This window comes from Xenorhabdus sp. KJ12.1 (genome assembly GCF_963876495.1).
GTDB lineage: Bacteria > Pseudomonadota > Gammaproteobacteria > Enterobacterales > Enterobacteriaceae > Xenorhabdus > Xenorhabdus stockiae.
The window spans coordinates 1-57,671 of the sequence record NZ_CAWNQH010000061.1 but is presented as its reverse complement, the minus strand read 5'-3'; the positions used below and the strand labels follow the sequence as shown (position 1 = coordinate 57,671).

Annotated in this window: 51 protein-coding genes, 3 tRNA genes and 1 pseudogene (1 of these 55 running past the window's edge); 34 read left to right on the top strand and 21 right to left on the bottom strand. The window is 40.9% G+C overall.

From position 1 onward, the window contains the following. From menD to AACS92_RS07550, 6 genes are all read left to right on the top strand, one after another. On the top strand, positions 1 to 729 hold the 3' end of the coding sequence (menD, locus tag AACS92_RS07575) for a 2-succinyl-5-enolpyruvyl-6-hydroxy-3-cyclohexene-1-carboxylic-acid synthase (protein ID WP_099108360.1). It extends 981 nt beyond the left edge of the window; 729 of the gene's 1,710 nt are visible here — the last part of the coding sequence; its start codon lies beyond the left edge, outside the window; it ends in the stop codon at positions 727 to 729. Further along, the gene (gene menH, locus AACS92_RS07570) at positions 726 to 1,514 is read left to right on the top strand and encodes a 2-succinyl-6-hydroxy-2,4-cyclohexadiene-1-carboxylate synthase (protein WP_193756842.1); all 789 of its coding nucleotides are present in this window, start codon (positions 726 to 728) and stop codon (positions 1,512 to 1,514) included. Before menD ends, menH begins: the two co-directional genes overlap by 4 nt. Positions 1,515 to 1,526: 12 nt before the next feature. Then, positions 1,527 to 2,384: a 1,4-dihydroxy-2-naphthoyl-CoA synthase gene (gene menB / locus AACS92_RS07565; RefSeq protein ID WP_099108358.1), complete on the top strand. Its 858-nt coding sequence runs from the start codon at positions 1,527 to 1,529 to the stop codon at positions 2,382 to 2,384. Beyond that, positions 2,384 to 3,379 (top strand): o-succinylbenzoate synthase, encoded by a 996-nt coding sequence (gene menC / locus AACS92_RS07560; RefSeq protein ID WP_099108468.1) that lies wholly within the window; start codon positions 2,384 to 2,386, stop codon positions 3,377 to 3,379. Before menB ends, menC begins: the two co-directional genes overlap by 1 nt. Beyond that, positions 3,370 to 4,788: an o-succinylbenzoate--CoA ligase gene (gene menE / locus AACS92_RS07555; RefSeq protein ID WP_099108357.1), complete on the top strand. Its 1,419-nt coding sequence runs from the start codon at positions 3,370 to 3,372 to the stop codon at positions 4,786 to 4,788. Before menC ends, menE begins: the two co-directional genes overlap by 10 nt. A 108-nt stretch (positions 4,789 to 4,896) precedes the next feature. Further along, a complete protein-coding gene (locus AACS92_RS07550) occupies positions 4,897 to 5,439 on the top strand; it encodes a YfaZ family outer membrane protein (protein WP_099108356.1) in 543 nt (180 codons plus the stop codon). A gap of 66 nt (positions 5,440 to 5,505) precedes the next feature. On the opposite strand, the gene tyrP is transcribed toward AACS92_RS07550, so the two are convergent. From tyrP to AACS92_RS07530, 4 genes are all read right to left on the bottom strand, one after another. Beyond that, complete coding sequence (tyrP, locus tag AACS92_RS07545) at positions 5,506 to 6,711, bottom strand: tyrosine transporter TyrP (RefSeq protein ID WP_099108355.1); 1,206 nt, start codon at positions 6,709 to 6,711, stop codon at positions 5,506 to 5,508. Between the two features lie 430 nt (positions 6,712 to 7,141). Next, positions 7,142 to 8,380, bottom strand: a complete 1,239-nt coding sequence (locus AACS92_RS07540; RefSeq protein ID WP_099108354.1) for an MFS transporter — start codon at positions 8,378 to 8,380, stop codon at positions 7,142 to 7,144. A gap of 1,062 nt (positions 8,381 to 9,442) precedes the next feature. Then, positions 9,443 to 9,518, bottom strand: a tRNA-Thr gene (locus tag AACS92_RS07535). A gap of 6 nt (positions 9,519 to 9,524) precedes the next feature. After that, positions 9,525 to 9,612 (bottom strand) — tRNA-Ser (locus tag AACS92_RS07530). Positions 9,613 to 9,824: 212 nt separating this feature from the next. Between AACS92_RS07530 and rcsD the strand changes: the two genes are divergently transcribed. Continuing rightward, positions 9,825 to 12,524, top strand: coding sequence for a phosphotransferase RcsD (gene rcsD, locus AACS92_RS07525; RefSeq protein ID WP_099108353.1), 2,700 nt, complete (start codon positions 9,825 to 9,827; stop codon positions 12,522 to 12,524). Between the two features lie 8 nt (positions 12,525 to 12,532). After that, the gene (gene rcsB / locus AACS92_RS07520) at positions 12,533 to 13,183 is read left to right on the top strand and encodes a response regulator transcription factor RcsB (RefSeq protein ID WP_099108352.1); all 651 of its coding nucleotides are present in this window, start codon (positions 12,533 to 12,535) and stop codon (positions 13,181 to 13,183) included. A 36-nt stretch (positions 13,184 to 13,219) separates the two neighbouring features. Here rcsB and rcsC read toward each other — a convergent pair whose 3' ends face one another. Next, positions 13,220 to 16,072 (bottom strand): two-component system sensor histidine kinase RcsC, encoded by a 2,853-nt coding sequence (rcsC, locus tag AACS92_RS07515; RefSeq protein ID WP_099108351.1) that lies wholly within the window; start codon positions 16,070 to 16,072, stop codon positions 13,220 to 13,222. A gap of 164 nt (positions 16,073 to 16,236) precedes the next feature. Continuing rightward, entirely contained in the window at positions 16,237 to 18,879 is a 2,643-nt protein-coding gene (gene gyrA, locus AACS92_RS07510) for a DNA topoisomerase (ATP-hydrolyzing) subunit A (protein ID WP_099108350.1), read from the bottom strand. Between the two features lie 209 nt (positions 18,880 to 19,088). Here gyrA and ubiG point away from each other — a divergent pair, with 209 nt between their 5' ends. The 7 genes from ubiG (at position 19,089) to AACS92_RS07475 (ending at position 27,323) form a co-directional block, all read left to right on the top strand. After that, positions 19,089 to 19,823, top strand: a complete 735-nt coding sequence (ubiG, locus tag AACS92_RS07505) for a bifunctional 2-polyprenyl-6-hydroxyphenol methylase/3-demethylubiquinol 3-O-methyltransferase UbiG (RefSeq protein WP_099108349.1) — start codon at positions 19,089 to 19,091, stop codon at positions 19,821 to 19,823. A gap of 358 nt (positions 19,824 to 20,181) precedes the next feature. Continuing rightward, entirely contained in the window at positions 20,182 to 22,473 is a 2,292-nt protein-coding gene (gene nrdA / locus AACS92_RS07500) for a class 1a ribonucleoside-diphosphate reductase subunit alpha (RefSeq protein WP_099108348.1), read from the top strand. Positions 22,474 to 22,485: 12 nt separating this feature from the next. Further along, a complete protein-coding gene (gene nrdB, locus AACS92_RS07495) occupies positions 22,486 to 23,616 on the top strand; it encodes a class Ia ribonucleoside-diphosphate reductase subunit beta (RefSeq protein WP_099108347.1) in 1,131 nt (376 codons plus the stop codon). Position 23,617: 1 nt separating this feature from the next. Then, entirely contained in the window at positions 23,618 to 23,884 is a 267-nt protein-coding gene (gene yfaE / locus AACS92_RS07490) for a class I ribonucleotide reductase maintenance protein YfaE (RefSeq protein WP_099108346.1), read from the top strand. 375 nt (positions 23,885 to 24,259) lie between these two features. Further along, positions 24,260 to 25,030, top strand: coding sequence for an N-acetylmuramoyl-L-alanine amidase (locus AACS92_RS07485; protein ID WP_099108345.1), 771 nt, complete (start codon positions 24,260 to 24,262; stop codon positions 25,028 to 25,030). Between the two features lie 710 nt (positions 25,031 to 25,740). Next, the gene (locus AACS92_RS07480) at positions 25,741 to 26,196 is read left to right on the top strand and encodes a hypothetical protein (RefSeq protein WP_153044722.1); all 456 of its coding nucleotides are present in this window, start codon (positions 25,741 to 25,743) and stop codon (positions 26,194 to 26,196) included. Between the two features lie 668 nt (positions 26,197 to 26,864). Further along, on the top strand, positions 26,865 to 27,323 hold the full coding sequence (locus AACS92_RS07475; RefSeq protein ID WP_099108343.1) for a lysozyme: 459 nt from the start codon (positions 26,865 to 26,867) through the stop codon (positions 27,321 to 27,323). A 16-nt stretch (positions 27,324 to 27,339) separates the two neighbouring features. Here AACS92_RS07475 and AACS92_RS07470 read toward each other — a convergent pair whose 3' ends face one another. After that, a complete protein-coding gene (locus tag AACS92_RS07470) occupies positions 27,340 to 27,933 on the bottom strand; it encodes a lytic polysaccharide monooxygenase (RefSeq protein ID WP_099108342.1) in 594 nt (197 codons plus the stop codon). Positions 27,934 to 29,189: 1,256 nt separating this feature from the next. Here AACS92_RS07470 and atoD point away from each other — a divergent pair. Genes atoD through AACS92_RS07455 form a run of 3 tightly spaced genes read left to right on the top strand, consistent with a single transcriptional unit; the run spans position 29,190 to position 31,842 of the window. Then, entirely contained in the window at positions 29,190 to 29,840 is a 651-nt protein-coding gene (gene atoD / locus AACS92_RS07465; protein ID WP_099108341.1) for an acetate CoA-transferase subunit alpha, read from the top strand. Between the two features lie 14 nt (positions 29,841 to 29,854). Next, positions 29,855 to 30,520 carry a 3-oxoacid CoA-transferase subunit B gene (locus AACS92_RS07460; protein WP_099108340.1) on the top strand — a complete coding sequence of 222 codons (666 nt, stop codon included), beginning with the start codon at positions 29,855 to 29,857 and terminating at the stop codon, positions 30,518 to 30,520. Continuing rightward, positions 30,517 to 31,842 (top strand): TIGR00366 family protein, encoded by a 1,326-nt coding sequence (locus AACS92_RS07455; RefSeq protein WP_099108339.1) that lies wholly within the window; start codon positions 30,517 to 30,519, stop codon positions 31,840 to 31,842. Before AACS92_RS07460 ends, AACS92_RS07455 begins: the two co-directional genes overlap by 4 nt. An 87-nt stretch (positions 31,843 to 31,929) precedes the next feature. Here the strand turns inward: AACS92_RS07455 and AACS92_RS07450 are convergent, their stop codons facing one another. After that, entirely contained in the window at positions 31,930 to 32,730 is an 801-nt protein-coding gene (locus AACS92_RS07450; protein ID WP_241537837.1) for a LexA family protein, read from the bottom strand. Positions 32,731 to 32,732: 2 nt separating this feature from the next. Between AACS92_RS07450 and AACS92_RS07445 the strand changes: the two genes are divergently transcribed. From AACS92_RS07445 to dkgB, 3 genes are all read left to right on the top strand, one after another. After that, positions 32,733 to 32,939, top strand: a complete 207-nt coding sequence (locus AACS92_RS07445) for a Cro/CI family transcriptional regulator (protein ID WP_099108338.1) — start codon at positions 32,733 to 32,735, stop codon at positions 32,937 to 32,939. 168 nt (positions 32,940 to 33,107) lie between these two features. Further along, positions 33,108 to 33,467, top strand: a complete 360-nt coding sequence (locus AACS92_RS07440; protein WP_244590433.1) for a DUF2335 domain-containing protein — start codon at positions 33,108 to 33,110, stop codon at positions 33,465 to 33,467. Positions 33,468 to 33,604: 137 nt separating this feature from the next. Continuing rightward, a complete protein-coding gene (gene dkgB / locus AACS92_RS07435) occupies positions 33,605 to 34,411 on the top strand; it encodes a 2,5-didehydrogluconate reductase DkgB (RefSeq protein WP_099108336.1) in 807 nt (268 codons plus the stop codon). A 170-nt stretch (positions 34,412 to 34,581) separates the two neighbouring features. Here dkgB and AACS92_RS07430 read toward each other — a convergent pair whose 3' ends face one another. Together AACS92_RS07430 and AACS92_RS07425 are read right to left on the bottom strand one after the other, a co-directional pair. Next, entirely contained in the window at positions 34,582 to 35,505 is a 924-nt protein-coding gene (locus AACS92_RS07430) for an AEC family transporter (RefSeq protein WP_099108335.1), read from the bottom strand. A gap of 76 nt (positions 35,506 to 35,581) precedes the next feature. Beyond that, positions 35,582 to 36,622 (bottom strand): NAD(P)-dependent oxidoreductase, encoded by a 1,041-nt coding sequence (locus AACS92_RS07425; RefSeq protein WP_099108334.1) that lies wholly within the window; start codon positions 36,620 to 36,622, stop codon positions 35,582 to 35,584. A gap of 328 nt (positions 36,623 to 36,950) precedes the next feature. Here AACS92_RS07425 and AACS92_RS07420 point away from each other — a divergent pair, with 328 nt between their 5' ends. The 3 genes from AACS92_RS07420 (at position 36,951) to lldD (ending at position 39,620) form a co-directional block, all read left to right on the top strand. Further along, the gene (locus AACS92_RS07420; protein ID WP_099108333.1) at positions 36,951 to 37,502 is read left to right on the top strand and encodes an NADAR family protein; all 552 of its coding nucleotides are present in this window, start codon (positions 36,951 to 36,953) and stop codon (positions 37,500 to 37,502) included. Between the two features lie 198 nt (positions 37,503 to 37,700). Further along, positions 37,701 to 38,273 (top strand): RBBP9/YdeN family alpha/beta hydrolase, encoded by a 573-nt coding sequence (locus tag AACS92_RS07415; RefSeq protein ID WP_099108332.1) that lies wholly within the window; start codon positions 37,701 to 37,703, stop codon positions 38,271 to 38,273. 195 nt (positions 38,274 to 38,468) lie between these two features. Further along, positions 38,469 to 39,620 carry an FMN-dependent L-lactate dehydrogenase LldD gene (gene lldD / locus AACS92_RS07410; RefSeq protein ID WP_099108331.1) on the top strand — a complete coding sequence of 384 codons (1,152 nt, stop codon included), beginning with the start codon at positions 38,469 to 38,471 and terminating at the stop codon, positions 39,618 to 39,620. A gap of 61 nt (positions 39,621 to 39,681) precedes the next feature. On the opposite strand, the gene AACS92_RS07405 is transcribed toward lldD, so the two are convergent. Beyond that, positions 39,682 to 40,188 carry a DUF1543 domain-containing protein gene (locus AACS92_RS07405; RefSeq protein ID WP_099108330.1) on the bottom strand — a complete coding sequence of 169 codons (507 nt, stop codon included), beginning with the start codon at positions 40,186 to 40,188 and terminating at the stop codon, positions 39,682 to 39,684. A 56-nt stretch (positions 40,189 to 40,244) separates the two neighbouring features. Further along, positions 40,245 to 41,024 (bottom strand): PhzF family phenazine biosynthesis protein, encoded by a 780-nt coding sequence (locus AACS92_RS07400; protein ID WP_099108329.1) that lies wholly within the window; start codon positions 41,022 to 41,024, stop codon positions 40,245 to 40,247. 167 nt (positions 41,025 to 41,191) lie between these two features. Here AACS92_RS07400 and AACS92_RS07395 point away from each other — a divergent pair, with 167 nt between their 5' ends. Then, positions 41,192 to 41,644, top strand: coding sequence for a hypothetical protein (locus AACS92_RS07395; RefSeq protein ID WP_099108328.1), 453 nt, complete (start codon positions 41,192 to 41,194; stop codon positions 41,642 to 41,644). 166 nt (positions 41,645 to 41,810) lie between these two features. Here AACS92_RS07395 and AACS92_RS07390 read toward each other — a convergent pair whose 3' ends face one another. Continuing rightward, entirely contained in the window at positions 41,811 to 42,755 is a 945-nt protein-coding gene (locus AACS92_RS07390) for a Kdo(2)-lipid IV(A) acyltransferase (RefSeq protein WP_099108327.1), read from the bottom strand. Positions 42,756 to 43,246: 491 nt separating this feature from the next. Between AACS92_RS07390 and rmf the strand changes: the two genes are divergently transcribed. Beyond that, entirely contained in the window at positions 43,247 to 43,405 is a 159-nt protein-coding gene (rmf, locus tag AACS92_RS07385) for a ribosome modulation factor (protein WP_086956221.1), read from the top strand. A 108-nt stretch (positions 43,406 to 43,513) separates the two neighbouring features. Here the strand turns inward: rmf and fabA are convergent, their stop codons facing one another. Both fabA and AACS92_RS07375 read right to left on the bottom strand, forming a co-directional pair. After that, positions 43,514 to 44,032, bottom strand: coding sequence for a bifunctional 3-hydroxydecanoyl-ACP dehydratase/trans-2-decenoyl-ACP isomerase (fabA, locus tag AACS92_RS07380; protein WP_086956222.1), 519 nt, complete (start codon positions 44,030 to 44,032; stop codon positions 43,514 to 43,516). Between the two features lie 84 nt (positions 44,033 to 44,116). After that, complete coding sequence (locus AACS92_RS07375; protein ID WP_099108326.1) at positions 44,117 to 45,847, bottom strand: AAA family ATPase; 1,731 nt, start codon at positions 45,845 to 45,847, stop codon at positions 44,117 to 44,119. Between the two features lie 204 nt (positions 45,848 to 46,051). Between AACS92_RS07375 and matP the strand changes: the two genes are divergently transcribed. After that, positions 46,052 to 46,501, top strand: coding sequence for a macrodomain Ter protein MatP (gene matP / locus AACS92_RS07370; protein ID WP_099108325.1), 450 nt, complete (start codon positions 46,052 to 46,054; stop codon positions 46,499 to 46,501). Between the two features lie 77 nt (positions 46,502 to 46,578). Here the strand turns inward: matP and ompA are convergent, their stop codons facing one another. Further along, positions 46,579 to 47,706 (bottom strand): porin OmpA, encoded by a 1,128-nt coding sequence (gene ompA, locus AACS92_RS07365; RefSeq protein WP_099108324.1) that lies wholly within the window; start codon positions 47,704 to 47,706, stop codon positions 46,579 to 46,581. Positions 47,707 to 48,063: 357 nt separating this feature from the next. Then, the gene (gene sulA, locus AACS92_RS07360) at positions 48,064 to 48,636 is read right to left on the bottom strand and encodes an SOS-induced cell division inhibitor SulA (protein WP_099108323.1); all 573 of its coding nucleotides are present in this window, start codon (positions 48,634 to 48,636) and stop codon (positions 48,064 to 48,066) included. Between the two features lie 249 nt (positions 48,637 to 48,885). Between sulA and AACS92_RS07355 the strand changes: the two genes are divergently transcribed. Continuing rightward, on the top strand, positions 48,886 to 49,494 hold the full coding sequence (locus AACS92_RS07355; RefSeq protein WP_099108322.1) for a TfoX/Sxy family DNA transformation protein: 609 nt from the start codon (positions 48,886 to 48,888) through the stop codon (positions 49,492 to 49,494). Between the two features lie 110 nt (positions 49,495 to 49,604). Here AACS92_RS07355 and yccS read toward each other — a convergent pair whose 3' ends face one another. Continuing rightward, positions 49,605 to 51,812: a YccS family putative transporter gene (yccS, locus tag AACS92_RS07350; protein ID WP_099108321.1), complete on the bottom strand. Its 2,208-nt coding sequence runs from the start codon at positions 51,810 to 51,812 to the stop codon at positions 49,605 to 49,607. A gap of 66 nt (positions 51,813 to 51,878) precedes the next feature. Between yccS and helD the strand changes: the two genes are divergently transcribed. Further along, the gene (gene helD, locus AACS92_RS07345; protein ID WP_099108320.1) at positions 51,879 to 53,948 is read left to right on the top strand and encodes a DNA helicase IV; all 2,070 of its coding nucleotides are present in this window, start codon (positions 51,879 to 51,881) and stop codon (positions 53,946 to 53,948) included. Between the two features lie 42 nt (positions 53,949 to 53,990). On the opposite strand, the gene mgsA is transcribed toward helD, so the two are convergent. Further along, positions 53,991 to 54,449 carry a methylglyoxal synthase gene (gene mgsA / locus AACS92_RS07340; RefSeq protein ID WP_099108319.1) on the bottom strand — a complete coding sequence of 153 codons (459 nt, stop codon included), beginning with the start codon at positions 54,447 to 54,449 and terminating at the stop codon, positions 53,991 to 53,993. A gap of 136 nt (positions 54,450 to 54,585) precedes the next feature. Here mgsA and AACS92_RS07335 point away from each other — a divergent pair, with 136 nt between their 5' ends. Then, complete coding sequence (locus AACS92_RS07335; protein WP_099108318.1) at positions 54,586 to 54,999, top strand: CoA-binding protein; 414 nt, start codon at positions 54,586 to 54,588, stop codon at positions 54,997 to 54,999. Between the two features lie 72 nt (positions 55,000 to 55,071). Here the strand turns inward: AACS92_RS07335 and hspQ are convergent, their stop codons facing one another. Then, positions 55,072 to 55,392, bottom strand: coding sequence for a heat shock protein HspQ (hspQ, locus tag AACS92_RS07330; protein WP_186435674.1), 321 nt, complete (start codon positions 55,390 to 55,392; stop codon positions 55,072 to 55,074). A gap of 285 nt (positions 55,393 to 55,677) precedes the next feature. Between hspQ and yccX the strand changes: the two genes are divergently transcribed. After that, complete coding sequence (gene yccX, locus AACS92_RS07325; protein ID WP_099108317.1) at positions 55,678 to 55,956, top strand: acylphosphatase; 279 nt, start codon at positions 55,678 to 55,680, stop codon at positions 55,954 to 55,956. Between the two features lie 15 nt (positions 55,957 to 55,971). On the opposite strand, the gene tusE is transcribed toward yccX, so the two are convergent. Beyond that, a complete protein-coding gene (tusE, locus tag AACS92_RS07320; protein ID WP_169926668.1) occupies positions 55,972 to 56,301 on the bottom strand; it encodes a sulfurtransferase TusE in 330 nt (109 codons plus the stop codon). Between the two features lie 183 nt (positions 56,302 to 56,484). Here tusE and AACS92_RS07315 point away from each other — a divergent pair. The 3 genes and pseudogenes from AACS92_RS07315 to AACS92_RS07305 form a co-directional block, all read left to right on the top strand. Next, positions 56,485 to 56,572, top strand: a tRNA-Ser gene (locus tag AACS92_RS07315). 194 nt (positions 56,573 to 56,766) lie between these two features. Further along, a pseudogene (locus AACS92_RS07310) lies at positions 56,767 to 56,871 on the top strand (Arm DNA-binding domain-containing protein); the annotation flags it as partial. Between the two features lie 70 nt (positions 56,872 to 56,941). Next, positions 56,942 to 57,671, top strand: a 730-nt coding sequence (locus tag AACS92_RS07305) for an IS701 family transposase (protein WP_099108316.1), incomplete at its 3' end; no start/stop codon positions are given.

Below are 57,671 nucleotides of genomic sequence, written 5' to 3'. Positions count from 1 at the left end.
GCCAATCATCAGGGACGCAAATTTACCTGTGATATCGCGGCGTGGTTACAAGAGCATCCTACACATATAGATCACCCTAATGCTTTTTGGGCGAATGAACTGAAAATATGGTCAGAAAAGGCATCGGAATGCGTGGCTGAAAAACTGTCGGGTAAATTCAGTGAGGCTGCGGTTGCCCATCAGTTGCATCAGTTATTACCGGAAGAGGGGCAACTATTTGTCGGCAATAGTCTGATTGTTCGCCTGATTGATGCGCTGGGGCAACTTCCTGTCGGTTATCCGGTTTACAGTAATCGTGGAGCCAGTGGCATTGACGGGTTAATTGCAACTTCAGCCGGAGTACAACGGGCAACCGGTAAGCCCACGCTGGCGATTATCGGTGATATTTCGGCACTTTATGATCTGAACGGTCTGGCTTTATTGCGGGAAGTTTCATCACCGATGGTACTGATTATCGTCAATAATAACGGCGGTCAGATTTTTTCATTACTACCTACACCACAGGAAGCACGCCAGCAGTTTTACTGTATGCCGCAAAATATCAGTTTTAATCCTGCTGCGGCTATGTTTGGCCTGCATTATAGCGCTCCACAAAGTTGGCCTGAGTTAAAACAGGCTGTTGAACAGTCATGGCTGCAAAATGCTACCACGGTTGTGGAATTAAATGTGACAGGTAATGAAGGTGCGGTGTGCCTGCAAACGTTACTGAAACAAGTGGCGGAACTATGAAGCTGGCCTGTCAGACATTCAATACGGACAAACAAGGCCCATGGCTGGTTTGGTTGCATGGTCTGCTGGGATGTGGCCATGAATGGCAGCCCATTATCAGTGCCTGCAACCAGTATCCTTCTTTGGTCATTGATTTGCCCGGTCATGGTCATTCTGCCGATATGCCGCTTGTGAATGTTTTTGCTAAAGATGGTCTTGCAGAGATGAATGCTCTGCTGAGCAAAACATTACTTGCGTATCAGATCCATGATTATTGGTTAATTGGTTACTCACTCGGTGGCCGGATTGCTATGTATCACGCAACTCAAGCTCAGGCTGTGCAGGGGTTAAGGGGGATTCTGGTGGAAGGTGGAAACCCGGGGCTATTATCCCAAGAGGAACGTGAAGCCAGATTATTACATGATAAAAACTGGGCACAGCGCTTCCGTTCAGAACCTATAGCGGCAGTTTTAGCGGATTGGTATCAACAGCCTGTATTTGCGGATTTACCTGAGGCGCAACGTCTCAGGCTTATTCAGATTCGTAGCCAGAACAGGGGCAGTAGTATTGCAGATATGCTGGAAAATACCTCACTTGGGCACCAGCCGTATCTGCTCCCGGAATTACAAAAACTGGCAGTACCTTTTATTTATTTATGCGGTGAACATGATCAGAAATTTAAGGGCATAGCGCAACAGTTTGCATTGCCATTAAAAATAATTTCTCAGTCTGGACATAATGTCCACAGTAGTAATCCTGCGGGTTTTTCAGCCGCAGTGAACCACTTTTTATCACTTTTTGGCTAAGGACGTTTAATAATGCTCTACCCATGCGAAGAAAAATTATATGCGCCGATTGACTGGCAAGATTGTTCTAATGGATTTGAAGATATTCTTTATCATAAATCTACTGATGGTATCGCTAAAATCACAATCAATCGCCCACAAGTGCGCAATGCCTTTCGTCCTCTGACAGTTAAAGAGATGATTCAGGCTCTGGCAGATGCACGTTATGACGATAGCATCGGCACAATTATTCTGACCGGAATGGGAGAAAAAGCCTTCTGTGCTGGCGGCGATCAGAAGATCCGGGGCGATTATGGTGGTTATCAGGATGATATGGGAACACATCATCTGAATGTACTGGATTTCCAGCGTCAGATTCGTACCTGTCCAAAACCAGTTGTTGCTATGGTTGCCGGATATTCCATTGGTGGCGGGCATGTTCTGCATCTGATGTGCGATCTGACCATTGCCGCAGATAATGCGATTTTTGGACAAACCGGCCCTAAAGTCGGCTCTTTTGATGGTGGATGGGGTGCATCTTATATGGCCCGGATAGTCGGACAGAAGAAAGCCCGCGAAATCTGGTTCCTGTGCCGCCAGTACAATGCTCAGGAAGCGCTTGATATGGGATTAGTTAATACTGTCGTTCCTTATGCTGAGCTGGAGAAAGAAACTGTACGCTGGTGCCGTGAAATGCTGGAAAACAGCCCGATGGCGCTGCGTTGCCTGAAAGCTGCCCTGAATGCAGATTGTGATGGACAGGCGGGTTTGCAGGAGTTGGCCGGGAACGCCACCATGCTGTTTTATATGACTGAAGAAGGACAGGAAGGGCGTAACGCATTCAATGAAAAACGTCACCCTGATTTCAGTAAATTCAAACGTAACCCATGATGCGTAAAGCAACTCTTTATCATTACAGCCTGCCGATGGAGGCAGGTGTTATCCTGCGTTATCAGCGCCTGAAAACCCGAGATGGTTTTCTGGTTCATATACAGGAAAATGAGGAACACGGCTGGGGAGAAATTGCCCCGTTACCGGAATTCAGCCGTGAAACACTTGAGCAGGCAGAACAAGCCGCAGTAGCGTGGTTAACGCACTGGTGTCAGGCAGAAAAAGGTGCAGATAAAGAACCGGAACAGAGTGAATTACCTTCTGTTGCGTTTGGTATCAGTTGTGCGCTTGCTGAATTGCGGGGGGAATTGCCGGAAGAAGCTGACTATCGCAAAGCACCATTATGTACCGGCGATCCTGATGATGTGATCCTGCGTCTGGGAGAAATGACCGGACAGAAAATTGCGAAGGTGAAAGTAGGTTTATACGAGGCTGTACGGGATGGCATGGTTGCTAATGTTTTGTTGGAAGCTGTGCCTGAACTCCGGCTAAGACTGGATGCTAACCGCAGTTGGACACGCACTAAAGCGGATGGATTTGCCAAGTATGTCAATCCGGATTATCGCCAGCGTATTGCTTTCATCGAAGAACCTTGCAAAACCCGTGAAGAGTCACTGGATTTTGCTCGCGAAACAGGTATTGCTATCGCATGGGATGAAAGTGTCCGGGAGGACAGTTTCACGGTAAAAGCTGAAGCCGGTGTTGCTGCTATTATCATCAAGCCAACTTTGGTTGGCAGTATTGACCGTTGCCGTCAATTAATTACTGAAGCTCATCAGGCAGGATTGGAAGCTGTTATAAGCTCAAGTATTGAAACCAGTTTTGGTCTGACGCAACTGGCCCGTTTAGCACACTGGTTAACGCCGGATACACTCCCGGGATTAGATACTCTGAATTTGATCCGGTCACAACTTATTCGTTGCTGGCCAGACAGTGATATTCCTTGCCTCGAATCAGATAAACTGGAAATCGCATGGAGCCATGAATGTCATTAGCGTCGTTTAACCAATGGCCTTGGCATCATTGGGCAGTTTGTGCTCCGGAAAAACAAGCTGCCTTGTTGTATGGAAAACCCCTGACATGGCAGCAGCTAGCGACAAAAATTAATACTATTGCAGATTGTTTCCGGCAACAGGGGGTATCAGAAGGCAGTGGAGTGATCCTGAGGGGGAAAAATAGTACCGATTTTTTGCTCTGTTACTTTGCGGCCCTACAATGTGGGGCAAGAGTACTGCCACTGAATCCTCAACTCCCCGAATCATTGCTGGTGGAATTACTTCCCCGGCTGAATATGGCATTTGTGGCTGATTTTACCGATTCCCCTTCATCGGTTATTCAGGCAACGGAACTTAACTGGCAAACTAAGTTTACAGTTACGTCAGGAAAATATGTTACAAGGGATTTAATTTCATGGGATGAACATCGCCCGGCCAGTATGATCCTGACTTCAGGATCTTCCGGGCTGCCTAAAGCCGTTGTGCATTCTATGAAGGCTCACTTTGCCAGTGCAAAGAGCGTTCTTTCCTGTATAGATTTCGGTTCACATGATCGCTGGTTATTATCACTGCCCTTATACCATGTTTCAGGTCAGGGAATACTCTGGCGCTGGTTGCTGAAAGGTGCAGTGCTGGTATTAGAAGACATGCGCTCTCTGGACAGGGCTTTATCCGGTTGTACTCATGCCTCCTTAGTGCCTACGCAATTGTGGCGCTGGCTGTCTCAGCCGCATGAATATAAACAGACTTTGAAAGATGTGTTACTGGGCGGGGCAATGATACCGCAGGAGCTTGTTCAACAGGCCGGAAAACTGGGCATTCGCTGCTGGTGTGGTTATGGCCTGACTGAAATGGCTTCAACAGTCTGCGCAAAGCGTGCAGATGGTTCACCGGGGGTGGGAACACCATTGCCGGGAAAAGAGATCCGTTTGCAGGATGATGAGATACAGATCAGGGCAGACAGCATTGCGATGGGATATTGGTCTGATGGGAAATTACAGCCTCTGCTTAACGAAAATGGCTGGTTTTCCACCCGTGATCGGGGCGTCTTTGAGCGGAATGAACTGTGTATTCTCGGGCGTCTCGACAATCAGTTTTTCAGCGGTGGAGAAGGTATCCAGCCGGAAGATATCGAGCGAATCATTAACCAGCATCCCGAAATTCAGCAAAGTTTTGTTGTTCCTGTACCCGACCCTGAATTTGGGCATCGGCCTGTCATGGTAATCGAAACAAACTCACCTAAACTTACAACAACACTTTCTAGCTGGCTTTCGGATAAACTTGCTTCATTTCAGCAGCCTGTAGCCTGTTATTTACTGCCTGAGCAGTTAAAGAATGATGGAATAAAAATTCCACGACAGCAGGTTAAACAGTGGGTACTGCAAAAATACGTTACCTGCATATCTTGATTAATCTAGATAGTTTATTAATTTTATAGTTTATGGTATTTACTAAATTCCAGTAAAATGGCTTGCAACAAGTAGTGGCAATTACCAATTAGATAAGAAGGAAATGATATGAAAGGTTTTATTGCTGTCAGTGCTGCTAGTCTGCTCTTTATGACTGGTACAGCAAATGCAATTTCTGTAAATGTTGAAGCAGGAAAGCACTATACCAGTACATCTGCGGGAATTGGTGATAAAAATGCGGGGTTCTCCCTGAACGGAAACTGGGCCCGCAGTGATCATAATGGTCAGTTGGGTAGTCTGGGACTGGCCTTTGCTCTGCCTGTTGGGCCGCTGACAGCCAGTGTTGGCGGTAAGGCTCTCTATCTGTCGCCAAAAGTCGGAAAAGATGGCGCTGCATTAGCTGCTGGTGTTGGTCTCAGTGTAGCGGTAACACCATCACTATCATTATATGGTGAAGCTTATGGTGCTCCATCAGGTTTTACTTCAGGTATTGACTCTTATACAGAAGCTAACGGCGGTGTCCGTTATCTCCTCTTCAGACCATTGAGTGTTGAAGCTGGTTATCGCGTAATTGATCTAAAAGGAAAAGGCGGGGATCGCAGTAATAAAGTGTCAGATGGCTTTTACATTGGCGCAGGCGTGAATTTCTGATATCTCCACTGACATTATCCGCATCTATAAGGATGCGGATATGCCTTTCTCACGTGGCGTAATGGATTAGCCAACCTCGGGCAGCATGCCTGTAACAATGCCAACCTGAATAGCAATAACAGCAATACCGCACAGGAAAATAAGGACGAGTGCCGGGTTACCACCTTTCACACGATATCCTCCCTGATTTTCTTTGCGACAGCGCCAAACCAGCAGGCAGGGGAGTAACAGAGCCAGAATTGACAGCGCAACGGCAGCGAAGGTCAGCGCCATCACAAAGTTAGGGTAGAACAGAGCGCAAAGCATGGGGGGCACAAAAGTTATCAAGCCGGTTTGCAGACGCTCTTTGGCATGATTGCGGCGTTTTAGCAGGTCAGCAAGATAATCAAACAGACCCAGAGAAACACCCAGAAACGATGTCGCCAGTGCGAGGTCAGCAAACAGATGAACAGCAAGTTCAACTTTGGGTGACGCAACAACTTCTCGGACAGCCTGCAATAATCCATTCAATCCTGACTGTTGTGCCAGAATCCCGACAAAGGTATTGGAAGAAATAGCACCAAGAGTCACTAACTGCCACAGGATATAAGCACTCAGCGGAATAGCACTACCGATAAGAAATATCTTCCGCAGCTTATTTGTATCCCCGCCCATATAGGCAACGATGCTTGGCACACTGCCATGAAACCCGAATGAAGTAAAAATTACCGGAATGGCTGACAGAACAAGCCCTTTTTCTATTGGCATAGATATCAGGTTGATCTTGTCAACATGAGGCATCATCACGCCAAGAACGAGCACCAGAAAAATGACTTTAGCAGTAAATAGCAGGCGATTAATTAAATCAACAGATCGGGTACTAATGCAGACGACACTTCCGGCGACCAGTGTAAATATAATGATCCCGATAGAAACAGAAATGTCTTTCTCTAACCAAGCCGATAAACTGGCAGCCAGCAACTCACCAGCACCACTGATATAGGCGGTTGTCAGAGCATACATCAGAAATAGCATGCTGAACCCTGTTAACACCTGCCCACCGACGCCCAAGTAGCGTTTTGCGATAGTTCCCAACCCGGTATTGGCTTTATTATATTGATAAACTTCTACCAGCAGGAGTGCGGTATAACTCATCAAAGCCCATAGGCCAACTAACATGACCAGTGTTGTACTAAAACCTACACCTGCCGCAGCCAGAGGCATGGCGAGCATTCCTGCCCCAATCGTCGTTCCGGCGACGATAAAAATACTGCCAGTAGTGCGATTCTTCACGCGATCCTCGTCTCTGAATATATTGATAAAATAGTAATAAGAGTGGCAGAGTAAAGGATTGGTGTATAGCTGTCAAATTGGCAATACATAGATTGTAAAGAAATAATTACACTGTGTGCTAAAACTGAGAAGTAGATTAAAAAAGAAAATTGAATAAATGAATCTAATTTTGAAGTGTTGTACCTGTGGAAACTCGTCGAAAAGAAAAAGAATTCTAGTAATAGCCTTTATATTACAGATTATGGCTGTTATTCGATTAGCCGATTTAGCTTTATTAGCGCTTTGGTATCGCCATCTGAACCGAGAATAACGTATGGTAGTATGCCTGAAAGTAGAAAAGAAAAAACCCGATATCCTGAGATAACGGTTTTTTCTTATACAGTGCCAGTTCTGTGAATTGAACGGATGACTGGCTGATTACTATTCTTACTTAGCGAATTATTTTTCGGTTAATAACGCCCAGACGCATCACAAAAAGTAACCAACTCATTAGCAATAATAACCCGCCACCTACCACTGTTACCCGAATATTAGTGGTATCGAGAAATCCCCCTGCCAACATGACTATCAGTGTTGCCAGCGCCTGGATGGAACTGATAGAACCCATGATTTCTCCCTGTTCATTCTCCGGCGCAAGATTTGAGATACTGCTTATCAAACCAGTCAATGCAAAACCCATCGAGGTGACGAAAAGAGTAATGAATATATGCAGGTAAATAACATTATTGACCATTGAAATGGCTATGACGGCAAGTGATGACACCACAAGGGAATATCGTACCATATTTTCAGGTTTAGTGACTTTGGCAACACGCCTTACCACCAGATATTGGAATAATGCATAGGTCGCTCCCATTATGGCGAGAAAAGATCCAATCTGGAACGAACTGAAACTGTAAATATCCAGAAGATAAGCGGGCAGGAAAGATTCAAACAGCCACCAGCCAGCAACAAAAACTGTCCAGATAGTAAATGCTATTCTCAGCTTAGTGTGGCTGTAGGCTTTTGCAATTTGAACCAGACCGGAAAATGCATTTATTTTTTCCTGTGTATGCTTTTCCAGAGTATCGGGATATGTAACCAAAGTGTAGATAAATAGCAGAGCAAAGATAACAGCCATAATCACAAAGGGTGTCATATACCCGTTGAACTGCCACAGAGATACATTAGTTAGCCAGCCTCCGATTGGCGGCCCTATCACCCAAGCCAGACCCAGAGCAGTCTGTATCATAGAGAGATTTTTAGTTTTATTTCCCGGTTTGCTGATATCCGCCATGCTTGCCTGTGCAATTGCCACGTTACCCGCCATCATTCCGGCGAGCAAACGGCTAATCAGTAGTAGTCCTGCTGATGTTTCAACGACTGCGTAGCCACTGGCAGCAAAAGCTATAGCAGTGCCCGCTACAGTAATTAACATCATTTTTCTGCGACCATAAATATCCGACATTTTGCCTAGTATGGAAGCACCAAAAAACTGGCCCAAAGGATAGATTGCAAGGAAAATCCCCAACATAACTACCTTTTTCTGATGATCCCATCCTTCCGGGAAGAGTGAAGCGGCATCAGAAATCATCATGTGTGGAAATATCGCCACCACCATTCCCAAACCGATAAAATCAAGTAGCGCAACCAACACCAGATACCAGATCAGATCCGGTTTTTCTTTCATTTTCGTACTCCTCAAATTTACTCATTTAATACAGATGACAGAAGGATTCAGTTGCCATCTGTTTCTCAATCAAACTGAGAGTTGCTTCTTTGTTTGTTGGCTGCACTCACTCATCCCGACCATAGAGTTATCTCTGCTCACCGGGGGTGAGCCCCCTTATCGCTGAGACGCATTTTGAAATTCATTGTGTATCTATCAGTCATTATCTTTCCTTTTATTTCATCATAATTTAATTGCTAAATAAGGCTATTTATTAATAATATTCGGTATTAATTGTTATAATTTTGATTTCGTTCAATAATATCCATTTTCGGAAGGGAAGTTAATAATTGGTAGTTTATTAATTAGTCAGGTTATTTTATTTGGATTTACTCTAAGAGTATAGTTGGCGACTTGATTATTAGTGATTTTGTTAATCCGTCATTATTTAATTTGTTGTTTTTTAACATTAATTTTATTTCTTTGACTGTGTAAAGTATCAGCTTTTTCGTATAAGAAAATATTTTTATGCATATTTTTAAAATCTATTTTTTAGATAAATTCATTGCCGGATAAATAATGAATATTATTGTAATCCTCATAGCAATAATATTTAAATTAATAAAACATCAACAAAAAGATGATTAGGTCAACCACATGAATAATCAGATATTATCTATGTTAGAAAATTCAATTTTTAATACTTACCCCTAAAATGAGGTTTTTCATTTGGTCAGATAGTGTGATGGTTATGCGGGAGTTACGTAGCTAAAATTTGGGAATACTCGGATTACTAAGGATTACCAATTAGAGGTTATTAGTGGAGTCAGAGCAATAGGAATCTAGCTTGCAAGAATATGTTAGGATGCAGAATTGTTGAGTTATGAAAGGGTTAAAAATGGGAGAGGGCTTGGAATCAGTTGAAATGGGGATGTCTCGTACCTTTTCACTTGACAGAGCATGCACAACAAATCGATGCTCTATTTCACGATGAAGTCACAAATATGTCTCACTCTGTGCTCAGTACCGTTAGTTGGGAAAAATAAAAACCCGCTATCTCGTTGAAAGATAACGGGTCTTATTTGGTGCCGGCTACCGGAATCGAACTGGTGACCTACTGATTACAAGTCAGTTGCTCTACCAACTGAGCTAAGCCGGCGAAATTTGGCGGAAGGATAGAGATTCGAACTCTAGGATGGTTTCCCATCGGCGGTTTTCAAGACCGCTGCCTTCGACCGCTCGGCCATCCTTCCATGGCGCGAGATTATGCCTATATCTCTGGAATGTGTCTAGTCCCCGAAAGGAAAAAATTGTTATTTTTTTACTGTTTGCTCAATCTTCGAACGCCGGTGGCCTTTTTATCCACTAACCTGCTAGTATTAACACAACTCAATGACTTATTTTATTGCAAATTGAATTAAAGTTAACCATAGATATCTTCACATGAAAGGTAGCCATTCAAAGAATGTATAAACAAGCACCTATTAAGCCATCTGCTATCCCCCGTTTTTATGCACTGTTTATTATTCTGCTTTTTACGTCTCTATTTTTATTTGGGTATAACTATTTTGATAGTTGGTTGATGGAGAAAAAATATGCCGTCAGCAGTGTGACAGCTAAAATGCGATTGCAGATTACAGATTATCGCTACCATGCAGGGCGTATCTTTGAACAATCTAATTCCCAGTCATTATCTTCTTTGGGGATTGTACCTACATTAGAAGTAGGTCCTAATATTTATTGGCTGGAAAACAATAGCAAAAATATCGATGCGATTATTTTTGGTAGTTACAATGATTCAAGTGTGCAATTGGCTCAGAAACTATCCCATTATCTCGAAATTCTCTGGGGCTCGCGCAACGAATATGAGTCTATGTATTATCTCAATGGTAAGGATAACAATTTACTACTGGTGACAACGCATCCTATTTTAAAGCCGGAAATCAGATTTAAGGAAAGTTATCTGACCCTGAGCTCTGATTTTAAGCGTTCTGAAATGCTGGCTCAGTCAATAGCGCTGGATGAAAGGGAAAGTATCTCATCTATTCATTCATTGCGCGGAGAGAATATTTATTTCTATACCTATAAAGCCGCATTCAACTCACCTGGGCAATTAACCACCGTTATTGCCTTTGATCTACCAATTAATAACCTCTTACCGGTTGATATGCCAGCGGCAAATTTTCGGCTGAACTCAAACAATGAATACGATATTGACAAAACAAGTAAAATTGATGTTTCTTTAAACGGTTTTTGGTTAGAGTTTTCTCAGCCACTGAATATTGTCCCGTATAAATTGATATATCAGGTTCCACTGAAAGCTCTTGTTGTGGATTTATTGCTCAGAAATATTTGGCTGTTACTTTCCATATTGCTTTTCTTATTACTCTCATTCAGTGGTTTATTTTATATCCGCCGGCGATATATCACGCCTAATGCTTCAATGGATCAGGAACTGAAAATCAAAAACTCTTTGGAAAATGATATTGTTTCCAATATACCCATTGGGTTGCTGATTTATGATTTTTCATCTAATCAACTGATTAGTAGTAATAAAATTGCCGAAAAACTGCTGCCTTATCTTGATTTGGATAAGGTTAAGATAATGGCAGAACAGCATCATGGTGTTATTCAGACCTCGATTGAGGATGCGGTTTATGAAGTAAAGATGTATAGCAGTAATTTATTGCCTGAAACATACCTTTTCTTATTTCAGGGGCGTGATCAGGAGGTAATGATCAATAAGCGGTTACAGCTTGCTCAAAGAGAATATGAGAAAAGTGTGTACGCCAGACGTTCCATGTTGCTAAATATTAATAATGAAATAAAAAAACCTATTCAGGAGTTGAACGATCTTGTTATTCAGTTGAAAGTAAAGTCGCAAGATGAAGACATCCAATATTCATTGGATAGGTTGCTGTTAAAATCAGAGTATATTACCGACTGGGTTGAAAATATATCATTACTCAATGGATTAGAGTCAGATGACTGGAAGCCTACTAATGAGATATTCTCTTTATCCTCGCAACTGGAAAATATATTAAAAATATTTCTTCCAACACTCAATGCTAAGAGTCTGAAGGCTTATTATCATTTTAACATTCCTCATGAATCCATATTCAATGGTGATGGGCAAGCAATAAGCAAAATAGTTTTATTATTATTAAATTATGCTATTACAACAACTAGTTATGGGAAAATATCACTTAATGTCAGTACTTCCGGTAAATATAACAGTCACATACAGATTGAGTTAATCGATAGTGGTTCAGGTCTTAGCGAGAAAGATCTGAATAGTTTAAATTATCCTTTCTTACATAAATTAGCAGAAGATAAATATTATACAAATTCTGGGTTAGCCTTTTATTTGTGCAATCAGTTATGTAAAAAGATGGGAGGAAATCTTCAAATTAACAGTAAACTGGGGCTGGGAACGCATTATGTTGTTAGTTTGCCGTTGTCTCAACAAGATGAAGATATAGAGATCCCGCAACTATTGGAAGGGGTTATTGCCCTAGTAGATATCAGTAATCCTGAAATTAAAAAAATAATCCATAATCACCTTGATAATTATGGAGCAACATATTTTGAAAAAAGCACAGAAAGTGTTACGGAAGAATACGATATTATTCTTACTGATAAACAGAACAAAACAAAAAAGCCAACTATATTATTAGTAGGTAATTTAGTAGGGTTTAAGCAAATGCAAGCGGGTTTGATTCAGTGTAATTACAATTTTGTTGGTGATGTTATCAATGCGATATCGCTGCTGATTGAAGAAAATTTCAGCTTAATCGAGCCTGACGAGATCGCCTCTGATCTGAAACCAGAATCAGATTTTGTTCAAAATGTAGATAGTAATATTTGTAATACCCTCAAAAGTTATCACACGCAGTTGGTAGACAGTAATTATAGGAAATTATTTATAGAGACGGTACCGATGGATGTTACTAAGCTGTATACTGATATGGAACGCTATGACTTAATATCACTTTCGCAAACGGTACACCGCCTTAAAGGTGCGTTTGCTATGTTAGACTTTAAATTGCTAAAAACATTATGTGAGGCGTTGGAACAACACATAGCAGACAATAATGAAGTAGAAATCAAAAGTAGCATCAGCCGTATTGATTCCTTTGTCACAAAGCTGTTGCAGCCAAGGTAACCAATAATATGAATAACCTTAATGTCATTATTGCAGATGACCATCCTATTGTTTTATTTGGCATCCGCAAGTCACTTGAACAAATTGAGTGGATTAATATTGTCGGTGAGTTTGAAAATTCAACTACACTGATTAATAGTTTGCCACATATAGAAGCAGATGTTCTCATAACGGATTTGTCAATGCCCGGTGACAAATATGGCGATGGCATCACCCTGATAAAATATATTAAGCGCCATTATCCGACACTGGCTATCGTCGTTCTGACGATGAACAATAATCCGGCTATTTTAAGTGCAGTACTTGAACTTGATATTGAGGGGATTGTTTTAAAGCAGGGAGCACCAACTGATTTGCCTAAAGCACTTTCTGCGCTACAAAAAGGTAAACAATTTACACCTGAAAGTGTTTCTAAATTGTTGGAAAAGGTGAATGCTAATGGTTACGGAGATAAGCGTTTATCTCCAAAAGAGAGTGAAGTGCTGCGTTTATTTGCTGAGGGGCTACTCGTGACAGATATTGCAAAGAAGCTTAATCGTAGTATAAAAACTATTAGTAGTCAGAAAAAATCTGCAATGATAAAACTGGGAGTGGATAACGATATTGCGTTACTTAATTACTTATCTTCAGTCACTATTGACAATGATATGGTTAAATAGCCTATTTGTTATTTCTTTCAGTGTAGGATCGGTGATTTATGTTGCCGATCTTATATGTGCCACTAATGTTTCTTTTAATTTTGTCAGTGATACTGGTTTTAGTAAACAATAATCCATACCGACATCAGCACAACGTTGCCTTTCCTCTGCCATTGCATTCGCTGTAATCCCAATGATGGGTTTAGTATATCCTTTATTTCTTAAATATTTTGTGAATTCATAACCATCCATATTAGGCATGTTAACATCGGTCAGAATAATATCAGTCTCGTTATTTCTCAGATATTCAATAGCATCAAGTCCGTCATGAGCCATGGCTGTTTTGAGGCCTAATGAGCTTAATTGTTCAACAAGTAAATGCCGATTGATAGGATGGTCATCAACAACTAAAATTCTAATTGTATTTAATCTGTCATCAACTTTGACTGGCGTTGTTATTGTTGAAGCAGAAGGTATGGCCATATAATTATTGTTTGATAGCAGATTATCAATAAAAGTAGCAAAATCGCTAATCTGGTAAGTGTTATGCAACCAGTAATTATTATGGGTGTTTTTGGGTGCCCCGATATGCTGCTCTGATATTTCAATACGATAATGGGCAGAATTATTGGGCTCAATAGGAAGATCACTGATTAACAATTCAGAGTCAGTGGCTTTATTCTCATCATATAAAGCAATTTGAAAATGTGCCTTTGTAAGCAAGTTGTACAGATATTTTTCTAAACAATCATTGTGAATAGCTAAGACGATTTTTTGTGGAGCATGCTTTGGAGAATAGATGTTAGTTTGGTATTTTTCCTTATCATATTTTGCTCCATATAACGGAAGCCGGATAGAGAAAATACTGCCAACATATTGTTGGGATACAAATTCAATATCACCATCCATCAGGTTGATTAATTTTTCACAAATAGCTAAACCCAATCCGGTACCTTGTGATGCATTCTCTTTATTGGTACTGGTTTGAAAAAATGGTTCAAATAACTGAGCCTGAAATTTATTTTCTATTCCTAGCCCTGTATCTTTGATACTGATATACATATAGCCGTGTCTTATCGCGATGGATATAACAATGCAGCCCGTTTCTGTAAATTTAATCGCATTATTTAACAAGTTGGAAATGATTTGCTGAAGCCTCACCGGATCGTTATTAATATAGTCAGGTACATCTGGTTCAATATAGCAATAGAATCCCAGATTTTTTTTCGCAATAAGGGGTAGATAATTTGAAATTACATGAGATATGATTTCTTTACAGCTGAATTCTTTGGCATCAATTTTCAATTGATTAGATTCTATTTTGGAGAAATCAAGAATATCACTAATAATCTTTAACAGCAGTGATGATGAATTATTCATTGTCGATAATAACCGAGCAGCTTCCGGTGACAATGGATAGGACTGTAGTAATTCAAGGTTTCCGATAATGCCATATAATGGCGTCCTTAATTCATGACTTACTGTTGCCAGAAACATTGATTTTGCCTGGTTGGCCTGCTCTGCGGCTGAGGCCATTTCCTGTAATGATTTCTCCATTTTTGCCCGGGTACTGATATCAATCAGAACACAGATTGCGACTTCTTCATTGCGATAGCGTGAATGTACAAAACTAATTTGCAGATGATTATTATTGCTGGTGACAACATCGATGTAGCTGCTGCTTTTATCGCAAATGATATCGATAATGCGTTTTTGATCCTCAAACGTCAGCATTCTAGTATAGTTGTGTGCAAGTTCATTACTTAATATATTAGCACCATCACTAATCCGTAAGATACTGATGCCGACAGGAGCTGAGGCGACAATTTTATGGTTAAACTGTTCATTTTCTTCAAGGCGAAGAGCATTATTTTCAGCAGGAGAGAACATTTTTCTCTCAAATAACCAAACAAAAAAGATAATCAGAATCGCAGAGGTGATATTAAGAATAATACTGTTAATGATTTTATGCTTGAATGCATTAAAAATATTCATTAAGGGTTCTGAATATACCACACTGAATGATGAGGGTGCTAAACGCCGTTTTAATAATAAATGAGAAAAGCTTTCACTATAGCCAAAATAAGGCACCTGCGTATTGTAGCCAATCGTGTTGGATTTATTACTATTCTTTGCAGGATAATATAACTCAGGTTTGTTATAATGATTTAGTAGTGTAAGAGTAATATTCCTGTCATGATCGGGGATAAAAGTATCCAGCCTGATAGATTGTTCGACGCCTATCATTGCAATCATTTTTCCATTGCTATAAATAGGGGAAAGGATATAAAAGCTACCACTATCGGAACTTGTATTCGGCGCTGCCCAATAGATATTTTGATTTTTTCCTTTCTCTTGGTCAAATATCAGACGTCGGTAGTTTTCATAAACCATTTTTTTTAGTATGTCAGGATCGGTTATTGTCCCGCGAATTGGAGAATTCATCATGCACATACTTTGAATATCGACTAAAAAAACCTGATTAATACCCTGTGGCATAACAATATTATCTTTCCAGAAGAAGAACAGCTCATTTAATGATTTTAAGTAGTGCTCTTGTTCATTACTCAGAAAGTCACAATTAGAATGGATACTCAGCGGTGTATACAAAAAATGGGAGTTATTATGTGGCAGGTTAATAGTCAGTTTTTTTTCATTTTTATGGGATAAATATTTTTCCGTCATATATTGGAGATCATGCAGAGTAGCAGTCGTATTCCGAATATAGGAGAACATTATATCGTAGACAGTATTATAGTCCTGACGAATATCTGATTTACCCTTATTAAAAATATTAGCCAGATAGAAAGTGGTTAATAAAGCGCCTAATGCCCATAACATAAAACCAAGTACCCGAAAAAGGTAGCGGGATATCTTTAGTGATGTATGAAATGAAGATAGATATCTCAAGAGGTCGCCTGATAAAAATGTGGTCAATAATAACTGTTAACAGCATATACTAGTGTAGCAGGGAATACAAAGTAGCATTTGGTACTAAAAAAAATCACATAAAAAAGCAGGTATTTTTTATACCTGCTTTTTTTAATGTATCAGTGGTTCAGAAAAAGAGGATGTTACTCCTGATTTTCTGCTCCATTACCTTCTTCATCAGAAGGCGTGACTATATTACCGTCTTCGTCTTCGTCATCATCAGGTTCAGCTACACGCTGCAAGCCAACCACTTTTTCATCTTCTGCCGTGCGGATCAAGGTAACCCCTTGAGTATTACGGCCGACGGTGCTGACTTCAGACACTCTGGTGCGTACCAATGTTCCGGCATCAGTAATCATCATGATTTGATCGGTTGGTTCAACCTGAATTGCCCCAATCACATTACCGTTACGTTCACTGACCTTGATCGAGATAACGCCCTGAGTTGCACGGGATTTGGTTGGGTACTCTTTCTCTGCGGTTCGTTTTCCATAACCGTTTTCTGTCACCGTCAGGATCTGTCCTTCTCCGCGAGGAATAATCAGGGAAACGACTTTATCTCCTTCAGCCAGTTTAATACCCCGGACTCCGGTTGCAGTACGTCCCATTGCACGGACGCCTTTCACGCGAACCGTACCATCTTCCAGCGTTTCTTCCTCTTCTTCAAGGAAGCGGACAACTTTACCCTGTGCAGAGAACAGCATGACTTCATTACTGCCATCAGTCAGGTCAACACCGATTAGTTCATCGCCTTCATTCAGATTAACGGCGATAATACCGGCGCTACGCGGACGGCTGAATTCGCTGAGTTTAGTCTTCTTAACAACGCCGCTTGCAGTTGCCATGAAGATATTCAGACCTTCTTCATATTCACGTACCGGCAGAATAGCGGTAATGCGTTCATCCTGACCTAATGGCAACAGGTTGACGATTGGGCGGCCACGGGCTCCGCGACTTGCTTCTGGCAACTGATAGACTTTGAGCCAGTACATTTTGCCTTTGTTAGAGAAGCAAAGAATTGTATCGTGAGTATTGGCTACCAGAAGACGCTCAATGAAATCTTCTTCTTTGATACGTGCTGCGGATTTACCCTTACCACCACGGCGCTGGGCTTCATAATCAGACAGAGGCTGGTACTTTACATATCCCTGATGGGAAAGTGTGACCACAACATCTTCCTGATTGATCAGGTCTTCAATGTTGATATCTGCTGAATTTTCAGTCAGTTCAGTACGACGTTTATCGTTATACTGCTCTTTGATGGCAAGTAACTCTTCCCGGATGACTTCCAGCAGACGCTCAGGGCTTTCCAGAATGAACATCAGTTCAGCGATAACTTTCAGCAGCTCGCGGTATTCATCAAGCAGCTTTTCGTGCTCCAGACCGGTCAGTTTCTGCAAACGCAGATCCAAAATAGCCTGAGCCTGTTGTTCGGTCAGATAGTACTTGCCGTCACGAATACCAAATTCTGGCTCCAGCCACTCAGGACGAGCGGCATCGTCACCGGCCTGAGCCAGCATTGCTGCAACATTACCTAATTCCCATGCCTGAGAAATGAGGTTGGCTTTCGCTTCAGCAGGAGTAGGAGCACGGCGGATCAATTCGATAACCGGATCGATATTTGCCAGCGCAATAGCCAGTGCTTCAAGGATATGAGCACGATCACGGGCTTTGCGTAGTTCAAAAATCGTTCTGCGGGTGACAACTTCCCGGCGGTGGCTGACAAATGCAGAAAGAATTTCTTTCAGGTTAAGCAGCTTAGGTTGACCTTGATGCAGAGCAACCATGTTGATACCGAATGAAACCTGCAACTGGGTGAGAGAGTACAGATTATTCAGAACAACTTCACCGACCGCATCACGTTTTACTTCGATAACGATGCGCATACCATCTTTATCGGATTCGTCACGTAACGCACTAATCCCTTCGATACGCTTATCTTTCACCAGTTCAGCGATTTTCTCAATCAGGCGAGCTTTGTTTACCTGATAAGGGATTTCATTGACGATAATGGTTTCGCGGCCATTTTTCTCGTCAGTTTCAACTTCTGCGCGGGCACGGATATAAACTTTACCGCGACCAGTGCGGTAGGCTTCCTGAATACCACGACGACCATTAATAATGGCTGCTGTCGGGAAATCAGGCCCCGGAATATATTCCATTAGGCCTTCAATACTGATATTTTCATCATCAATATAAGCCAGACAGCCATCGATCACCTCAGACAGGTTATGAGGCGGTATGTTAGTTGCCATGCCGACCGCAATCCCTGATGAACCATTCACCAGTAGATTGGGGATACGGGTTGGCATTACATCGGGAATTTGCTCAGTGCCATCATAGTTAGGCACAAAATCGACGGTCTCTTTTTCCAGGTCTGCCAGCAATTCATGGGCTATTTTTGACATGCGTACTTCGGTATAACGCATCGCAGCCGCAGAGTCGCCGTCAACTGACCCAAAGTTCCCCTGACCGTCAACCAGCATATAACGCATGGAGAATGGCTGTGCCAGACGAACGATCGTGTCGTAAACAGCGGTGTCGCCGTGTGGATGGTATTTACCGATCACATCCCCAACAACGCGGGCAGATTTTTTATAGGGTTTATTCCAATCATTTCCCAGTACATTCATCGCAAAAAGTACACGGCGATGTACGGGCTTCAGTCCGTCTCGAACATCTGGCAGTGCGCGTCCAACAATAACGGACATCGCATAATCCAGATATGAGCTTTTCAGCTCTTCTTCGATATTGACCGGGGTGATTTCTCTGGCAATGTCGCTCATGGAGCCACTGTCCCTCATACTCCGAATTCAAAGGCTTAGAATTATACCACAAATTGACAGTTTTATAAAAATCAGATGCGGGTATTTCAAGATTAAGGTGTGTATAATAGTTTCTTATCACACATCCCCATAATACTGTTACATTTTCTGTGAATCAGTTTTCTGTGAACCAGTTTTCTGTGAAGCAGTTCCTAGGAGCGATATTGCTGATGAACGCTAAAATCCCCGATTCACACACTCAATCACATGCCAACGTGGATCAACAGGAAATCGAAAAATTTGAAGCAGTTGCTTCCCGATGGTGGGACCTTGACGGCGAATTTAAGCCATTGCACCGTATTAATCCATTACGCTTGAATTATATCTTGCAACGAGCCGAAGGACTTTTTGGTAAAAAAGTACTGGATGTCGGATGTGGTGGCGGAATACTGTCAGAGAGTATGGCTCGTGAAGGGGCTGATGTGACCGGTCTGGACATGGGTTTTGAACCATTGCAGGTTGCCCGGCTGCACGCCTTGGAATCCGGTATGTCGGTGACTTATGTGCAGGAAACCGTGGAAAGTCATGCCGAACAGCATCCGCACGCCTATGATGTCGTTACTTGTATGGAAATGCTGGAACACGTCCCCGATCCGGGGTCGGCTATTCGCGCTTGTGCCAAACTGGTTAAACCTGGTGGCCATGTATTTTTTTCCACTATTAACCGTAATCGAAAAGCGTGGCTAATCGCTGTTATCGGCGCTGAATATATTTTGAACATGGTGCCAAAAGGAACACATGATGCGAAAAAATTTATCCGCCCTTCGGAGCTAATTGGCTGGCTGGATAAAACTTCCCTGAAAGATCAACATATTATTGGCCTTCATTACAATCCGTTAACAGATAAATTTCGTCTTGGACACAATGTGGATGTGAATTACATGCTTCATACCCAATCCGCTTAACAAGATCGATTAAAGGATTAATAAAACAACAAATAGATACTTTTTTTAAGTTTTTATTTTTGAGTTTCTGCCGATAGGTTTGCGAAAGTAACATCAAGTAACTACGCAGGTTATCGGCTTTTTGACAAAATTAATCCTCAAGTTATCCACAAAACTTCCCGATTTTGTACACTTGATAAAATGCGAAATTAACATTATCTTGTTATTACAGTTTTATTTACCCCCTATATATTGTGTTTCTGGACGTTTCATTGCTACTAGTTCCCAACTGACTTTCAGTCTTCTTGGGGGCATCGTGCTGTCAACGGACAGGAAAAACAATTCAAGGTGAGATACGAAAAAGAAGGTGTATTTCCTCATGAACCAGAGTCTGCTAGTAACCAAGCGTGATGGGCATAAAGAACAAATTGATCTTGATAAAATTCACCGGGTTGTTGCCTGGGCTGCCGAAGGGCTGAAAAATGTCTCAGTATCACAAGTAGAGTTGCGTTCCCAGATTCAATTTTATGACGGTATTAAAACATCCGATATCCATGAAACCATGATTAAGGCTGCTGCGGACCTGATCTCAGGTGATGCTCCGGATTACCAGTATCTGGCAGCGCGTTTAGCCATTTTTAACCTGCGCAAAAAGGCTTATGGTCAATTTGAGCCACCAGCGTTATATGACCACGTTGTACGTATGGTCGATTTAGGTAAGTATGACAAACATTTGCTGGAAGACTACTCCAAAGAAGAATTCGAGCAAATGGACAGTTTTATTAGCCATCTGCGTGATATGGATTTTTCCTACGCAGCTGTTAAACAGCTCGAAGGCAAATATCTGGTACAGAACCGTGTTACCGGTGAAATTTATGAAAGTGCCCAGTTCTTGTATGTACTGGTAGCTGCATGCTTGTTTTCCACCTATCCGAAGGAAACACGTCTGGATTATATCCGTCGTTTTTACGATGCGGTTTCTACTTTTAAAATTTCATTACCAACGCCGATTATGGCGGGAGTTCGTACTCCAACCCGTCAGTTCAGCTCCTGTGTTCTGATTGAATGTGGTGACAGCCTTGATTCTATCAATGCAACATCCAGTGCGATTGTGAAATATGTATCCCAGCGTGCAGGTATTGGGGTGAATGCAGGCCGTATCCGTGCATTGGGCAGCCCGATCCGCGGTGGTGAGGCTTTCCATACTGGTTGTATTCCATTTTACAAGCACTTCCAGACAGCAGTGAAATCCTGCTCTCAGGGTGGTGTTCGTGGTGGTGCGGCGACATTGTTCTACCCAATGTGGCATCTGGAAGTAGAAAGCCTGCTGGTGCTGAAAAACAACCGTGGTGTTGAAGGAAACCGTGTTCGCCATATGGACTATGGTGTGCAGATCAACAAGCTGATGTATGAACGCTTGATCAAAGGGCAAGACATTACTCTGTTCAGCCCGTCCGATGTACCGGGGTTATATGATGCTTTCTTTGCTGATCAGGATGAATTTGAACGCCTGTATACGCAATATGAAAATGACAGCAATATCCGTAAAGAGCGTATCAAAGCAGTAGAACTGTTCTCTTTGATGATGCAGGAACGTGCTTCAACCGGCCGTATTTATATTCAGAACGTTGACCACTGTAATACACACAGTCCGTTTGATCCGGCTATTGCGCCTGTTCGTCAGTCGAATCTGTGTCTGGAAATTGCTCTGCCGACCAAACCGTTGGATAACATTAACGATGAAAATGGCGAGATCGCATTATGTACGCTGTCTGCGTTCAACCTTGGAGCTATTGAGAATCTGAGTGAGCTGGAAGAGCTGGCAGATTTGGCTGTTCGCGCACTGGATTCCTTATTGGATTATCAGGATTATCCGATTGTTGCTGCTAAACAGGGTTCAATGGGGCGTCGTACACTGGGTATTGGTGTCATTAACTTTGCCTATTATCTGGCGAAAAACGGTGTTCGTTATTCTGATGGCAGTGCGAACGGTTTGACTCATAAAACATTTGAAGCCATTCAGTACTATTTGTTGAAGGCCTCCAATAAGCTGGCTAAAGAGCAGGGAGCATGTCCGTGGTTTGGTGAAACAACTTATTCACAGGGCATTCTGCCGATTGATACCTATAAAAAATCGCTGGATACATTGACCAGTGAACCATTGCATATGGATTGGGAAGCTCTGCGTAGCGATATCCTGCAATATGGTCTGCGTAACTCAACCTTATCAGCGCTGATGCCATCGGAAACTTCTTCACAGATTTCCAATGCAACGAATGGTATTGAACCACCAAGAGGTTACGTCAGCATTAAGGCATCAAAAGATGGCATTCTGCGCCAGGTTGTACCGGAATATGATCGTTTGAAAAGGTCTTATGAATTGCTGTGGCAAATGCCAAGCATTGACGGTTATCTGCAATTGGTAGGGATCATGCAGAAATTTATCGATCAGTCGATTTCTGCCAACACTAACTATGACCCAGCGCGTTTCCCTAACGGCAAAGTTCCGATGAACCAATTGCTGAAAGATTTACTGCTCGCTTACAAATATGGCGTAAAGACACTGTATTACCACAACACCCGAGACGGTGCGGAAGATGCTCAGGATGATTTGGAAGAAGTTGTCGAATCTGCTGATTCCGATTGTGAAGGCGGCGCGTGTAAGATTTAATCTGAGGAAACTATGTCCTATACTACTTTTTCGCAAGTAAAAAATGATCAGTTACAGGAGCCGATGTTTTTCGGCCAACCTGTGAATGTAGCGCGTTATGATCAACAGAAGTACCCTATTTTTGAAAAGCTGATTGAAAAACAGCTCTCGTTTTTCTGGCGTCCTGAGGAAGTTGATGTTTCCCGTGATCGCATCGATTACAACGCGCTGCCGGATCATGAAAAACATATTTTTATTAGTAATCTGAAATATCAGACGTTGCTGGATTCTATTCAGGGCCGTAGCCCGAACGTAGCGTTCCTGCCGCTGATTTCAATCCCAGAATTAGAAACGTGGGTTGAAACATGGTCGTTTTCAGAAACAATTCATTCGCGTTCTTACACACATATTATCCGTAATATCGTGAATGATCCTGCTGTTATATTTGACGATATTGTTACAAATGAGCAGATCCTGAAACGAGCGCAAGATATTTCGAAGTATTACGACGATCTGATTGAAATGACCAATTACTATCACCAGTTGGGTGAGGGTACGTATAATGTTGCGGGTCAGGAAATCACAGTGAGTTTACGCGCACTGAAAAAACAGCTTTATTTATGCTTGATGAGTGTCAATGCGCTGGAAGCGATTCGTTTCTATGTCAGCTTTGCTTGTTCATTTGCATTTGCTGAACGTGAATTGATGGAAGGCAATGCAAAAATCATCAAATTGATCGCTCGTGATGAAGCCCTGCATTTAACAGGCACTCAACACATGCTGAACCTACTGCGCTCTGGTCAGGATGATCCTGAAATGGCAGAAATTGCGCAAGAGTGTGAACAGCAGTGTTATGACCTGTTTGTACAGGCAGCTGAACAGGAAAAAGAATGGGCAGAGTATCTGTTTAAAGATGGCTCGATGATTGGCCTGAATAAAGATATTCTGAGTCAGTATGTTGAATATATTACTAATATTCGCATGCAGGCTGTAGGTCTGAAGCTGCCATTTGAAATCCGCTCAAACCCGATTCCTTGGATCAATTCGTGGTTGGTTTCTGACAATGTTCAGGTGGCTCCACAGGAAGTCGAAGTCAGCTCTTATTTGGTTGGTCAGATTGATTCGGAAGTCAATACTGAGGATCTCAGCGGTTTCGAACTCTGATATGGCTGATTACAAAGTTACCCTGCCTTTGAGGCAGGGATTATCTGTCTATTACTCTTCCCGTCTTCACAGTAATCTGTTGGAAGCTTTAGAACAAGGCAAAGTACAGATTGAATATCAATGTCGTGAAGGATATTGTGGTTCTTGTCGTGTTCGATTGCTAAAAGGGAAGGTAGGGTATCCTTGTAAGCCATTAGCATTCGTTAATGAGGGCGAGATTTTACCTTGTAGCTGTTATCCTCTTTCTGATATTGAAATTGAGCCTTGATTGATATTGACGGAAATTTTCTATCCGGTAGATAGTAAATAAGGCAGAGAAATTGTAAATTTTCACTGCTGTCCAATATTAAAGCCATTATTAATAGTAAGTATATTAGAGATATGAATTGATATGCTTACTTTTTCTCGTTGTTGACCTTTCTTCTCCATTGCTTCTTGTTATTAATTCCCTTATCTTTATAAATACTATCCAATCCTTACTGAATATTGGCAGTGCCAGAAAAATAAATTTAGTTAATTCAGTGATTATAGATATTTTATGTAATTTTAATCTATTAGGATTTAATTCTCTGCTGTTTTTGGCGGAGTGATTCATTTAAAACAATTTAATCGATAAGATAAGTAAAAGGTAAGGAGCATATCTATGTATAAAATTGATTATAACTCATACCGTTCAATCAAAAGTTTTAATCGACGTCCCCGTTTTTTAGTGATGCATTACACTGCATTAAATTTCGAAAAATCAGTCGAGGCATTGACGGGGGAAGGAGTCAGTGCGCATTATTTAGTGCCTAACCCTGATGATCCAACATATAAAGCAGCTGGATTTGACTGTCTTCGTATATTTAATCTGGTTGATGAGCCTGAAAGAGCCTGGCACGCAGGTATGAGTAGTTGGTCAGGTAGAAATAACCTGAATGATACATCTATTGGCATAGAGATTATTAATGAAGCCAGCGATAATTGTGGTGTTATAACTTTTCCACCTTATCATCCAGATCAGATTAATGCGATTAAGGAGTTAGTCGTTAATATACTACAGCGATACCCGGATATTACCCCGACTCATGTTATCGGGCATTCTGATATTGCTGTGGGTAGGAAAAGTGATCCAGGCCCTGCGTTTCCTTGGAAAGAATTATATGATGCAGGAATAGGAGCGTGGTATGACGAAGAGGTAAAACAAAAATATATTAAAGAGTTTAATCAATCTCTTCCTGATCGAGCCGATATTTTGAAAAAATTTAGTCAGTATGGTTATGATGTCCCTAACTTGAATGATAATGACGGTTTTAAAAATTTAATTAAAGCATTTCAAATGCACTTTCGCCAGTCAAATTATGATGGAATTTCTGATATAGAAACTGTCGCAATTATATATGCATTAGTTGAAAAATATTTTCACAAAGCCTAGAAAATAATAGAACAATTATTCGTAATATGATTTTATGAAATTTTCATTAATGTCTTATCTTAGAGTTTGTTTGTATTAAATACAGTCCCGGCAAATGATAAGAACGAATTACACTCTTTATCTTTTAAGCTGTTTCTTTTTGGCTGCATCCACTCATCGGTCATCTTATTTATAAAAATATGGTGACCAAAGATGTATCAAAATCTCACTGAAAATTAGCCATTGGCTGAGAAGATTTTTTCTTTACTGTTAGGATACAATTCTAAGTTTCACTGAATATAACTCCATTTATATCTTTGCTATATAAATTAACCTATTGATAATAATGGAAAATTATTAATATCGTGCCTTTTTGAAACTCTATGCCATTATTAATATAAATTATAGGTAATATCTATTTTAGGTGAAATTTATTGTTTTAATCGCATATATTGTTATGCTTTTTTGTTTCATCCTTGCTCTTTGGTAAATGCTAATCTAATCTTAATGTTTTCTTTATGGATTTTTTTAATCCATGGATTATATAAAGTGTTTTATACTGAAAATATCTTAAACTGTGTTGTGGTAGCAATAGAATAAATTTTCTGGAGCATAGACAAATAACTATGTGTTTATAATTAACGATAGTCATCAGAGGTAGGGTGCGGCCAGAAAACGAGGCAACTTAAAAGACGACGAGTATATACCGTTACGAAGATTGTCAGGAGCCTATGATGGGAGTACGGTTAGTTGTGATTGTCATGACGGTAGGGGTAGTCACAGCCATATATAATACCGCTGAGGCAAAATCACCTTATGATGGTGAATATTTGTGCAAAATAAATAAGGAATTGAATGATGCTACTCTCAGGAGTGGCGGGATGTATTTTTTTTCTGCAAATCAGGATACAGCTACAGTTTCTTATAAAAATGCGAGTTTTATTATTCATGAAATAAAACCTCAAGAATTTGTCAGCCCTAAATTAACTCTGATCACTAAATTTGGCATCTTAAATAAAAAAGATCTCTTAGAGATAGGTGAAAACACTTTAATATATGGTGGACAAGGTTATGGATTGGGGTATTTTAGACCGGGTAAAAATGAGTTTTTTATTTCTAAAATAAATATTCCTAACCTAAAGGGGGCTTATATTCTCTCTTTAGAGTACTGTGTCAAAAAACGATGAGTAATACGAAATAAAATTTCACCTAAATCAATCAGGTTATTGAGTTAAATTAGCCTATGTTGTTAATGGATTTTTATTATAAAACGTTACGAACTACTGAGTAATTCTTCATGCTGCCACTCCTCATAGCCATTCATCTGAATCATGCCTTTCAATCTAATGTGATAGATCACATTGCGATTAATACATTTTAGAGAATCAGTCAGACTATTTTGAAAATTGAATAATAAAAAGCCAGTTTTTTATTTTAACTGGCTTATTTTTTCAGCATTGGCATAGTTTTTTACATGAAACGTTTTGTTGACAGACGAATAACAACACAATGTACATTGGAGAAGAAAGATTTTACAGATTTCATGATGGTTTCCTTTCAGAGTTTATAAATTGTGATTTACTTCACGAAAATTTAAATTCTGAGTGGCATTTTATGCACAAACAGAAAAGAGTCAAGGTATTTATTAAATTATTTTTTTAAAATTTAAAATATTTTTGTAACTTCATATAACCAATTGAAATTAAAGTTTTAATTGGTTGATTGTGTAAATATAACCTGTTGATTTATCACCATTTGTACTGTGACATATGCGTATAACTTTTTAATCTGTCTATACTTTATCCAGAAGAATAAGTTTTAACCTGATAGTGAATTCAACTATTGGAGGGCGCTTATGGAAATCAGTGAAAATGGCATCAATGCAATAAAAAGTTATGAGGGTCTGAGACTAAAAGCTTATCCAGACCCTGCGACAGGCGCTGAGCCTTGGACAATAGGTTATGGACATACGAAAGGAGTTGTTCCCGGTCAGGTGATTACCAGCCAACAAGCAGAAGCATTTTTGCTTGAAGATTTAACCCCTATTTATGCCGTATTACAACGATTCGTTAAGGTTGCTTTAACACAGGGACAATTCGATGCGTTATGTTCGTTCATTTTTAATGTGGGCATTGGTAATTTTCTTCGTTCAACGTTACTGAAGAAATTGAATGAGGGTAATTATCAAGGTGCTGCGCAGGAATTTCTGAAATGGGATCAGGCCAACGGGCACGAATTACCCGCGTTACTGGCCCGTCGAAAATCCGAACAAAAAATGTTTTTATCATGTGCTGGCTCTTTCACCAGCACATAATTAATGCCCCAGATAACTATTTTATATCAGCATCAATGACCTGATAGAAAGCATTGGACGTATCAGCGATTGTCCAGACACCAAGGATCACGTGGTAGCCTGAGCGTTCAGGAACCTCACAGTCAATATTCACTTCCTGTGGTGGCCGTTTTCCATGATCTTCCTGTGAGCAGAAAGGCGTAAGATCGAATTGCGCGCGAGCAAGAGGTTTATTCGGATCCCAGTCAGGTTTAGTTATAAAAAACTGCCATGATGTCGTGCTGTGTCGGGCAGTTAAATGCCATTTAAATGTATTTTGTCCTTTATTAACCGGAACGTGATGCCAACGATCTGCGCTTTGTTCATTGAGCTGTTTGAATTGTCCAACACCCGCACTGGCTATCTGGCCATCAGGTGGCCCTGCTTCAGGAAATCCTTTCGGGCCTTCAACAGATTGGGGTTCATACATGACAGGGCCACAATTTTTATTGATTCCTTTTTTACATAGAAGTGCTCTGCTTGGAGGGTTTTCTATATAGCCATGGCGATTCTGAGACTCAGCATTAGCGAATAGAGGATTAGAGAATAAAGCTGTCAGTCCTACTAACAATAATGGCTTTTTAATATTCATGATAAAAGTCCTATTTTCCGTGCTTGACTGTAAAAATAGTAAATTTATTAATGTGTTATATTAAATCACTATTATAAAATATATGTGATTTATACAGTAATACATATGAGTGTTTATAACAAAATCATTAAGTTATAAATACTTAATTTATATTACAGGTGTAATAGAAGGAGAGAATTTCTAAAAGAATTTGGGTATATATAACAAAGAACCCTCCCAGAAAACAAGGAGGGTGAAGGAATAATAAGAAGCAAATGAGGGTGTGTGAAAACATACTTTGATAGTAATATATGTTACATGAAGCTAGCATACAATAAACAGATAATAAATAGCTCTCTTTTTTTATATATTTGAATACAATACGTGTCATATCCTATCATGATAACATTGATCTTTGGGTGGTTAATGCTTTGATTATCAATTGAATTTTCTGGGTGATTTTTTCTCATGAAACGGTTATTGCGTTTTTCAGTTCTATTTTTAGTGCTGAAATAATTCCATCAACAGACACTCCTTGCACTGGTGGTGAAATTTCTTTCTCGCAAAATTCACGCCAAATAAAAAAAGTGAGTTCAGCTCCATCAGTAAGGTGTGACTCTGATGATTTCCCAAAATTACCTAATATCCGATAACGTTCATCACTCCAGAATAAATTCAATATCCATTTTGATACAGGTATAAAATGAAAGTGAAATGGTGTATTGGGTGTATGACCATAATCTTCCTATACACTTCGTCTTTCAAGTTGCTTCTTTGTTGGCTGCGCTCGCTCACCCCGGTCACATAGTTATCTATGCTCCCGGGGGTTCACTCTCTTGCCGCCGCGATGCATCTTGAAATCCATTATGTATATATAGAAGTGTGTTAGAAAAATAAATTTTTTTAAGGTTTTTTCAATATATCCCATAAGAATTCCCATTTCCTGTATGGCTTTGTTTGATAAATCACAAAGATTCATATGGTTATGTCTGGATTGTAGTATCACATAGCCAGGAAGGGATGAATCAATCCTATTATTAACAATCCAATTATTTGTTTTTAGAATTATTTTTTCGTTTGGGATTTTCATGTCATAAATTTCTCAGTGTTTAAATTTTATTACCACATAATAAGCTAATTTCTATCAATTTATATAGATTCAATAAAATTTGTTGTCTTAATTATTCTATTATGGGTGGAAAAATTAAAATTTAATATTTTTTTATCCACTTTATTATTTCATTGTTGAAGAGGATTTTATTAATAAGGAAAGTAACATGAAAAATAAACAAATAACGATTGAGCAGGCAAAGGAATTCTTTTGTGATGGAATGACCGTTATGGTTGGCGGATTTATGGCAGTTGGCACTCCACCACATTTAGTTACAGCGTTATTTGATTCAGGGGTAAAAGATTTGACCCTTATTACCAATGATACCGCGCTCGTTAATATTGGTCTGGGGCCTTTGATTGTCAATGGGCGGGTAAAAAAAGTCATTGCTTCTCATATCGGAACTAATCCGGAAACAGGCCGCCGCATGATTTCCGGTGAAATGGAAGTGCAGCTGATACCACAAGGAACACTGGCTGAACGGATCCGTTGTGCTGGTGCGGGATTGGGTGGTTTTCTAACTCCAACAGGTGTGGGAACCATGGTGGAAGAAGGGAAAGAAAAGAAAATGATCAATGGCCGTGAATATCTTCTGGAGCTTCCATTATATGCTGATCTGGCTCTGATTCAGGCTCATAAAGCCGATACTTTCGGCAATCTGACTTATCATCTCAGCGCCCGTAATTTTAACCCGCTTATTGCACTGGCCGCAGATACCACATTTGTTGAACCGGATGAAATTGTTCCTGTCGGTTCTCTCGATCCGGATCATATTGTCACGCCGGGAGCCATTATTGATTATCTCATTGTTAAATAAAAAGGGAATTAACTATGGACGTTAAAGAATTGATCGCTCGCCGTGTAGCCCTTGAATTGAACGATGGAGATATTGTTAACCTTGGTATTGGTCTTCCGACTCAGGTGGCGAACTATTTGCCAGAGGGAGTGCATATTACCCTACAGTCTGAGAACGGTTTTCTCGGTTTGGGGCCTGTTACACAGATCGATAAAGATTTGGTGAACGCAGGAGGGCAACCTTGTGGTGTATTGCCGGGAGCTTCTATGTTTGACAGTGCTTTTTCTTTTGCACTGATCCGAGGTGGTCATATTGACGTCAGTGTACTGGGGGGCTTGCAGGTTGACCAGAATGCAAACCTAGCTAATTGGTTGATACCGGGAAAAAGGATAACGGGTATGGGTGGTGCAATGGATTTGGTCACCGGAGCTCGTAAGGTGATTATTGCAATGGAACATTGTGCAAAAGAGGGTTCAGCCAAAATTTTGCGTGAGTGTACTATGCCACTGACAGCAGTAAATGCGGTGGATACATTGATCACGGAACTTGCAGTATTCCGTTTCGAAAATAATCAGATGATATTGTCTGAGTATGCACCGGGTATAGACATTGACACTATCAAAGTGAAAACTGAGGCTGAATTTATCATCTCTCCTAATGTAAAGCCGATGTTTTCTGGTGTGATCGGAGATGGCCTATGATAGGTCGCATTTCTCGTATAATGACACGGATTGTTAGCCGTTACCTGCCTGACCCTCTCATCTTTGCCATGTTACTCACCATACTTACCTTTATTATTGCGCTATCGTTGACGCCTAGCACTTCTGTGGATCTGGCAAAAATGTGGGGGGATGGTTTCTGGAACTTACTTGCCTTCGGAATGCAGATGGCGCTGATTATAGTCACGGGACATGCACTGGCAAGTTCCGATCCGGTTAAGCGCCTTCTGAGGCTGACTGCTTCACTGGCAAAAAATCCTGCTCAGGGAGTGATGTTGGTGACTTTTTTTGGCTCCGTTGCCTGTGTGATTAATTGGGGATTTGGTCTGGTTGTTGGCGCGATGTTTGCCCGTGAAGTAGCACGTAGAATACCCGGCTCAGATTACCCGTTACTGATAGCTTGTGCTTACATCGGCTTTCTGACATGGGGAGGTGGTTTTTCCGGCTCAATGCCACTGTTGGCTGCAACTCCCGGTAATCCGGTTGAACATATTGCAGGCCTGATACCCATTAGCCAGACCCTATTTACCCGTTACAATATCTTTATCACTCTCAGCCTTATCGTTGTGATGCCGTTTGTCACCCGTATGATGATGCCAAAGAAAGAGGATATTGTGATAATCGATCCAGCATTGCTGGAAGAAGAGCCTGATTATCAGAAAAAATTGCCAGAAAATGCCCCGTTATCTGAACGTATGGAAGAAAGCCGTATTATCGCAGGGCTCATCGGAATACTGGGATTTACCTACCTCGGCATATATTTCTTCAGCAATGGTTTTAATATTACCATCAACACAGTCAACATGATTTTCCTGCTGACCGGTTTATTACTACATAAAACCCCGATGGCGTATATGCGAGCGATAAGTGCAGCGGCGAAAAGCACTGCGGGTATTCTGGTGCAGTTTCCTTTTTATGCCGGTATTCAGTTAATGATGGAAGGTTCAGGGTTGGGCAGGCTTATCACTGAGTTTTTTATCAACGTTGCCAACAAAGATACATTCCCGATGATGACGTTTTTAAGTTCTGCACTGATTAACTTTGCTGTGCCGTCTGGTGGAGGTCACTGGGTTATTCAGGGACCGTTTGTGATGTCTGCGGCAGAAGCTTTGGGGGCTGATTTAGGTAAATCGGTTATGGCTATTGCATATGGTGAACAATGGATGAACATGGCGCAACCATTCTGGGCATTACCGGCACTGGCTATTGCAGGCCTGGGTGTGCGTGACATTATGGGTTACTGCATCACCGCGCTTCTTTTCTCCGGCTTGATATTTATTATAGGACTTACCTTGTTTTATTAAATGATACACTTCGCGGCGGTCGGCTTTTGTCACTCCTTTGCCGCCGCGATACATCCTGAAACCCATGTATATAAATAAATTTTTGCTTTAGGGTAATTTCGCCACTCTGGCTTCCACTACGACACCCAGAATATGAATATTATCACTAAGAGGTATCATACTGTATTGAGGATTCAGTGGCTTAAGATATGTATCATATCCTTCCGTAATTAATTGTTTAAACGTTAATTTTTCTTCACCCTCAAGTTTTGCAATAACTAATTTATTAGCGAGGGGTTTGACTTTCGGATCTACTAAAATGAGCATCCCTTGCGGGATACTGATCCCATTTGGTGAAGTCATAGAATCATTTTTTACTTCCAGCCAAAAAGCATGGCGTGAACACTCAACAGTGCTGTCGTACCTCTGTTTAATACTGTAGGGCAATACGGGTTCTTCACACCAATTGCCGGCATCTGCCCAGTCGAGTAATGGGTATTGTTTGCAGGTATCGGGTTTCTCAACCAGAACAATATTCTTGCCATAAACGGCAGTTAAGAGTTTCTTTGCTTGTTTATCCAATGTGGGGCTGAAATCTGTGATTGTGACCTCTAATTTATTGGCAAAATAAGCGGCTATCTCCAAATTAAGCGCATTTGTACCATTAAGATAATGCGAGATTGCTCCCTGACTCTTGCCAAGTTCATCCGCGAATTTTTCCTGAGAGATACCTAGCTGTTTCTTCTTTGACACGTATATGTCTTTTAAGCGTTTGGCATCTGCAAGTTGTTCTGCTGTGAGTTTCTTTTTCATAAAACCTATTTTAATACCAATGCTATTAAAATAGTAAATACTAAAAGTATTGAAATATTTAATACTTTGGATATTATTCAGAAAAACAGGAGGCATATATGGAAAAGATTTCATTATCAGAATATGTAAAACAAAATGGTCAGGCGAAAACAGCGAATTTAATTGGAGTACATCAAACCGCTATTAGTAAGGCATTACGTGCCGGGCGAAAAATATTTTTAGTCCGTCAGGAAGATGGGAGTTATAAAGCTGAAGAATGTCGGCCATTTCCGAGCCAGAAACCATCTGAATCAGGAAAAGAATGAATTTCAGTAGTATTAATTATTGATTCTTGTTAATTAGTTAGTTGATTTTATTCTCATCTATTTTGTGTATATTCTTTCGGAGAAAATATGGCTTATCACATTCGTTGTTATCTCAGAGCGATGGGGAGTATTTTTGATATTATGCCCGCAAATGATTATCAGGAAATTTTGAATAATAAAAAGAATTTAGAAAATGAGGCATATTCGGGCTGCATTGGGCCTCTGCCTCCTCCCGATGTATTAAGGGATTATGAATCCATATTGTCTGGAAGCACTGAAAGAATATTATTATTCAGAGAGAAAGAGCAGAAATTTCAGTATGACAATAATAGGTTGGCGCTGGATGGCATGATAAAAAAAGAGAGAAGAGGGCAGTGGATGGGGTTTTCCATTGCGATGTTTATCTTAATTATTGCGACATTTTTTGCATTCAGAGGTGAAATGGTATTTGCAGGAACGCTAGTTACCATTGATCTGATTGGGCTGGCGGCGGTATTTGTGATAGGAAGAAAGTTAAGCAGTAAATAATCCTGCCAAAACTTGACGGTAATTCCAGTATTGTTGCAGTAAACGCAAAAGACTTCTGCATTTATTGCTCTTTTTCAGAGAAAACGATCTCATGATAATAAACCTCGGATTAAACATTAACGGTATGAGATTTTATTATGTCTGTTCCTGCATTCGGATTAGGTACTTTTCGCCTGAAAGATGATGTTGTCATAGCATCGGTAAAAAATGCTCTTGAGCTGGGGTATCGCGCGATTGATACTGCGCAGATTTACGAAAATGAAGCAGCGGTAGGCCAAGCGATAGAAGAAAGTGGTATTGCCCGTGAAGACATTTATATTACGACAAAGATCTGGACAGAAAATCTGAGCAAAGAAAAAGTGATATCAAGCCTCAAAGAGAGTCTTGTGAAACTGCGTACGAATTATGTGGATTTGGCACTCATTCATTGGCCGTCACCAAAGAACGTGGTGAGTGTTGCAGAAACAATGAATGCGTTGCTGGAAGCCAAAGAAATGGGATTAACACGTGAAATTGGTGTTTCAAATTTCACCATTGATTTGATGCAACAGGCAATTGAGGCGGTAGGTGCTGAACATATTGCCACGAATCAGATTGAGCTTTCCCCTTATTTGCAAAATCGTGATGTAACTGCTTGGGCACAAGAGCATGGTATTCATATCACTTCTTACATGACCTTAGCTTATGGCAAAGCGATTCATGATGAAGTTATCGGGCACATTGCTGAAAAACACCAGTCTACTCCTGCACAGGTCATTTTGTCTTGGGCAATGTCATTGGGGTATAGCGTGATCCCTTCTTCAACCAAGAAAGAGAATTTAGCGAGCAACTTAAAATCTACTGCGTTGAAACTTGATGCAGATGATATGGCCGCTATTGCTGCTCTTGAATGTAACGAACGTATCGTTAACCCGGAAGGTCTTGCTCCTCAGTGGGATAACTAATTACTCCCGTCTGTTCATTTCCTGAGTCATCCCTCAGCAATGCTGAGGGAAAACATGTTCGAATATTACACTATCAACGAATCTGCGCTTTTTAGCTGGTAGAACGATTTGAAAAACATTTCGCTAAAATATCAAATAATTTATTAATATCAGTGGCCTGTAAAGTTGAGTTACAACATTTCGACGATGGTAATACCACCGATAATAGAGATAAGGGCAGCAAGAGTACTGAGTAACACAGTTTCTGCGGAGGTATCTGTGTAAGCTTTATTAGTGATTGCCAGTGCAGGGACTGCCGTTGCGGTTGGCAAAAAACCGATAATAAATGCCGATTTCAACATATCGCTTTGAAGACCTAATGCGATACCTGTACCAAGGACTAAAGCTGCCTGTACAAAGTTTTTTACGAAGACGTTAAAAACGATTTCAACACTGATCTTTAATTTAATGCCTGAGAGTAATAAGCCAAGGAAGAACAGGGCAACACCACCCGCTGTTTTACCTAATTCATCGACGGAGTTTTGCAAAATTTCCGGTAGCTTGACGCCAAAAATTGCCAGTAGTGCTCCCAGAATGGGCAAAAACACTAATGGTTGAGCAATGGCTTTTCCAACCGATTTAAAAACACTACTATTTTGTTGCCTGTCACTTATCATCAGTAAAGTGAAAGGAATAATAATAATGGTATAGATTAAATTCCCAAGTATCATGGCAATCAGGCCGGATGAACCGACGGTTGCCAATAATACCGGTGGCCCACAGTAAGCCATGTCCGGGAAAGAAACGGATAATGCCTGCATGGCTGCATCTTTTTTATCATGACGGAAGAGAATCTTACCTGCAAAGAAACCGATAATATAAGATGCAATCAACCCGACAGCTAACGTTAATAAGTAGTTAATATTCAGTAGTACTGATGGTGGTGCTTTTGCGGCTGCGAGAAATAAAGCAAAAGGTAAGGCAATTTTAACAACAAAGTCGGCAAATGCTTGTGAATATTCACGTTTTATCAATCCATATTTACCGGACAGCCAACCTACTGCTAAACCTAAAACAATAGGCCCGAGTGCAGCCATTATGATTTGTAATAGCATAAAGCCCCTTAAAAGATGAAATAACAATACACGTTAATCAGAATAGCAGGCTTATGAGGTATCTGAGATCCTTATACTACTTCAATCCCAGATAGGACAGAATGGCCTGTTGAACCTTTAGTGCTGAGTTTAATATGGCTGAGGAAGTTGAACCTGCGATATGAGGTGTCAGCAGGGCCTCATCAAAATCTTTCATTGGCGTAGAAAAGCTCTCTCCTTCATTTTCGAAAGTATCCAGAGCAACACCGGAGATCCAACCTGGATTTTGTTGCATGAATGACGCGAGAGCCTTTTCATCGATCAAACCACCACGCGCCATATTAAGCAAGTAGGCTCCTTTTCGAAAATGAGGAAGGATGGCTCTATTAATCAGATGATGCGTTTCAGTATTTAGCGGAAGATGTAAAGAAATTATATCGTTATCAATAAGTAAAGATTTAATATTGTAGGCTCGACGAACACCCAGAGCTTCTGCTTTTTTATCAGTGAATCGATGGCTGCCTAGGATTGTCACTTGAGGAGCAAAAGGTTTTAACAGATGTAATAAGGCTTGAGAAATTGCGCCACTGCCAACCAACCCTATTTTGACATCACTCAATGAGTTTGAAGATGGTCGCATAGTTTTCGTCCAAATACCTTCGCGCATTTGTCGTTGATGCCAGTCTGTTTGATGTAATAGAGCTAACATTTGTAATAAGGTGAATTCAGCAACAGCAGTTGCATTTGAAGCAGGAGTGTTAATCACCTCTATTTTAAGTGATTCTGCAGTCTGAATATCGATGTGATTTAGCCCAACTCCCGCTTGGCCAATCACCTGTAATGGGGTAATAAGTTCTTTTTCAACTAAGCTGCACAATAAATTCCTTCTGAGAGGAATATTTTTTCTCAATTTTATAGCATGAAATCCACCAAAATGTTTAGCTACCGAAAGTATTTGTTGTGCGTTTTGCGTATTAATATTAACTCGTTCAAAGCGATAGTTGTGATTCTGACTATTTATCTGAATATCGTCAGGAATGTTAATAACTAATTCAATATCAGGAGAGAGATAGCCATTTATTTCCTTTTCGAATAGCGTTCCTGGAAGCGTATCTAACAAGAAAATTTTCTTTTTCATACATTACATCCTGTCAGGCCAAGGGCAGTATTTCTCCACCGAATTTTTTTAACAGTTTGCAGGTTACTTTCACCAGAGATTCGTTTGATATTGGTTTGCCGAAAAATATGGGACAATCATCAAGATCGATTCTAACTGCACTAATTGTAGGATCCCTAATTGCCGATTTTAACCAATAGTATTGAAGTGTTTATAAATCTGGCGTATCGGAATGTGAAATTTACTTTTAACGCATTTAGATTTTGTGTGACCTGATCATAAAATGATTTTGTCACTTCAGTGGGTTGTGCTGAAGTGACATGGCGAATATTTACTACAGAGAAATAATATGGATATTAAAACGCTATGTAAGCTTTATCAGTCAAAAGAGGATATTAAATATCTCTTTTTCTGGGGTCATAAAACCCATCATACTGAACTCATCACTAAATCATGTTTAAGCCAGTGGTATCCTGCGAAATTTGTCGTAGATGGCGTCAGTTATATTAGTGCAGAACATTATATGATGGCTGGGAAAGCCCGGTTATTTAATGATTTTGCTACAATGGAAAAGATTATTAATGCAAAAAATCCGGGAGCCGCGAAATCTTATGGTCGGGAAGTGAGAGGCTTTAACCAATCAATTTGGAACGAGCATCGGTCAAAGATTGTTATTGATGGAAATATAGCTAAATTTTCTCAAAATCCGGCAATGGAGGCATTTTTATTGCGGACGGGAGATAAGGTATTAGTAGAAGCCAGCCCTGTAGATAGGATTTGGGGCGTAGGAATGGCAGAAGATAATCCTGATATTTATAATCCCTTAGCATGGAATGGTCTGAACTTACTAGGTTTTGCTTTAATGGCTGTGCGCGAAAAATTAAAAATCGAGGGTGAGTGAATACAGAATATGACCGACACTCTTGTTCATTAGGATATACACTTCGTCTTTCAAGTTGCCTCTTTGTTGGCTGCGCTCGTTCACCCCAGTCACATAGTTATCTATGCTTCTGGGGATTCTTTCCCTTGCCGCCGCGATGCATCTTGAAATTCATTGTGTATAGAATCAATGACACCATCAATAATAAAGGAGCTGGCTATGTTTTCTGGTAAAAAAGTTATCATTATCCACGGTTATACTGCTTCACCTTCATCAAATTGGTTTCCCTGGTTAAAAGAAGTGCTGACTGAACAAGGTGCAGAAGTAATTGTACCGGAAATGCCTGAATCGTTATCACCTACACCGGAAGGGTGGGCCAGAAAGCTAATGGAGATTGCACCCAATGTGGATGATAATACAATCTTTATTGGCCATAGTCTTGGGTGTGTGACTTTACTTCGTCACTTAGAGGCAATCAAAGACACGACCGATAAAGTCGGTGGATATATTTTGGTTGCAGGGTGCGACTCTGCGCAGAGCACCATGCCGGAATTAGATAGTTTCACTGTTCAGCCATTGAATTATGTATTTTTACGTGAAGTAACAGCACACCGTGTTTCTATCATTTCGTCTAATGATGAGATTGTCTCTCCCGAATCATCTCATGCTCTTGCTAATTCATTACAAACTGAAATTATTAATATTGAGAATGCAGGGCACTTTCTCGACAGGGAAGGTTTTATCCGTTTGTTGCCTGTTTATGATGCCCTGAAAACAATGGTATCCGGTTGAACAGTATCAGCTCACTTTACTTCTGTTATTTTGCCTAAACTATCATCAGCCATCAGATAAAAAAGATGTTTTGTGGAACAAGTTTATCTATTTTTATGTTTCGCATTACGTTGCCTGATGTGCTGGTCATGGGCAATATGATCAGTCAAAACAATATTATTGCCGTCAATTTTATTTTGGGCAGAGGTGAAGGTCATGATTATTTCCGCTTCAACTGATTACCGGGCTGCGGCACAGGATAAGCTACCCCCTTTCCTGTTTCATTATATTGATGGCGGAGCCTATGCAGAACACACTCTGAGACGTAACACCGAAGATTTATCTCATATTGAGCTACGCCAGCGCGTGCTGAAAGACATGTCTGAACTGAATCTGGAAACGTGTCTATTTGGTGAGAAGATATCAATGCCCGTGGCATTGGCTCCGGTAGGTTTAAGTGGTATGTATGCTCGCCGTGGAGAAGTACAGGCCGCCCGGGCCGCGACTAAAAAAGGTATTCCATTTACCTTATCTACGGTATCTGTATGCCCGATTGAAGAAGTGGCTTCAGCAATCGAGCGCCCGATATGGTTTCAGCTTTATGTATTAAAAGATCGTGGTTTTATGCGCAATGTTCTGGAAAGGGCAAAGGAAGCCGGTGTTAAAAATCTGGTATTTACTGCTGATATGCCTGCTCCCGGTGCTCGCTATCGCGATGCTCATTCAGGAATGAGTGGCCCGAATGCAGCGATACGGCGTTTTTTACAGGCAATCACCCACCCGCGCTGGGCGTGGGATGTTGGTGTGATGGGAAAACCACATGATCTTGGCAATATATCCTTATACCGTGGTACGCCGACCAAACTGGAAGATTATATCGGTTGGATAGGGAGCAATTTTGATCCGTCTATATCATGGAAAGATTTAGAGTGGATACGTGATTTTTGGCAAGGGCCGATGATTATTAAAGGCATACTTGATCCTGAAGATGCTAAAGACGCTGTCCGTTTTGGTGCTGACGGTATCGTCGTTTCCAATCATGGTGGGCGACAATTGGATGGTGTTCTCTCTAGTGCCAGAGCTTTACCGGCTATTGCAGATGCTGTTAAAAATGACATTACAATTCTGGCTGACTCAGGTATTCGCACAGGGTTAGATGTCGTAAGAATGCTTGCATTGGGTGCTGATAGTGTTTTATTGGGGAGAGCCTTTGCGTATGCTCTGGCAGCAGCGGGGGAAGCGGGAGTTTCCAACTTATTAGAATTGATTGATAAAGAAATGCGGGTTGCTATGACGCTGACGGGAGCGAAATCTGTCAAGGATATAAATTCAGATTTATTAGTAAATAATCTGCGCCCATTATTTTAACATACTGCTGGTTTGAAGTTAGCAGAGTCAGCAAGGTATGAAGCTGCTGACTCTTTTTTTATTAGATCCCGATTGGGCGATACCCTTGCCATTCTGGTTTATCAGGCAGCCCGTTAGGGTTTTCAGTCAGATGAATATAGTAGCCACTCACTTGTCCCAAAAGCAGGCAGTCATCAACATCTTTCAGATTATCTTTATGTAATTGATCATAGCCAGTAAGCAAACATTTTTTTGCTTTTTCTTTTGCTTCTTCAATTGTACGGCCAACAAAAAATCCATATTCATGAGCTTCTGCTAGTGAATTTTTTTGATAGCCACCTACGTTTACAAAATAAAGTCGTAAATCCCCTGCGTATTCATTTTTGTTGAGAGAAATATCATAGCCATCTGCCCATTTAACAGGCATATAGCCATCCAGATGAAGTTTATCTTTATCACCAAACCACACATCGCGTAACACGGGGTAGGCTTCTTCAACCTTATTTACAGCAACAAATTGGACATCATGAACTTCGATATTGGATTTTCCGGCATTCCCACCAAGATAAAACATATATAACTGAGTCATACCTTTCCTTATTGCTTTTTTTAATTTTTATGCTTAGAAGCAAAGTGATAATTGATTTAAAGCACGATTTGACCGTAAGAAAATAGTTTAGCTTTTCCTGTCAGATAAACACGTTTTCCTTGTACTTCACACAATATATCACCACCCCGTGCAGATAACTGGCGTGCGCGGAGGATGGACTTATTAAGCCGTTTACCCCAGAAAGGTGCTAAAACACAATGAGTTGAACCCGTGACAGGATCTTCATTAACGCCTTTTGCCGGAGCGAAATGGCGTGAAACAAAGTCAACAGATGAATCGCCGGGAGCAGTAATGGCAAGACCAGGAAAAGGAAGGGAAGCAACTTTATCGAAATCAGGCTGAATATGGCGGACTTGCTCAGCAGAATCCAATACACAGATATAACGATCATGGGAGGCAAATACTGCTTTGATTTTTTGCCCTAGAGCATCCTGAATGACAGGGAGCAGAGTCGCCTCTTCCTGGCAATCAGCGGCGGGGAAATCTAATGTAAAAACACCATCCTGATGAGTCACATGTAGATCACCGGAACGGGTCTTAAATGTAATTAATTTATTTTGGTATGAACATTTTTCAACGAGGACAAAAGCTGTTGCCAATGTGGCATGCCCACATAAATTCACTTCCACTCTGGGAGTAAACCAGCGCAGGTGGTCACCGACTAAAAAAGCTGTTTCTGAAAGATTGATTTCAGCAGCGATAGCGATAAGTACCTCATCTGACAGCCATTCATCCAGTAAGACAACAGCAGCAGGATTGCCGGAAAAGTTTTTTTCTGTGAAAGCATCGACATGATAAATAGGGTATGAAGACATCAGAAACTCACTTTACATAAAAAAATCTCAGCTAGCATGTTGAAATTGCTTTTGATTGTAAAGGGGTATTTGTTTTTGGACTACTAACTACCTATAACTGGTAGTTGATCTCAGCGGAGAATGACTATTAAATAATGATTTTTAGTTATAATCACACTAGGATATTTATGCAGTTTAAAAGGATTATCGGCCTGCTTTTTATTATGATAATTGGCTGTTCTCAGGCGTTCGCGCATGATTTTAGCTATAAAAGTAATATACCTGCTGATAACAAAACGCCAGAAGAATACCTGAAAAAAAGAGAAGGATTGGGTACTAACAACTGGCAGGTTGATAAGCTGGCACGAGACAACGCGCTGGTTGAGAAACGGGAAGAAGAAGCGGATAAATATAAATATGTCCGAAAAGATGATTCAAAAGCACATCTTGGGTTTTCTTATGATTGGGATAATCAAAAACTGAAATTTCCTCATAATGACAAAGACTGGGCAACTATGAATGACAGGAATCGAGCCACCCAACGCAAATGCTACCGGGAAACCAGACAAAAGTTGGAACAAAAATGGGGAAATGGCTATTCCAATATGGAGATCGTGGATGCTTGTGGAGGGGCTTATTAGAGGGTTCCTTGAGCCACTCATTTAACTTTGTAACTTAATATTTTTTGGAAATCAGGCTGTCACTTTTGGAGTGAGAGCCTGATTTTTTAAGTTATGATAATTGATATTTATTGGCTTTCAGAGACTTTATAGCCAAGAAAGGCGTAACCTGAAAGGGGCTGAGTATCTAGTGAATATTATCGCTATTATCACCATATAAAGATGGCATACCTTCGGGACGTGTTTTAAAACGGCGATGTAACCACATATATTGTTCTGGTGCCTGCATGATCTCCTGCTCGATGATCTTATTCATAAATGCGGCGGCCTTTGTTTCATCTTTTTCAGGGAAGTTTTCTACAGCAGGTTGAATAATCAGCTCATAACCTTTTCCATCTGGTAGTCGACGCGGAGTAAAAGGAAGTAGAACCGGATTCGATAATCGAACCAGAATTGAAGTCCCGGTTGTTGTTGCCGCATGTTCAACCGCGAATAATGGCGCAAATACACTTTTACGTGGGCCATAATCATGATCCGGTGCGTACCAGACAATTTCACCATTTTTCAGACAGCGGATCATTCCCTTGAGATCTTTTCTGTCCAGCATATATTTGTTGGAGCGTAAGCGCCCCCAAGTTTGTAGCCAATCCAGAACCGGATTATCATTTGGTCGATAAACACCGACACCCGGATTCAGTATACCGAAAATGCGAGCACCCAATTCCAGTGTCAGGAAGTGGAGCCCAATAATAATGATCCCCTGGCCTGTGGTCTGTGCTTTCTGGATATTTTCCCGTCCTGTCACTTTGAACCAGCGCTTTACTCTCCAATCAGGCCAGAACCATGCCATACCAGTTTCAAGTAATCCCATGCCCACGGATTCAAAATTTTTTACCAGCCACTTATCTCGTTCTTCCTGTGACATATCGGGGAAACAGAGAAGCAGATTACGCTCAGCGATTTTAGCCCGCTTTTTTAAAAAGCGCTGTGAGAGCCGGCCAAGACGGGTTCCGATCCAGTAAATCGCTGGATAGGGAAGTAAGACCAATAAATAAAGTATTCCGATACCCAGCCAAGTCAGCCAGTGGCGGGGATGTAAAAGTGAACGATGAAAAGAGGGTGTCTGTATCATGTGTTTTCAGTGTCTTAAAGAATAATTCTTGAACTATAAAAAAACCTGTCTTATAACGCCTCAGGAGTAATATGGGGCTATTGTGACACTTTTTAGTGGAATATCGAAATATCAGGGCACTAAATGGTTAATCAAGCAATAACAAATTAGCAGTTATCCTTACAGCTTTGGTCTTGCTGTATCAGATGGTGATTATGATGTCACCAGATATGATATTCAAATGGTTGTTTTAACCTCGTTAAACGGAAGCAGGATAGGGAATACAGAAGGCAGCATGATTAGAGCAAGACCGCAGGAGTACCTGCCTGCCATCTTTCAAGTTACAGCTGGCTTTATGACCTGTATTCACTTACACCGGCATAGTGTCAAATTATAACTTTTTTACGGCTTTCTTTGCTTGATATTCATTTCAGATAGGAGTATCACTAAGAAGCCTTCTGAATAAGAAACATTCATTGTTTTATTTTCATAGTAAAGTGAGGAAGTAAGACATGAAACGACAAAAAAGAGATCGTTTGGCACGTGCACTTTCTAGGGGCTATCACGCTGGTATTTTAGGGCGACCGCGGGAAAATTGCCCTTACCATTCGTTAGATGCCCGCTCACACTGGCTGGGGGGTTGGCGTCAGGCAATGGAAGACCGTGTTTGATTGCTGTGACTTTAGTCAATAACCCGTTACTTTAATAACAAATCACCTCTGCCATAATGCAGAGGTGATTAGTATAAGAGAAGGGAAGTAAGCATCAGGGCAAGAAAATCAAAAATTACTGGTATCTTTGAAGATCCCTACTTTCAAATCCGTTGCTGTATAGATAAGTTTACCGTCAACCAACACTTCGCCATCAGCCAGACCCATAATCAGTTTCCGGTTTATGACGCGTTTAAAATTAATGCGATATGTGACCATTTTTGCTGTTGGTAACACTTGCCCGGTGAACTTTACTTCCCCAACACCAAGCGCCCGACCTTTACCTTCACCGCCAAGCCAGCCCATGAAGAAACCAACAAGCTGCCACATCGCATCAAGACCGAGGCAACCAGGCATAACGGGATCTTTGAAAAAGTGACAACCGAAAAACCACAAGTCAGGGTTAATATCCAGCTCAGCTTCGATATACCCTTTGTTATAAGTGCCACCGTCTTCTGTCATTTTAATGATGCGATCCATCATTAACATATTGCCGGAAGGGAGTGGTGGCCCATTTTCACCAAATAACTTACCTTGTCCAGAGGCTTGAAGTTCTTCTTTAGTGTAGGACTCTTGTTTTTTAAACATATTCTCAGATAGCCTTATTATTGGGTAAGGCTAGAGAATAGCGTACACTTGTACGCTGAACAACTCCGATCAGATATCTTGACACTAACCCAGCCAGCGCAAGAACCAAGGTAATTTTGGGCGTTCTTGACTATTAATTTGTGTAATACGTTCGTATATCATAGCTAACAGATGTTCTTTCTGTTCGTCATAATAAGGGATGTCTGTCAATAATGAAGCGGCTTCGGATACGTGCTCTACAGCCCAAATATGGAATTCTCCATTTTTCACTGCATTAATAACATCCTGATGCAAACATAAATGTTGCACATTGGCTGTTGGAATAATCACACCCTGTGAGCCGGTTAGCCCACGGCAGTGACATACACGGAAAAAACCTTCAATTTTTTCATTAACACCACCAATCGGCTGAACATTACCAAATTGATCGACGGCTCCTGTCACCGCGATTTGCTGGTTTATCGGCTGTTGAGACAGGGCACTGATTAATGCACATAATTCAGCTAACGAAGCACTGTCACCATCGACTTCGCCATAAGATTGCTCGAATACAATAGAAGCAGAAAAGGGTTGAGGCTGATCGAGTTTTAACTCAGAAATCAAGTAGGCCTGCATAATCATCATGCCTTTGGCGTGAATATTTCCCCCAAGCTCGACTTTACGTTCCACATCAATAAATTCGCCATCGCCTAAATGGGCAACACAACTGATTCGAGAGGGTTCACCAATCGGATCTGGATGGCCCGAATATTCAAGTACAGACAATCCGTTTATTTGACCAATAACAGTACCCTGTGTACGGATCAGTATTTGACCTTTCAGAATTTCGTCCATACTGCGTTCAGCTAAGTAGCTATGACGCCAGCGCCGGTTATCTTCTGCCTGTTGCAGAGAATGCAGAGTAATCTGATTTTCCTGCTGATAATTAGCCGCTGTTTCCAGAGTCTGTTTCAGCCACTGGATATCTAAAGGCAAACTGAATTGATCTTCGGTGTAACGAATAGCTTGCCTGAATAATTCGCTCCAGGCATCTTGGCTCAAAGACGGGAGTTTTTGCTGTTGAATGAATCCACTTACATAGCGACACCACATCGCCAGATCATCTTCTTCATGAAATGGCATATCAGGTTCGAATTCACTGTATAAAGCACTGCTTGCCAATTCCGGTTCGATAGTATGCAATTCGTCAAGACTGAACCGATCCCCTACAAGGATCAGACGCAAATCTAACGGTATTGAGGGAACTGGCAGAGGCAGAGGGTGGTTTTCATTGTGTGGTAACCAGTCAAAACGTCGTTGAATGATCATCTGTTTGAGCCGAACCCACATTAATGGCTGGGATAGCAGCGTGCGTAGGGGTAAGATTAAAATACCACCATTAACTTGATGGATAAGCCCCGGCTGGAGTTGAAGCACATTCTGGTGTGTGTAGATGTTGCCAAATAATTGTTCAGGTTCAATCCACTCGCGATAAGCAACTCTTTGATTTGGCGAGAAAGGGCCTTCACCGGAGGAATGCCATGTAATGGTTTGGTGCTCTATCTGATAATAACCACCAACATCAGGATAGCTTTCTGGTAATAATGTAGAAACTGTATCGGATAAAAGGGCCAGGCAGGCATCACTTTCTTCTGCTTTTAACAGCATAAAAGATTGGCGTAAATTGGCCTGACAAAAAAGTGTTAGCCCATTGTGCAGCCTGGGTTGAATGACTTCCAGGGTAGCGGAAGGTGATTCAGAAACAGAATTGAAAAGTGATTGATAAGGTACACTATTTGGCTGTAATGATTGCCAGTCTAATTTTATATTCGTCAAAGTGATAGCTACATGTAGTGAAAAAGAAACATTTATTATACAAGATTAGGCTGTGAACCAACATGCCATAATCTTTGAAAGGCATGATATTTGTACTATCCCATTGATAGATTAATAAATGCACAATAATCCGGTGTTGTTATGAGAAATTAAGATAAATAATTGCTATGCTTAATTTAAGTTACGCTGTCACTGAGAGATGAAATGAAATATCAACAATTGGAAAATCTGGAATGTGGCTGGAAATGGACTTATTTAGTGAAAAAACATCGGGAAGGTGAAGAAATCACTAAATATCTTGAAAAAAGTGCAGCTCAGGATGCAATTAATGCATTGTTAAAATTAGAGCGAGAACCTGTCAAGGTTTTGCAATGGATTTCACTGCATATGAATCAAGCTCTATCCAACCGCATGAAGCAAACTATCCGAGCACGGCGTAAGCGCCATTTTAACGCAGAACATCAGCACTCGCGTAAAAAGTCTATTGACCTGGATTTTCATGTCTGGCAGCGTCTTTCAAATCTCTCCCGACGCCGTGGTAATACTTTATCAGAAACAATAGTGCAATTATTGGAAGATGCAGAACATAAAGAGAAATATGCTCACCAAATTCTGAATTTAAAACAGGATTTAGCTGCAATTTTAGATAAATAGTCTTTGAAAAATGGCGAAATAAATAAAAACCCCATGCTTACACATGAGGTTTTTATTTTATGAATAATGTAGATAAATCAAAGGGCAACTTTTGCTGGGACAGTTACCTCTTGAGTACCCTGAATATTGATAACAACACGGCGGTCTGGTGACAGACACGAGATCAATGTAGAGCGCGCTTTGATATTGTCACATGTTGAGCCGGTAACTGGATTTTCTTTACCACGCCCCTCAGCCTTAATACTGTTTGCAGGAATACCTTTTTCAATCAGATAGTCAACAACGGATTGAGCCCGTTTCTGGGACAGAGGTAAGTTATAGTTTTGGCTACCGATTCGGTCAGTGTAACCAAGAACAACAACATGCCCCTGATTTGGGTCAATTTTACTTAATTGGTTATAGAGTGCATCGAGTTCCTGTTTACCTTCAGCTTTCAATGTTGATTTGTTGAAGTCAAACAGGACATCAGAACGCAGGGTAAAGCTTTTGTTTTCAACAACAGGCATTGGAGCTGGGATTACAGGAGGAGGCGTAGCTTCATCCTGCCCAAAACGGTAAGAAACACCGAGGCTTAGCAGACCATTATTTGGTTTAGGCCCTAAATAAGAGCTGCGATCTTGCGTATATGCATCTGAGCTGCCTTTTCCGCTTTGACCAACTTTTGGTGCCCACTGGTATTCCAGACGAGTTGCAACATTTTTCGTCAATGCATATTCAGCACCGAGAGCGATGAGTGGGGAAATACCAGTACTATTATTTTTCACATAGTTTTTTGTTTTATCTGAGTGGCTGTAATTTGCTGAAGCGTTTGAATGCCACACTATGCCCCCCAGACGAGTATAAGCATCTAAAGAGTCTGTCAGTGGAGCGCTCAATTTCATTGCAAGCTGAATACCCTGGCTTTTGAAACTGGCGTCATTAATCTTAGATTTATAGGTCATTTTCCCCAGCCAATCATAACCTAATTCGAAACCTATGTATGGTGTTGCCTGATAACCAACATAAGCTCCGGCACCCAGAGCATCTTTCTTGTCAGCATTACCTGTCGCTACTTTAGCAGCATCGATATCTTTAAATCCTGTTCTACTGTAGTCGGACCAACCTACCTTAGTACCTGCATACCAAGTATGCTCTTTTGGAGCTGCTTGAGCCACAGTTGTAAAAGTTGCTACTGCCACGGCCACTGCGATAGCTGTCTTCTTCATTGTACGCCTCGTTATCATCCAAATAATAAGTAGTTGGCCTTAAAGTCTTATTGTTGGCCATTGGTTGAAATAATCTGTTAGGTATATGCGCTTAATATCAATAGATAATTCCTGAAATGTGAGTTAAATCAGCATCAGCCTAACTTTGTAGAGTCTACAACGAACTTTAAAACTTACAAGTACATGGTGATTTGTGATACATATTTTTTAAATTAATACCTGTAAGAAATTAAATATTATTAATGATAGCTTATAAGGGTTGTTTATTTAATTGTTTGATTTTTATCATAAATAAAAAAAATTTATTACTAATAGCATGTTTATTTTAAAAAATACTGAGAATAATCTTAAATTCATTCAATGATAGTAAATAGAATGAAACTTTATCCTGTTTTCTACGGGATTATACTGTTCGGATGAGGCTTGAGGGCGCATAATCAGGCCTAGTGTTGTGCCTTTCTGTGCTGCTAATCTCAGTTTTTGTAATCCATATTCAGACAGTTCTGGCAGCCATCCTAATACGATGCAGTAGTTACCACTTGCTAAGGCTTTCTCCATGGCATAGGGTGATGCAATAGGGGTAATTTGGTTTAATTGAACGCTCTTGTCTAAAGGCAAACCCGAATCGACTAACCACTGGCGGCTTAATCTTTTATTAGGCGTTATCCAGAGTAACCACCTGTTTTCATCTCTGGATTGATGTAGCAAAGGAAGTAGGATGTGATTAATCACAGGCCATTGTTCACAATAGCTTAACTCACGGATTGTGCCATTTACTGCTTGTAAGGCGTTTTGCTCAGCCTGACTAAAAGGTTGTAATTTTGTAGATGTAGTGCCCGTTACATTAGTGATCTCGTGTTTGTGAGTTGTACTGTTCTCAGCTTCAATTTTACTCTCAATGAGATACTCCAGAGTGGGTTGAATACGCATAATGTTCCTCACCATGATGCCTGTATATATATACAGTAATTGGTTGTTTGGCTAAAAGCAAGACCATTTTTTTCAAGGCGCTTCGCAAAAATTTATATAAAACAGTTTTTTTCTAATTTAATGATTGGCAGCCAGAAATAGATTGCGTATGGTTTTAATTACTTGTTCTTGTTATTTATTTTGTTAATAACAGACAAGAGAACAGAGCATAAAATATTTAGTCAGGATATAATTCATGGAGTGATAAAAATGTTTTTATCTGGGGCTCGTTTTGATCAATTGAAACACGGCGTATCTTCATTGGGGAAACTTAAAAAGAAATCCCAGTTTGGTGGAATTGGATTATCAATTGATGGAGTCTTGTTCGCCCTGAGTTATGAAGGTGAGCTTTATTTACGAGGGAATAGTTATGCAGAGACGTTATTTAAAGCCAAAGGCATGGAGACGTTTATCTATTCAAAAAGGGGAATTCCTGTGGCTTTGCGTTATTACCGAGTCAGTGAGTCACTTTGGCGGGATCAAAAACAATTATTCGAATATGTTAATTTAGCCTATCAAGATACACTGACAGATATCATTAATAAACAAAGAACACCTCTCAGATTAAAAGACCTTCCTAACCTTGGGATGGCTTTGGAGCGCCAGTTATGGAAAGCAGGAATATCAAAAGTAGAAGAATTGCGGGTGTTAGGAGCAAAAGTAACTTATCTTAAATTACAACAAAATGGAAAGAAGATAAGTGTTAATATCTTACTGGCATTAGCCGGAGCAATAGAAGGCTGCCATGTTGCTGTGTTGCCAGAAAAACTACGCCATGATTTACTTATATGGCATCAAGAATTGGAACATGGTAACTAATATTATTCTATTTTTTCTTAATTTAAGATGACAGATGATAATTGATTTTAAATACAGAAAATATAAGTTATAAAAATAATAAATCCGCCTTCATAGAAGGCGGGATTTATTTAATTGGATTTCTGATTGTTTATTTGCTTTCTTAAATTAACTATTTCCGGTAATAATTCAATTAGCAACCCTACTTGCTGTAATACAAGTTGAACTTTGCTGTTATCAGAAGTTAATTGATTACTTTTTTGTATCAAATGCTCTGAAATCTGATGCAGGAACTCATCATTAACTCTGTCTTGTTGCAATGCAGATTCAACATGGTGGATTGCTTCAGTCAGCAGATCCAGAATGACAGGTTCATTAAGTCTGTCACGATGTGCGCCTAAGGCGGAAATATAACTCAACATGGTATGATTCAGGCAAAGTAAACGAAATGCTGCTTCCTGAGAAATACGATGATGTTTAGGCTCTGATGACATGTTCGAGACAACTGATGCCAGTTCAGCATCGTAATTATGAGCGTTACGGCGAGCAACCCGATATTCCAGACAATTACTTTTTCCTTGATGATATTGCAGCAAGATGGCATTGAGATAATGGCAATTGGCGTTCATTGTACGGGTGATGACTTGTGGCAATTGCCGAAAATTCCAATCAGGCCAGATAAAACTGACTGCCAACAAGGCAATACCACAACCGATCAGGGTATCGACTATTCTGGGTAACGCTACTTCAAAGCCTTCACCCAATAGATTAAAGCTTAATAACACCAATAACGTAATAAATAAAGTCGCATGTGCATACTGGCTACTACGGAAGGCAAAAAATAACACGCCTGAAATGACAATCAGCAATAATTGCCCTTCAATAGAAGGTACAAGATAGAGAATAGGCAGGCCAATCAAAATACCCGCCAGTGTCCCGATAACCCGCAGAGCCAGACGGCGGCGAGTCGCGCTGTAGTTAGGCTGACAGACAAAAAGGCTGGTCAGCAGGATCCAATAACCTCTTTGCATATCAAATAGCTGAATAATGGCATAACCAGTACAAAGCAAAGCAGACATACGTATAGCGTGGCGGAATAGTGCTGATTTGGGTGTCAGATTGCTGAGAAGCCGAAATGAAATATCACGCCACCCCGTTAAGGCCTCATCGGATAATTGCGTCTCTTCTTGTTTATCATTGTACTGTTTGTCATGACACTGCCTGTCATCGCTTTGCTTATTATATTGCGCAATTTCCTGAAAGGTCAGATATTGCTCAGAACTGAGTCCGGCTAGTTGTGCATCAATTGCTCGCAAATTTTTCAGTAAATTACTAAATGCAACGATCTTAGTATCAACTAGTTGTTGGTTTTTTAATTTCTCTAAAGAGATTTCAAGATAGGTGAAAGCATTCTCGAACCGTGAGCTATGCTGATATTGTTTACGCAGGATAATGGATTGTGAAACCTGCTCACAGGCGTGTGCCTGCATGGACAACAATCGCTGGAAACGGAATAGAAGATCGCTGTGGCGCAATGTTTCTCGTAGCTTTTGATACTGAATGTGAGACGAACTGGCACGTTCATGGATATCCTGAACAACAAAATAATAGTGTAGAGTCCTTCGGGTTCCCTGTTGCCCACGGTCTCCTTTCAAACGACTTAATAAAGTTATTTTAGTTTGATTGAGTGTTGATACTAATGTGCTGTTGGCCATAGCAATATCAAACACAGCCTGCTCGTATTCCTCTGCTTCAGCATCAGGGTCAAACAAATTTGTTTTAGCGTGCAGATACACAGAAAGCTGATGATAACAGCGTGCCAGGTTTTCTTGTAACGGGCGGATAGGAAATAGTGCATGCCCTGCTAGTGTCAGCAAATTATACCAAATTGCACCAGTGAGTAATAATAAAGGTTGCTGATACCAGACAGGGAATATCGATGCACCCAGCATAGTATATATTGCAATCAATAAAGCACCGAAAGCGATGGTGGCATAACGCTGTCCTAAAGCACCAAGCAGTATGAAACCACAGGTAGAAATCGCCAGCCCAAGAGTGAAGAACCAAGGGTATGGAAAAAGTAAAGTAATAGAAACAGAAGCAACAAAGAAGGAGACTAAGGTGATGACCAGATTGCGTAAACGACCCACTAAACGATCATCTAAGTCTGTTAATGCGGCGGCGACAACACCTAACGTCAAAGGGATTGTAATCTTGGGTTCTTCTTTCAATAGCCAGGGAACCAGTGTAGTTCCTGTTAGCGCAATAAATATACGAATATAATAGAAAACGTGATTGTTATACAAAAAATGGCGGGAGCTGGAAAAAACAGTTAGCACAAAAAACTCCTAACAACATTTAAGTGAGCAGATAGCTCAACAATTTTCAGGTACGGTGCTATTACAATGGAACTAAAATCAACACAAATTGGTCAACGACTTGCTCGGCATCCTTATAATCGAGTGCGTTTACTGAGTGCTGGCATTGAAGTCAGTGGTGACAAACATCAGTACCTAATTCCATTTAATCAATTAATCGATATTCAGTGTAAGCGAGGGTTTGTCTGGGGGGAACTGGAATTTGAGTTACCGGAAGGGAAAGTCGTTCGTTTACATGGCACTGAATGGCAGCAAACACAGCGTTTTTACCATTATTTATTCAAGGAATGGCAGGCATGGAGCTCTGATATGAGCGGCATCAGCTCAGGCGTTCTGTCTGCTCAGGTAAATAAAATTGATAAAATCCGCCAGCAAGACTATTGGATGAAGACAGAAGATTTATCTCTATTACAGCAACAAATTCATGAAACATTTCAATCTATTCCTTTGCCATTACAAAGACTCAAGGACTTTGCAAGCTGTCGGGAAAATTACCAGACGTGCCTGAACTGGATCAATGAAGGAGAGGAACGGCGAAAGCTCATAAACCAGCAGTGGTCTGAACGCATTCAGGAACGGTATGGTGAATTGTTCCAAATCGCAGAAAATGTACCATTCAATCAATTACAATATCAGGCTGTTATTAATGGTGAAAAATCCATATTAGTTTCGGGAAGTGCGGGAAGCGGAAAGACATCTGTTTTAATTGCCCGGGCAGAGTGGCTATTATTACGCCAGCAGGCGCTTCCTGAGCAGGTTTTATTACTGTCATCCGGGCAGAAATCGGTTGAGGAAATAAATAAACGTCTTCAGTTGTGTTCGGGAACAAAAACGATAAAAGCGAGAACATTCCATGAATTGGCTCTTTGTATCATCCGACAGACAAATAGCAATACACCAAAAAGTAGTGAACTAGAGACTAATACTCAAAAACGCCATGATTTTCTTATTCGAGAATGGCAAAAACAGTGTAATGAAAAAAAAGCACAGGCCAAAGGCTGGCGCGAATGGTTGAATGAAGAGTTAGACTGGCAGTTACCCGATGGAGCATATTGGAATGACAGGCAGGTACAATCCCGTTTATCCAGCCATCTGGATTATTGGTTGGAATTAATGAGAATGCATGGCGGTAGCCAAAAAGAGATGCTGGAACGGGCTTTGCCTGAATATTCAGATATATTCCCAAAACGTATCCGCCTGATGTCACCTTTGTTGAAAGCTTGGAAATCGGCATTAAAAGCAGAAGGAACGCTGGATTTTTATGGGTTGATTCATCAGGCAGTAAATACTCTGCAAAAAGGACGTTTCATTAGCCCGTGGAAGCACATCCTATTAGATAATCTGGAGAATATTTCTCCTTTAAGTATTAAGTTATTAACTACGCTACAAGCGCAGAATAGACAAAGCCATATATTCGCAGTAGGAGATAACTGGCAGGGAGTTTGTCGGTTTAACAGTCTTGAATGGCCTTCAATAAAGACTTTTTCTACTTATTTTGGTGAAAGTGACGAGTGCATTTTAGATACCACTTATCGTTTTAATGAGCGCATTAGTAAAATAATTAATGGAATTGCTCATCTTTTTCACAGCCAAACGAGTGGTTCACTGTGTAGGCTCACCAATCGTAGTTCAATAAAAGGAAATAAAAAATCAGTCATGATTTTGCCCGAAGAACAATTGGAAGCCTTGTTAAACAGGATGAGTGGTTATGTCACCAATCAGGAAACCATTTTCTTATTGGCCCGTTACCATTTTCATAAGCCTGATGTATTGAAGAAAGCGGCAACCCGTTGGCCGAATTTAAATATTAACTTTATGACCATTCACGAATCTTTAGGGCAGCAGGCTGATTACATTATTATTTTAGGGTTACGAAAAGGAAAAGAGGGTTTTCCGGCATCAGAAAAAGAGACAGTGCTGGAGCAGGTTTTACTGCCGAAACCTGAAACATTTTCTGATACACAAGAGCAGCGTCTGTTATATGTTGCATTAACGAGAGCAAAAAAGCAGCTCTGGCTGATACAGGAACCGAAAAATCCATCGGTATTTATTCACCAATTATCTAAATTAGGTGTCCCAGAGCACTGCAAGCCTTAGATTTCCGTGAGAGAATCTGGTTTTCTTTGCTGGTGGCCGTGTTTATTTTAGCCTTTCATCAAGATATCCCTGATAATCAGGTACGTAAATATCGACTTTTTCGGTAAAAAGAGAAGATTTGATAAGGAAATCAGCAGTTGTTCGATTTGTTGCTACAGGGATATTCCAGACTGTGGCCAAACGTAACAGTGCCTTGACATCAGGATCGTGAGGAACGGCATTCAGAGGATCCCAAAAAAAAATTAGAACATCAATTTTTCCTTCAGAAATCAATGCACCAATCTGTTGATCACCTCCCATCGGCCCACTCAATAGGCTGGTAATTGGTAAGCCCGTTTGTTGTTGAAGCAGGTTCCCGGTTGTACCTGTGGCATAGAGCCTGTTTTGTTCTAATAAACGTTTATGTTCATTGACCCAAGACAGAAGAGATTGTTTACAGTGATCATGCGCAATCAGAGCAATACTTTTGGATTCAGTCAGTGTACGGGTTGTTAATTCCATATTAATACCTTCGTGAAAATGTACTATTTACCAATTATTTTAATAACAAAATAATAGAAATAAAGGTGATTGTCATAAACTCTGCAGTAAATGAAACGTATAATTATTGCAGCATAATCATGAGATAGGAGGCGCTATGAGTGATCAATATCTGATAGATATTCTGAAAAAAGTCAGAACAATCGCTCTGGTGGGAGCGAGTGAAAAACCAGATAGACCTAGTTATGAGGTAATGGAATACCTGATTGATCAGGGATATAACGTCATTCCAGTTAGCCCTAAGCTAGCGGGTAAAACATTATTAGGACAGCAAGTTGTGAAGCAGCTAGCTGATATCGAACAGCCAGTTGATATGGTTGATGTCTTTCGTAATGCAACAGCTGCTTATGGTATTGCGGAAGAAGCGATTGCCATCGGAGCAAAAGTGCTTTGGCTGCAAAAAGGGGTAATTAATGATGAGGCGAAATTATTGGCAGAAAATAAGGGATTAGATGTGATTATGGATCGTTGCCCGAAAATTGAGATCCCACGTTTAGGATTAGAAAAATAAAGAAGGCGATGGGGTATCTTTATTTCACCGCCTTTCCTTATCAGTATCGTTTAATTTTTTAAAGGAATGTGTTTAATTTCGTAACCTTGGAGCCAGCAATTGACTGCGGATAGATTCAGCTAACTCATCCAGAGAAGGATGTTCCGGATGATCATCTGATATCTCGTAAGTCAATTGAGCCTCTGCTAAATAGGTGTGGACAGGTTGCCCATCATCACCTTCCATCACAACGTGATACCACGGAGCTGAACGTAAAGTAGCATTAGATGCGATATCATTTTCCTGTGGTTGTTCTAAAGAATATTCGGCATCAATATCTACAACAACACCCAGATAGCCCAACAGGCTATGTCTCACTTGTTGGCCGATACCGAATTTGCTGGCGATCATCATAGTCACCTCCAGAGAAACCTTGCAATGACTCTTATATAAGGGCCGTAAGGTAAATTTCAAGCGCACACCCGGTAACCGGAATCTTGCATTTGAGATGGTATGTGATCACCATCTCATATTTCAGGTTAGCTGTTGTGTATATAAAATACAATACTAAAAGTGGTCTTAGCATACCAAAGTTATTATACCTGATAGTTTTCAATCTATTGCATAACAGAAAATAAATACTTTTCCATCAGGATACTGAAGAGTCACTTTTCGATTTTGTTTGAGGGAGAAAAAGAAATGATAGTTCAAAGTATCACTATTTATGTTTATGGCCGAGTGCAGGGAGTTGGTTTTCGTTATCAGACATACTACTGGGCAAAGAAAAATAAGCTATTAGGATATGTTCGGAATATGAATGATGGTAGTGTCAAAATCGTTGCCTGTGGTAATGAGGAACAAATAGCAGCACTGATACATTGGCTGGAGAAAGGCGGGCCTCCGGGCGCGAAAATTGAACATTTTCAGCCTCAGTTTTGTGAGATAGAAGAAATGACTGATTTCAGCATCCGCCATTGAAGACGGATGACAGATTCAGATACATTTCACTGGTTTTGGTAACCCTGCAATTTTAGTTGCTTGCTTCGCCGGCCCTTTAGGAAACAAGCGATAAAGATAGCGGCTATTACCTTTTTCTTCGCCATGCTTTTGTGATATCGCCTTGACTAACATTCTGATAGCGGGGGAAGTGTTAAATTCCTCATAAAACTCGCGGACAAATCGAACCACCTCCCAATGCTGTTCGGTTAAGATGATATCTTCCTGCTCGGCAAGTAGCGGGGCCATCGCTTCTTCCCAGTCGTTACTGTTTTTAAGATAACCCTGTGCATCAGTTTCGATTTCTCGACCTTCAAATACCAACATAGCTTTTTTAACCACTCGACAATAATGGCTGCAATTTAGCAAAAATCACCTTTATTCCAAAGAAAGATTGCCATAAATGCTGAATAAATGTGCCAACGAACAGTTATGTGAGTGATTTGGCATCAATTGAGCATATAAGTACTTTACATTGGGAACAGTGATGTTTATAGTGCACGACATCGCGGAGGGGTGGCCGAGCGGCTGAAGGCAGCGGTCTTGAAAACCGCCGATGGGAAACCATCCGAGAGTTCGAATCTCTCCTCCTCCGCCACTTACACTTCTAGCAGCATCTCTTAAAGTCTACTTTCCCCAATAAAATCAACGAAAATCCCCAAATAACACTCTATCAACGTCTACTGGCATCTATTGCAATGTACCCCAGTCAGGGGGTATATATAGGGGTAACTTTCTGTACCCCCTAAAAAAATACCCCCATTACTGTGAGGGGGCAAGGATGCTAGAAATATGAAACTAACAGCCCGGCAAGTTGAAACAGTAAAACCCCAAGATAGAGATTTTAAGCTATCGGATGGCGGCGGTTTATACCTGTTGGTAAAGACAACCGGTTCTAATACTACAGCCGTGATCCATATTGTGTCATGATGACTCTCTATCTTCCTAACACCAAGGGAGGTGTCCTATGACCTCACCTGTCAACCTCTGGGAACAGGAGCTACGGGGCGTGCATTCCCGTCTGGCTCCGCTGTTTCACTCTGTCGGCTCTCAACACCGTTGTCTGGATTATCTTCGCGGACTGCTCAGTGATGTAGAGCGCAAAAATGGCTGGCAATTGGCCGAATGGCTGGGCGAACACTCGCCCGATGGCATTCAATATTTTCTGGAACGCGCCCATTGGGATGCGGAGGCGGCCCGCGATATCTTACGCGACTATGTGACTGACCATCTCGGCGATGAGCAAGGTATCCTCATTATTGATGAAACCGGTTTTATTAAAAAAGGAACCCACTCTGCCGGGGTACAGCGTCAATACAGCGGCACCGCTGGACGCATTGAAAACAGTCAGATAGGTGTTTTCCTGTGTTACGCCGGTAAGGGCGACCATGCCTTTCTTGATAGGGCCTTATACCTGCCCGAACAGTGGACTGAGGACCGGCCCCGCTGTACGGCTGCGGGCATCCCTGACGCCGTGAGCTTTGCCACGAAACCCCAACTTGCCCGACACATGCTGGCGCGGGCATTGGATGCTGGCGTGCCCTGTCGCTGGGTGACTGCCGATGCCGTGTATGGGCATGACCGCCGCCTGCGATGCTGGCTGGAGTCCCGGCATCAACCGTTTGTATTAGCGATCCCCAAGAATGAATGGCTTTGGTGGCAAGGCCCGCACGATATCAGGGCGGACGTGATTGCCG

Excerpts from the sequence above, each read along its gene's own strand:
- matP (WP_099108325.1), top strand. The coding sequence starts at position 46,052 with ATGAAATATCAACAATTGGAAAATCTGGAATGTGGCTGGAAATGGACT.
- AACS92_RS07470 (WP_099108342.1), bottom strand. The coding sequence starts at position 27,933 with ATGAATATTAAAAAGCCATTATTGTTAGTAGGACTGACAGCTTTATTC.
- gyrA (WP_099108350.1), bottom strand. The coding sequence starts at position 18,879 with ATGAGCGACATTGCCAGAGAAATCACCCCGGTCAATATCGAAGAAGAG.
- menH (WP_193756842.1), top strand. The coding sequence starts at position 726 with ATGAAGCTGGCCTGTCAGACATTCAATACGGACAAACAAGGCCCATGG.
- AACS92_RS07390 (WP_099108327.1), bottom strand. The coding sequence starts at position 42,755 with ATGATACAGACACCCTCTTTTCATCGTTCACTTTTACATCCCCGCCAC.
- AACS92_RS07455 (WP_099108339.1), top strand. The coding sequence starts at position 30,517 with ATGATAGGTCGCATTTCTCGTATAATGACACGGATTGTTAGCCGTTAC.
- helD (WP_099108320.1), top strand. The coding sequence starts at position 51,879 with ATGGAACTAAAATCAACACAAATTGGTCAACGACTTGCTCGGCATCCT.
- nrdB (WP_099108347.1), top strand. The coding sequence starts at position 22,486 with ATGTCCTATACTACTTTTTCGCAAGTAAAAAATGATCAGTTACAGGAG.
- AACS92_RS07415 (WP_099108332.1), top strand. The coding sequence starts at position 37,701 with ATGTTTTCTGGTAAAAAAGTTATCATTATCCACGGTTATACTGCTTCA.
- yfaE (WP_099108346.1), top strand. The coding sequence starts at position 23,618 with ATGGCTGATTACAAAGTTACCCTGCCTTTGAGGCAGGGATTATCTGTC.
- AACS92_RS07485 (WP_099108345.1), top strand. The coding sequence starts at position 24,260 with ATGTATAAAATTGATTATAACTCATACCGTTCAATCAAAAGTTTTAAT.
- AACS92_RS07430 (WP_099108335.1), bottom strand. The coding sequence starts at position 35,505 with ATGCTATTACAAATCATAATGGCTGCACTCGGGCCTATTGTTTTAGGT.
- AACS92_RS07335 (WP_099108318.1), top strand. The coding sequence starts at position 54,586 with ATGAGTGATCAATATCTGATAGATATTCTGAAAAAAGTCAGAACAATC.
- hspQ (WP_186435674.1), bottom strand. The coding sequence starts at position 55,392 with ATGATGATCGCCAGCAAATTCGGTATCGGCCAACAAGTGAGACATAGC.
- atoD (WP_099108341.1), top strand. The coding sequence starts at position 29,190 with ATGAAAAATAAACAAATAACGATTGAGCAGGCAAAGGAATTCTTTTGT.
- menE (WP_099108357.1), top strand. The coding sequence starts at position 3,370 with ATGTCATTAGCGTCGTTTAACCAATGGCCTTGGCATCATTGGGCAGTT.
- rcsD (WP_099108353.1), top strand. The coding sequence starts at position 9,825 with ATGTATAAACAAGCACCTATTAAGCCATCTGCTATCCCCCGTTTTTAT.
- AACS92_RS07395 (WP_099108328.1), top strand. The coding sequence starts at position 41,192 with ATGCAGTTTAAAAGGATTATCGGCCTGCTTTTTATTATGATAATTGGC.
- AACS92_RS07480 (WP_153044722.1), top strand. The coding sequence starts at position 25,741 with ATGATGGGAGTACGGTTAGTTGTGATTGTCATGACGGTAGGGGTAGTC.
- fabA (WP_086956222.1), bottom strand. The coding sequence starts at position 44,032 with ATGTTTAAAAAACAAGAGTCCTACACTAAAGAAGAACTTCAAGCCTCT.
- AACS92_RS07400 (WP_099108329.1), bottom strand. The coding sequence starts at position 41,024 with ATGTCTTCATACCCTATTTATCATGTCGATGCTTTCACAGAAAAAAAC.
- AACS92_RS07420 (WP_099108333.1), top strand. The coding sequence starts at position 36,951 with ATGGATATTAAAACGCTATGTAAGCTTTATCAGTCAAAAGAGGATATT.
- AACS92_RS07450 (WP_241537837.1), bottom strand. The coding sequence starts at position 32,730 with ATGCCTCCTGTTTTTCTGAATAATATCCAAAGTATTAAATATTTCAAT.
- AACS92_RS07460 (WP_099108340.1), top strand. The coding sequence starts at position 29,855 with ATGGACGTTAAAGAATTGATCGCTCGCCGTGTAGCCCTTGAATTGAAC.
- rcsB (WP_099108352.1), top strand. The coding sequence starts at position 12,533 with ATGAATAACCTTAATGTCATTATTGCAGATGACCATCCTATTGTTTTA.
- AACS92_RS07550 (WP_099108356.1), top strand. The coding sequence starts at position 4,897 with ATGAAAGGTTTTATTGCTGTCAGTGCTGCTAGTCTGCTCTTTATGACT.
- rmf (WP_086956221.1), top strand. The coding sequence starts at position 43,247 with ATGAAACGACAAAAAAGAGATCGTTTGGCACGTGCACTTTCTAGGGGC.
- AACS92_RS07445 (WP_099108338.1), top strand. The coding sequence starts at position 32,733 with ATGGAAAAGATTTCATTATCAGAATATGTAAAACAAAATGGTCAGGCG.
- AACS92_RS07355 (WP_099108322.1), top strand. The coding sequence starts at position 48,886 with ATGTTTTTATCTGGGGCTCGTTTTGATCAATTGAAACACGGCGTATCT.
- AACS92_RS07475 (WP_099108343.1), top strand. The coding sequence starts at position 26,865 with ATGGAAATCAGTGAAAATGGCATCAATGCAATAAAAAGTTATGAGGGT.
- tusE (WP_169926668.1), bottom strand. The coding sequence starts at position 56,301 with ATGTTGGTATTTGAAGGTCGAGAAATCGAAACTGATGCACAGGGTTAT.
- yccX (WP_099108317.1), top strand. The coding sequence starts at position 55,678 with ATGATAGTTCAAAGTATCACTATTTATGTTTATGGCCGAGTGCAGGGA.
- lldD (WP_099108331.1), top strand. The coding sequence starts at position 38,469 with ATGATTATTTCCGCTTCAACTGATTACCGGGCTGCGGCACAGGATAAG.
- AACS92_RS07425 (WP_099108334.1), bottom strand. The coding sequence starts at position 36,622 with ATGAAAAAGAAAATTTTCTTGTTAGATACGCTTCCAGGAACGCTATTC.
- dkgB (WP_099108336.1), top strand. The coding sequence starts at position 33,605 with ATGTCTGTTCCTGCATTCGGATTAGGTACTTTTCGCCTGAAAGATGAT.
- menB (WP_099108358.1), top strand. The coding sequence starts at position 1,527 with ATGCTCTACCCATGCGAAGAAAAATTATATGCGCCGATTGACTGGCAA.
- sulA (WP_099108323.1), bottom strand. The coding sequence starts at position 48,636 with ATGCGTATTCAACCCACTCTGGAGTATCTCATTGAGAGTAAAATTGAA.
- AACS92_RS07540 (WP_099108354.1), bottom strand. The coding sequence starts at position 8,380 with ATGAAAGAAAAACCGGATCTGATCTGGTATCTGGTGTTGGTTGCGCTA.
- ubiG (WP_099108349.1), top strand. The coding sequence starts at position 19,089 with ATGAACGCTAAAATCCCCGATTCACACACTCAATCACATGCCAACGTG.
- mgsA (WP_099108319.1), bottom strand. The coding sequence starts at position 54,449 with ATGGAATTAACAACCCGTACACTGACTGAATCCAAAAGTATTGCTCTG.
- AACS92_RS07405 (WP_099108330.1), bottom strand. The coding sequence starts at position 40,188 with ATGACTCAGTTATATATGTTTTATCTTGGTGGGAATGCCGGAAAATCC.
- menC (WP_099108468.1), top strand. The coding sequence starts at position 2,384 with ATGCGTAAAGCAACTCTTTATCATTACAGCCTGCCGATGGAGGCAGGT.
- ompA (WP_099108324.1), bottom strand. The coding sequence starts at position 47,706 with ATGAAGAAGACAGCTATCGCAGTGGCCGTGGCAGTAGCAACTTTTACA.
- nrdA (WP_099108348.1), top strand. The coding sequence starts at position 20,182 with ATGAACCAGAGTCTGCTAGTAACCAAGCGTGATGGGCATAAAGAACAA.